The sequence below is a fragment of the Pseudomonas sp. TMW22091 genome, assembly GCF_022496705.1.
In the GTDB taxonomy this organism is placed as follows: Bacteria; Pseudomonadota; Gammaproteobacteria; order Pseudomonadales; family Pseudomonadaceae; genus Aquipseudomonas; species Aquipseudomonas saxonica.
In genome coordinates this window covers 57,672-115,342 of the sequence record NZ_SCFI01000009.1, presented here as the reverse complement: position 1 = coordinate 115,342, position 57,671 = coordinate 57,672, and the positions used below count along the sequence as shown (strand labels likewise).

At 56.2% G+C, this 57,671-nt stretch carries 41 protein-coding genes and 5 pseudogenes (2 of these 46 cut by a window edge); 23 read left to right on the top strand and 23 right to left on the bottom strand.

Annotation, left to right across the window (positions count from 1 at the left end; translation table 11 throughout):
- Both EQV93_RS17110 and EQV93_RS17105 read left to right on the top strand, forming a co-directional pair.
- Nucleotides 1-500, top strand: partial view of an ATP-dependent DNA helicase gene (locus EQV93_RS17110; RefSeq protein WP_240892026.1) — the end only. Its footprint begins 2,326 nt before the window's first position; 500 of the gene's 2,826 nt are visible here — the last part of the coding sequence; the start codon falls outside the window, past its left edge; the stop codon is at nucleotides 498-500.
- Nucleotides 497-2,392 carry a tetratricopeptide repeat protein gene (locus EQV93_RS17105; RefSeq protein WP_240892025.1) on the top strand — a complete coding sequence of 632 codons (1,896 nt, stop codon included), beginning with the start codon at nucleotides 497-499 and terminating at the stop codon, nucleotides 2,390-2,392. The genes EQV93_RS17110 and EQV93_RS17105 overlap by 4 nt, the downstream gene beginning before the upstream one ends.
- 647 nt (nucleotides 2,393-3,039) lie before the next feature.
- Here the strand turns inward: EQV93_RS17105 and EQV93_RS17100 are convergent.
- A pseudogene (locus tag EQV93_RS17100) lies at nucleotides 3,040-3,168 on the bottom strand (transposase domain-containing protein); the annotation flags it as partial.
- Between the two features lie 210 nt (nucleotides 3,169-3,378).
- On the opposite strand from EQV93_RS17100, the pseudogene EQV93_RS17095 reads away from it, so the two are divergent.
- From EQV93_RS17095 to EQV93_RS17075, 5 genes and pseudogenes are all read left to right on the top strand, one after another.
- Nucleotides 3,379-3,696, top strand: a pseudogene (locus EQV93_RS17095) (hypothetical protein); the annotation flags it as partial.
- Nucleotides 3,694-4,137, top strand: a pseudogene (locus tag EQV93_RS17090) (DUF932 domain-containing protein); the annotation flags it as partial. The pseudogenes EQV93_RS17095 and EQV93_RS17090, both read left to right, overlap by 3 nt.
- A 177-nt stretch (nucleotides 4,138-4,314) precedes the next feature.
- Nucleotides 4,315-4,947: pseudogene (locus EQV93_RS17085) on the top strand (recombination directionality factor); the annotation flags it as partial.
- 52 nt (nucleotides 4,948-4,999) lie between these two features.
- Nucleotides 5,000-5,497: a RadC family protein gene (gene radC, locus EQV93_RS17080; RefSeq protein WP_240892023.1), complete on the top strand. Its 498-nt coding sequence runs from the start codon at nucleotides 5,000-5,002 to the stop codon at nucleotides 5,495-5,497.
- Nucleotides 5,498-5,832: 335 nt separating this feature from the next.
- Nucleotides 5,833-6,879 (top strand): DNA cytosine methyltransferase, encoded by a 1,047-nt coding sequence (locus tag EQV93_RS17075; RefSeq protein ID WP_240892022.1) that lies wholly within the window; start codon nucleotides 5,833-5,835, stop codon nucleotides 6,877-6,879.
- On the opposite strand, the pseudogene EQV93_RS17070 reads toward EQV93_RS17075, so the two are convergent.
- The 8 genes and pseudogenes from EQV93_RS17070 to EQV93_RS17035 all read right to left on the bottom strand — a co-directional run bounded on the left by EQV93_RS17070 (nucleotide 6,854) and on the right by EQV93_RS17035 (nucleotide 23,125).
- Nucleotides 6,854-7,246: pseudogene (locus EQV93_RS17070) on the bottom strand (very short patch repair endonuclease). The gene EQV93_RS17075 and the pseudogene EQV93_RS17070 overlap by 26 nt on opposite strands.
- A gap of 19 nt (nucleotides 7,247-7,265) precedes the next feature.
- Nucleotides 7,266-8,027: a DISARM system phospholipase D-like protein DrmC gene (drmC, locus tag EQV93_RS17065; protein ID WP_240892021.1), complete on the bottom strand. Its 762-nt coding sequence runs from the start codon at nucleotides 8,025-8,027 to the stop codon at nucleotides 7,266-7,268.
- Nucleotide 8,028: 1 nt separating this feature from the next.
- Nucleotides 8,029-9,885, bottom strand: coding sequence for a DUF1998 domain-containing protein (drmB, locus tag EQV93_RS17060; RefSeq protein WP_240892020.1), 1,857 nt, complete (start codon nucleotides 9,883-9,885; stop codon nucleotides 8,029-8,031).
- Between the two features lie 2 nt (nucleotides 9,886-9,887).
- On the bottom strand, nucleotides 9,888-13,922 hold the full coding sequence (drmA, locus tag EQV93_RS17055) for a DISARM system helicase DrmA (RefSeq protein ID WP_240892019.1): 4,035 nt from the start codon (nucleotides 13,920-13,922) through the stop codon (nucleotides 9,888-9,890).
- Between the two features lie 190 nt (nucleotides 13,923-14,112).
- Entirely contained in the window at nucleotides 14,113-18,504 is a 4,392-nt protein-coding gene (locus EQV93_RS17050; RefSeq protein ID WP_240892018.1) for an Eco57I restriction-modification methylase domain-containing protein, read from the bottom strand.
- Nucleotides 18,501-21,626 carry a DISARM system SNF2-like helicase DrmD gene (gene drmD, locus EQV93_RS17045; protein ID WP_240892017.1) on the bottom strand — a complete coding sequence of 1,042 codons (3,126 nt, stop codon included), beginning with the start codon at nucleotides 21,624-21,626 and terminating at the stop codon, nucleotides 18,501-18,503. The genes EQV93_RS17050 and drmD overlap by 4 nt, the downstream gene beginning before the upstream one ends.
- Nucleotides 21,627-21,956: 330 nt before the next feature.
- Nucleotides 21,957-22,613, bottom strand: coding sequence for an inovirus Gp2 family protein (locus EQV93_RS17040; protein WP_240892016.1), 657 nt, complete (start codon nucleotides 22,611-22,613; stop codon nucleotides 21,957-21,959).
- Nucleotides 22,614-22,933: 320 nt separating this feature from the next.
- Nucleotides 22,934-23,125 (bottom strand): AlpA family transcriptional regulator, encoded by a 192-nt coding sequence (locus tag EQV93_RS17035; protein WP_240892015.1) that lies wholly within the window; start codon nucleotides 23,123-23,125, stop codon nucleotides 22,934-22,936.
- Nucleotides 23,126-23,530: 405 nt separating this feature from the next.
- Between EQV93_RS17035 and EQV93_RS17030 the strand changes: the two genes are divergently transcribed.
- Nucleotides 23,531-24,382, top strand: coding sequence for a hypothetical protein (locus tag EQV93_RS17030; RefSeq protein WP_240892014.1), 852 nt, complete (start codon nucleotides 23,531-23,533; stop codon nucleotides 24,380-24,382).
- A 715-nt stretch (nucleotides 24,383-25,097) separates the two neighbouring features.
- Here EQV93_RS17030 and EQV93_RS17025 read toward each other — a convergent pair.
- Nucleotides 25,098-26,243, bottom strand: a complete 1,146-nt coding sequence (locus EQV93_RS17025; RefSeq protein WP_240892013.1) for a serine hydrolase domain-containing protein — start codon at nucleotides 26,241-26,243, stop codon at nucleotides 25,098-25,100.
- A gap of 176 nt (nucleotides 26,244-26,419) precedes the next feature.
- Nucleotides 26,420-27,475 carry a fatty acid desaturase gene (locus EQV93_RS17020; RefSeq protein ID WP_240892012.1) on the bottom strand — a complete coding sequence of 352 codons (1,056 nt, stop codon included), beginning with the start codon at nucleotides 27,473-27,475 and terminating at the stop codon, nucleotides 26,420-26,422.
- A 498-nt stretch (nucleotides 27,476-27,973) separates the two neighbouring features.
- Here EQV93_RS17020 and EQV93_RS17015 point away from each other — a divergent pair, with 498 nt between their 5' ends.
- On the top strand, nucleotides 27,974-28,447 hold the full coding sequence (locus tag EQV93_RS17015; RefSeq protein WP_146426399.1) for a hypothetical protein: 474 nt from the start codon (nucleotides 27,974-27,976) through the stop codon (nucleotides 28,445-28,447).
- 123 nt (nucleotides 28,448-28,570) lie between these two features.
- Here EQV93_RS17015 and sfnG read toward each other — a convergent pair whose 3' ends face one another.
- From sfnG to EQV93_RS16980, 7 genes are all read right to left on the bottom strand, one after another.
- A complete protein-coding gene (sfnG, locus tag EQV93_RS17010; protein ID WP_240892011.1) occupies nucleotides 28,571-29,674 on the bottom strand; it encodes a dimethylsulfone monooxygenase SfnG in 1,104 nt (367 codons plus the stop codon).
- A gap of 156 nt (nucleotides 29,675-29,830) precedes the next feature.
- Entirely contained in the window at nucleotides 29,831-30,742 is a 912-nt protein-coding gene (locus tag EQV93_RS17005; RefSeq protein ID WP_240892010.1) for a transporter, read from the bottom strand.
- A 64-nt stretch (nucleotides 30,743-30,806) separates the two neighbouring features.
- Nucleotides 30,807-32,774 (bottom strand): alkyl/aryl-sulfatase, encoded by a 1,968-nt coding sequence (locus tag EQV93_RS17000; protein ID WP_240892009.1) that lies wholly within the window; start codon nucleotides 32,772-32,774, stop codon nucleotides 30,807-30,809.
- 195 nt (nucleotides 32,775-32,969) lie between these two features.
- A complete protein-coding gene (locus tag EQV93_RS16995; protein WP_122783749.1) occupies nucleotides 32,970-34,184 on the bottom strand; it encodes a hypothetical protein in 1,215 nt (404 codons plus the stop codon).
- Nucleotides 34,181-36,145 (bottom strand): hypothetical protein, encoded by a 1,965-nt coding sequence (locus EQV93_RS16990; protein WP_240892008.1) that lies wholly within the window; start codon nucleotides 36,143-36,145, stop codon nucleotides 34,181-34,183. The genes EQV93_RS16995 and EQV93_RS16990 overlap by 4 nt, the downstream gene beginning before the upstream one ends.
- Before the next feature lie 8 nt (nucleotides 36,146-36,153).
- Nucleotides 36,154-37,011 (bottom strand): SH3 domain-containing protein, encoded by an 858-nt coding sequence (locus EQV93_RS16985; RefSeq protein ID WP_146426401.1) that lies wholly within the window; start codon nucleotides 37,009-37,011, stop codon nucleotides 36,154-36,156.
- A gap of 24 nt (nucleotides 37,012-37,035) precedes the next feature.
- Nucleotides 37,036-38,295, bottom strand: a complete 1,260-nt coding sequence (locus EQV93_RS16980; protein ID WP_167654289.1) for a hypothetical protein — start codon at nucleotides 38,293-38,295, stop codon at nucleotides 37,036-37,038.
- Between the two features lie 364 nt (nucleotides 38,296-38,659).
- On the opposite strand from EQV93_RS16980, the gene EQV93_RS16975 reads away from it, so the two are divergent.
- The 6 genes from EQV93_RS16975 (at nucleotide 38,660) to argE (ending at nucleotide 43,185) form a co-directional block, all read left to right on the top strand.
- Nucleotides 38,660-39,466: an energy transducer TonB gene (locus EQV93_RS16975; protein ID WP_240892007.1), complete on the top strand. Its 807-nt coding sequence runs from the start codon at nucleotides 38,660-38,662 to the stop codon at nucleotides 39,464-39,466.
- A gap of 84 nt (nucleotides 39,467-39,550) precedes the next feature.
- The gene (locus EQV93_RS16970) at nucleotides 39,551-40,276 is read left to right on the top strand and encodes a MotA/TolQ/ExbB proton channel family protein (RefSeq protein ID WP_122783753.1); all 726 of its coding nucleotides are present in this window, start codon (nucleotides 39,551-39,553) and stop codon (nucleotides 40,274-40,276) included.
- A gap of 1 nt (nucleotide 40,277) precedes the next feature.
- Entirely contained in the window at nucleotides 40,278-40,679 is a 402-nt protein-coding gene (locus EQV93_RS16965) for an ExbD/TolR family protein (protein ID WP_122783754.1), read from the top strand.
- A 246-nt stretch (nucleotides 40,680-40,925) separates the two neighbouring features.
- Complete coding sequence (locus EQV93_RS16960) at nucleotides 40,926-41,342, top strand: RidA family protein (protein ID WP_146426402.1); 417 nt, start codon at nucleotides 40,926-40,928, stop codon at nucleotides 41,340-41,342.
- Nucleotides 41,343-41,358: 16 nt separating this feature from the next.
- Nucleotides 41,359-42,033 (top strand): DUF1028 domain-containing protein, encoded by a 675-nt coding sequence (locus EQV93_RS16955; protein ID WP_240892006.1) that lies wholly within the window; start codon nucleotides 41,359-41,361, stop codon nucleotides 42,031-42,033.
- Nucleotides 42,034-43,185, top strand: a complete 1,152-nt coding sequence (gene argE / locus EQV93_RS16950; RefSeq protein WP_240892005.1) for an acetylornithine deacetylase — start codon at nucleotides 42,034-42,036, stop codon at nucleotides 43,183-43,185.
- Here argE and EQV93_RS16945 read toward each other — a convergent pair.
- Nucleotides 43,168-44,082: a LysR substrate-binding domain-containing protein gene (locus tag EQV93_RS16945; RefSeq protein ID WP_240892004.1), complete on the bottom strand. Its 915-nt coding sequence runs from the start codon at nucleotides 44,080-44,082 to the stop codon at nucleotides 43,168-43,170. The genes argE and EQV93_RS16945 overlap by 18 nt on opposite strands.
- 407 nt (nucleotides 44,083-44,489) lie before the next feature.
- Between EQV93_RS16945 and EQV93_RS16940 the strand changes: the two genes are divergently transcribed.
- From EQV93_RS16940 to EQV93_RS16910, 7 genes are all read left to right on the top strand, one after another.
- On the top strand, nucleotides 44,490-45,638 hold the full coding sequence (locus tag EQV93_RS16940) for an aromatic ring-hydroxylating oxygenase subunit alpha (protein ID WP_240892003.1): 1,149 nt from the start codon (nucleotides 44,490-44,492) through the stop codon (nucleotides 45,636-45,638).
- On the top strand, nucleotides 45,635-46,765 hold the full coding sequence (locus EQV93_RS16935) for an ABC transporter ATP-binding protein (protein WP_199750975.1): 1,131 nt from the start codon (nucleotides 45,635-45,637) through the stop codon (nucleotides 46,763-46,765). Before EQV93_RS16940 ends, EQV93_RS16935 begins: the two co-directional genes overlap by 4 nt.
- A gap of 34 nt (nucleotides 46,766-46,799) precedes the next feature.
- Complete coding sequence (locus tag EQV93_RS16930) at nucleotides 46,800-47,861, top strand: ABC transporter substrate-binding protein (RefSeq protein ID WP_240892002.1); 1,062 nt, start codon at nucleotides 46,800-46,802, stop codon at nucleotides 47,859-47,861.
- A gap of 80 nt (nucleotides 47,862-47,941) precedes the next feature.
- A complete protein-coding gene (locus tag EQV93_RS16925; RefSeq protein WP_240892001.1) occupies nucleotides 47,942-49,201 on the top strand; it encodes an ABC transporter permease in 1,260 nt (419 codons plus the stop codon).
- 12 nt (nucleotides 49,202-49,213) lie between these two features.
- Nucleotides 49,214-50,032 (top strand): ABC transporter permease, encoded by an 819-nt coding sequence (locus EQV93_RS16920; protein WP_240891999.1) that lies wholly within the window; start codon nucleotides 49,214-49,216, stop codon nucleotides 50,030-50,032.
- 27 nt (nucleotides 50,033-50,059) lie between these two features.
- Nucleotides 50,060-50,854, top strand: coding sequence for a phytanoyl-CoA dioxygenase family protein (locus EQV93_RS16915; RefSeq protein WP_240891996.1), 795 nt, complete (start codon nucleotides 50,060-50,062; stop codon nucleotides 50,852-50,854).
- 193 nt (nucleotides 50,855-51,047) lie between these two features.
- Nucleotides 51,048-52,313 (top strand): flavin-containing monooxygenase, encoded by a 1,266-nt coding sequence (locus EQV93_RS16910; RefSeq protein WP_240891994.1) that lies wholly within the window; start codon nucleotides 51,048-51,050, stop codon nucleotides 52,311-52,313.
- 28 nt (nucleotides 52,314-52,341) lie between these two features.
- On the opposite strand, the gene garD is transcribed toward EQV93_RS16910, so the two are convergent.
- From garD to EQV93_RS16890, 4 genes are all read right to left on the bottom strand, one after another.
- The gene (gene garD, locus EQV93_RS16905) at nucleotides 52,342-53,895 is read right to left on the bottom strand and encodes a galactarate dehydratase (protein WP_122783755.1); all 1,554 of its coding nucleotides are present in this window, start codon (nucleotides 53,893-53,895) and stop codon (nucleotides 52,342-52,344) included.
- Nucleotides 53,896-53,906: 11 nt separating this feature from the next.
- On the bottom strand, nucleotides 53,907-55,262 hold the full coding sequence (locus EQV93_RS16900; protein ID WP_122783756.1) for an MFS transporter: 1,356 nt from the start codon (nucleotides 55,260-55,262) through the stop codon (nucleotides 53,907-53,909).
- Nucleotides 55,263-55,410: 148 nt separating this feature from the next.
- Nucleotides 55,411-56,322 (bottom strand): 5-dehydro-4-deoxyglucarate dehydratase, encoded by a 912-nt coding sequence (gene kdgD / locus EQV93_RS16895; RefSeq protein WP_122783757.1) that lies wholly within the window; start codon nucleotides 56,320-56,322, stop codon nucleotides 55,411-55,413.
- Between the two features lie 304 nt (nucleotides 56,323-56,626).
- Nucleotides 56,627-57,373, bottom strand: a complete 747-nt coding sequence (locus EQV93_RS16890; protein WP_122783758.1) for a FadR/GntR family transcriptional regulator — start codon at nucleotides 57,371-57,373, stop codon at nucleotides 56,627-56,629.
- Nucleotides 57,374-57,647: 274 nt separating this feature from the next.
- Here EQV93_RS16890 and EQV93_RS16885 point away from each other — a divergent pair, with 274 nt between their 5' ends.
- Nucleotides 57,648-57,671, top strand: partial view of a S8 family serine peptidase gene (locus EQV93_RS16885; protein WP_240891992.1) — the beginning only. 3,150 nt of this gene lie beyond the right edge of the window; the window shows 24 of its 3,174 coding nt (coding positions 1-24); the start codon lies at nucleotides 57,648-57,650; its stop codon lies off the right edge, out of view.

The window sequence follows — 57,671 nt, the reverse complement described above, 5'->3', positions numbered from 1 at the left end:
TCGAAGGCCAGGGCATCGCCATTGAGGAGGTGTTTCACAATCAATACCAAGAGGTTTACCACTTCAAGCACGAAGCAGAGTTTGCTCGGATAGACATCGCCTACAACGGCAGGAACAAGGTTACCAGCCTCGTTGCCCCCCGCCTTACGGACCTGGGCGCCAAGTTGGCAGCTCTACTCGCTCCGCTCAAAGGCAAGCCGCTGTTTGCGGGCACAGACTCCCCGATTATCGAGATGCGCTTCGCCAAGCCATTCCTGAACGATTTCCACGAGAAGGTTCTCAGCCTTTGCGGTGAGAGCGGCATTGCCGTTCAGAAGGTTGTAGAGCAGCAATGGTCCCAGCGATACAGCTTTGCCAAAGATGGCGCGGTCGCCGTTTACGATGTCTGGTACAGCGCGAAAGAACAATTCACGAAGTGCCAGCCACTGATCAGCGCCTGCTCGCCGGGCTCGTTGGTCGGTGACGTCGGCTTACTTCTTACAAAAGGAATGCAGGGGTGATTACAAACAAGGAGGTTTTCGCCAAACGCAAGGAAGGTGCGATTGATGAGGCATATCGGATGGCACTGGAACTGATGGGGGCGCCGCAGGTAGATAACTGGGACCGGAAAGCATTCTGCTGGACCCTGATCGACCTCATCAAGCGGGACGCCAAAAGCGGGAACCAAGAGAACCTGCCCCACTACCGCAATCAACTAGAAGGCAGCAAAGTCGACCTCTCAGACGACGTGCTCGCCAAGGGGATTCGTAATGCCCTGGCGCTGTGCAATTCCCACGGGCAGCAGATCAGCCAGGCGAAAGCCCTCAGCAAGGATGGCCAGCATGCGCAAGCAGCTGCCGTTTATCGCACGGTGTGGGCCGACGGCGCCGCCGACAAGGAAACCCAGACTGGCCTTGGATGGGCGTTGTTCAAGCACTCCAAGGAGTTGATGGCTGCCGACAGCGTTAACCTCGGAGCCATCAAGCGCAACCTGCACGACTATCTCAAGCTGGATGTTGAAAAGCCTTCGCTGCTGCACGCGTGCGTACTTCAACTTGCCGCGAAACTCGCAGGGCAGGACAAATTGAGCATGCTTGGTTTTTCGCGCCTGTGGAAACTAGAATATCTGCGCTCGGAGGATTTCGAGCGCTACCGAGCGGAGGACGGCAAGGGATACCCGTCCTTGGCGGAGAAGGTCATCCAGCAGGCAGGTAAGGAGGCCAGCGCCTCAACCAACGCCGAAGACCAGAATTACATGCTTCCCCATATCAACGCGGCAATCGAGCGATTTCCCGACAACATCTGGCTGAAACTCGACAAAGCGAAGGTGCTCTTGTCCTTGGGCGCGCATGACGAGGCCTTAGCCTTCGGGCTCCAAGTCGCTAAGGCCAAGGCAAACGACTACTGGGCTTGGGGGTTACTGGGGGACATCGTTTCTCGCACCGACCAGCAAGCGGCGCTGGGCTGTTACTGCAAGGCACTGTCCTGCCCCGCCGATGACAAATTCACGGGAAAAATCAGGCTCAAAGTCGCTCAACGAATGTTGGAATGCAATGACTTGTCTGCCGCCAAGCGCGAAATCGAGACGGTTATCGCCTCCAAGGAGAATGAGGGCCACAAAATCCCCGAAACCGCGGCTCAACTCGCTTCTCAGCCATGGTTTGCCGAATCGCAGGCCAGCGCTTCAAACCGTGCCTTCTATCAGACTCATGCGGCAGCTGCCGAAACTCTGCTATTTAGCAACTTGCCTTGGCTCGATGCCAACATTGGCGAAAAATTTACGGTTCCTGGCAAAGAGGACAAGCCGAAGCGGAGGTTATTCCTGAAAACCTCCTCTGTCCCGACAGAGGTGAGCATTTCCGAATCCAAGGTTGTACGCAAGAAGCTGGCTCCGGGCAATGCGGTCAGGTTCAAGGGCGAGTTTGACGACAATCAGAGGTTCAGGATTTTCGTGCTGGAAGATAGGCCATCCGAAACGCTTTGGGATGTTTTTCCGGAAAAAACAGGTGTGATCGACCACATCAACAAGGACAAGCACGTCCTCCACTTCATCGTCGACCGCGAGATAGAGGGAGTAATCCCTCTTTCCGAACTGTCCGGTTCTTTCGTTGAAGGGGACTCGATAGGTCTAAGGCTATCCCGATACACGTCAAAAAAAGGCCAGGGGTTCCGTGTGCATCAGGCTTGGTCGACCGACAAACAGCCAGATGCACATGTCAAAAAGGCATTCTGTGAGGAGGTACGCGTATCCAATGGCATGGGCTTCACGGAAACCGACATCTTCGTTGCGCCCCCGCTCGTGACAGAGCACGGAGTCGAGGATGGCCGGAAAATATCTGGCACAGCTGTGCTGAGCTACAACAAGAAGCGGGCTTGCTGGGGGTGGAAAGCCGTTTCGATTGACGCGGAATGACTAGTGCCGTTGCTGGGAAACTGCCAATAGTTTAACTCGAATCTCAGCTCTACTATTTGCCAATTGCCCCTGTAGGTCGATTCCAGCCCCAAGTCAGTCGGTAGGTCCCGGAATTCCTGAGCGGCCCTTTTTCCCATCGAACTTATTTGGCGTCCTGCCGTACACAGTCGGCACGTTGTCCAGCTTACGGAAAAGGCCGTCCAGTGTAGGGTCACCGCCCCCCAGCTGCCTGCAACGCGCCGCGCAGGCCAAGGTGGTTGACGGACGATTCGTACTTCTGTGGTTTGCCTTCAATGCTGCCTATGCCACCGACATCGATGAGACCCAACGATTGGCAAGCGAGTACCGCCATTTACCAACGCTAAGTTATCGCTAAATGACGTTGCGAAAATTCGCGCTCTTCGTAATCGGTAATTCAGAAACGTTTCGGAACACTCCTAGTTCTCCGCTGAGTACAGAGTGGCTGCGATGTTCCCAAAGAGTCCCGAATTACGCTGCATATTGAGCATTCTAGCGGCTGGCGAGTTGTTTTCTATCTTGAATTTTGCCAGTTTCAGCTTGGCTTCCTCGCTTAGGTAGACCGTAAAGGAACGGGCGTTGCAGGTTGCGTAACGGCATTCAGTTATGCGGCAACAGCTCGGCGATCTCGCTCGTTTCGTCGGCAGCCGCGCCAGTACGCCCTTCAAATACGCGTACGGATCATGCACATTGAGCTTGGCCGACTGGATCAGACTCATCAGCGCCGCCGCGCGTTTGCTGCCGCACAACGACACGGCAACGCGCACTCAATTTCCAGCCCCTGGTCCCCAATAACACTTGGAATATCTCGATTTGCCGCGTGATTTCAACTAATTTCTGCTTGAAATCCCAATCAAAAAAAATTCAGACCTATATCACCTCTGTGAACGCCCACCGTATTAACTGCGGTAGGGATTTGGCGTGCCTGCTTTTTGGCTAGTACGCTCATCACTTGAGAGGATTTACGTATGTATGCCCCTTGCCCTAGCTGCAATTCTGGACGTGTCGCAAAGAAAAATATCGGTAAGCAAACGGGTGGGTTGATTGGCGCTGCAGGAGGTGCAGTCAGTGGGGCCGCCGGAGCCTTGTCGGGAGCGGAAGCCGGTGCGGTACTCGGCATAGTCGGCGGGCCTGTTGGGATTGCTGTGGGTAGTATCGCTGGCGCCATACTCGGAGGGTTGTTTGGTGGTGCTGCCGGCGGGATCGCTGGGGCCACACTGGGTGAACAGATTGATGAGAAGGTGCTGGATAACTATCAGTGCCTGGAATGCGGTTACAGCTTCAGCACCCGCGCTATTAAGGTGCCGCATAACACCCGCTTTGATCCGCAAGCGGTAAAGAAGCAGTTAGGCATCGCCGTCTCCCACTGGGACGACTTCATGCACCGCATGCGAATGCTGTCGGAACGCAAGGTTCAATGCCATGAGGCCTTGGGGTTTTTCATGAACGTATTGTGTGATGCCAGCCCCAACAGTCCACTACCCGCAGTACTTCCTAACGAGCGGGCGCTGCGCAAGGTGCAGAGCCTGTATGAAGGTCAGGGGCGTGGCGCCACACTGGTGTCGGCTCAAGGAACCGCCTGGGGCTTGCTCAATGCGGTGACCGAGTACGTTGATCACGAGCGGCGTGCCCGCAGTACTGAATACCGCATGGACTCGGCCTGGTTTGGCCAAGGGGCTGTCATCAAACAACGCGCCCTGCAGGCCGCACTGCAACTCGCCGCCTAGCTCCACTCCCTAACTCAACCATTAAAACGCCTGGTCAGCTTCTGCTGGCCGGGCGTTTTTTATGCCGCACAGGAAAACATCATGGGCACACAAACTCTGCAACAACCCAGCAGTAAACCCCGTCCTGCCTTACGCCTAGTGGGGACTAAACAACTGCCGCGCGAGGACTGGTTGGCCGTGCGTAAACAAGGTATCGGCAGCTCGGATGCCGCCGCGGCCGTGGGCCTGAACCCTTACAAATCCCAGCTGGAGCTGTGGCTGGAGAAAACCGGGCGTGACATTTCACTACCCAAGATCGATCCACAGGATGGAGACGATGATCCACTGGGCAGCTTTGTCTTTCGTACCACCGGCTTTAACAGCATCCGCACCCTGGCAGCGCGTCTGCATTACCTGCAAGCCATTTCCGGCAATCGTCTGGCCTGTCTACCGCTGGAACTGCGTCTGCGTGGCAAATCCACTCGGCAGAGCCATGGCACGCCGATCTTCTACGTGGACATCACAGTGCGCAGCGGGCTGAGCCTAGAAGACGCCTTGCTGGAAGCCAAGCAATTGGACAAAGCCCGGCAAGCCTCCGGCTTTGACCAGAGCGCCTTGGATCACGCCGCCCAGCAGGGCTTTAACAATGGGGCCTTTGAGGACAGCGAGGAGGACACCGGTGCCGTCGTCGAGGAGTTCTTTCCCGTCCTGGAAGATCAGCCCAGCCCTGTAGAGCCCCAAGCCCAACTGGCAGCGCCTGCCAAACCCTCACTCGCCCAAAAGCTGGAGTCGCAAACCAAGCGGCACAACGGCAAGCCCACCGTCCAGTAACCGCGTTTCTCAATCCCACTCCGTTCTCACGCATTCGTACAGGAATACCCGCATGAAATATCACAAACTCATAGCCGGTGAAACGACCGGTACCTATGTCATGGAATCACCGGTCACTGAGGCCGACATCCTGCAGATGGCGCAACAACTGGCGATGAGTCGTCTGTCTAAAGGCCGGGCACTGACTGAGCCGAAGCAGGTCTTCAGCCACCTGCAAACACTGCTGCAGTACCACGAGTACGAAGTCTTTGCTCTGCTACTGCTCGACAGCAAGCACCGGGTGATAGGCTTTAGAGAGCTGTTCAGAGGCACGCTAGATGGGGCCAGCGTCTATCCACGGGAAGTGGTCAAGATCGCCCTAGAGCACAATGCAGCAGCCGTGATCCTGGTGCATAACCATCCCTCCGGCGATCCGGAGCCTAGTCAAGCCGATCGCACTCTGACCTCAACCTTAAAGAATGCCCTCAACTTGATCGGAACCCAGATATTGGATCATGTGGTGGTGGGCTATGAAGGATGCGTATCGCTGGCCGAACGGGGTTACCTTTAACCATGGCTCTCGTCAGGAAGACTTGTCCCTGGCATCCCCAGGGACAAGTCTTCCTGACGAGAGCTTTTTATTTTTTGTCCCGGTAGGATCAAGCAGTCTGCATGCGCGATCACCTCTCGGATCGACAACTGCTCTCAGACCTTTCGACAGGTATCAGCACCTGACCATCAGATCCTGTAGGGGACGGAACCCTTGGGATCTCTTTGATTAGCATGTTGAGCGACAGACTACGCAAACGCTGAAGGATTTTGTCAGGTTACCGAGCAACCGGATGATAGTGCTCGATCTTAATGCTGACAGACGCTAGAATGCTCAGCATTCGGAGATCCTACCCTATGATTGATGCTGTCGACCTTTTTTGTGGCGCTGGTGGTTTGACCGCTGGCCTGCGCCAGTCAGGTGTTCACGTTCATGCAGGTTATGACATTGATCAAAACTGCAGGTACGCCTACGAGCAGAACAACCATGCAGCTTTCGTGGCTAAAAGCGTCGAGGATGTTTCCGTAAAAGAGGTAGCAGACTGGTATCGCCCCGGACGCATCAAGCTGCTGGCAGGCTGCGCACCGTGCCAACCGTTCTCTAGCTATAACCAAGGCCGCGATACTCGTAACGATCGCAAATGGCCTCTGCTCTACGCTTTCAAAAGACTCATAGAAGGCGTTCAGCCTGAGCTGGTCACCATGGAAAACGTTCCAGATGTGACCAAGCACGAGGTCTACCATGACTTCGTCGCCGCGCTGGAGCGCCAAGGTTACTTCGTCTGGGCCGACCGAGTTCCCTGCATTGAATACGGATTGCCTCAGCATCGCCGCCGTCATGTACTGCTAGCTTCGAAGTTAGGGCCAATATCGCTGATTACAAAAACACATGAAGGTAAACCAGTCACAGTTGAGGATGCGATCGGCCACTTTCCTCGTCTAGCCGCTGGAGAGTGCGACCCGAAAGACCCGCTCCACAGATCGGCTTCGCTGACGCCGGTCAATCTCAAGCGAATCATCTACTCGCGCCCGGGTGGCACATGGAAGGACTGGCCAACAGACCTACGTGCCCTATGCCATCAAAAAGATAGTGGCAAGACTTACCCTAGTGTCTACGGACGTATGCGCTGGGAAGAGCCAGGTCCGACGATGACCACACTCTGCTATGGATTTGGCAACGGCCGTTTTGGCCATCCCGAACAGAATCGTGCCATCTCGCTGCGCGAGGCAGCCACTCTGCAGTCGTTTCCTATCGACTACGAGTTCATGCCAGTCGATAAGATCAACTTCAAGTCGGTCGGTCGAATGATCGGCAATGCAGTACCAGTGCGACTGGGTGAAGTGATCGGAATCAGTTTAAAGCGCCATCTTGAGCAGCTTAAGAAAGCCCGAACTCTCGCCTGAGGCGCAGCGTCAATTCCTCCCGCCGCTTGGTTTCACACTCCCAGACCAACAGCACACGCCAGCCCAGCGCCTACAGCTGGGCCTCCTTTCTGGCATCACGCTCGATGTTCGCCGCGAACTTGGGCAACCAGTACTCTTGCCTAGTCTTAGGTGTCGTTGCGTAACGGCAGTCAGAATGTCTATGCCAGAAGCACCCATGCACAAAAATTACAGTTCGGAGCCTGGGCAGAACAATGTCAGGCGAACCAGGAAGCTCCCGACGATACAGACGGAACCGTAGGCCCAAAGCATGCAGCTCTTGGCGAACGATCATCTCTGGCGCCGTATGGGCGCGCTTCACCGCCTGCATGATGTCACTTCGTGACATTCACCCTCCCAACAGAGCATCAGCCGATGGGCACGATAACCCCCGTGATCACCAATGCCTCTAGATGCCGATGAAGCTGCTCAGGCAATGGAACACCAGATATCAGAACTCCGGCCTCCATGTTCTGATCCATGGCGTACCCAGTGAGATTAGCGCTGGTGATGAAGCAGAACAGTCCATCGGCTACCGCGACCTTCGCATGCACACTGCCATTCACGAAGGCCGCATCTTTGTCCTTCCAAATGTAAAACCACGCATCAGGAACGATGTTCCGCAGGTTACCGATTGGATCAATACTGACCTTTCCACCCTGCGCGCTGGAGAGCTCCATCAAGAACTCTATTTTCACACCACGCTCTGCAGCTGACCTCAGAGCCTTGGCAATCGACTCGATGTCGTAAGCGACGTAACTTGTGATGAACAAGCGGTGCTTTGCAGCATTGATTACCTGAATCAACGCCTGTTCGGTTCGACGAGCAGGAACGAGCTCGGTAGTAGGTCCAGTCCATACCAGCTCGACCTTCTGCAGACTCTCAGCATGGCGAAAAGCATGGGCGGCGGCCAAGAGCATGGCAGCCAAGGTCTCACCGCTGGCCGTCGACGCCTTCCAAGCATCAACCAACCCCTTGAGTGCATTGCCCGCCTTGGCCGACAACACGCCTGCTCCAAGATCCCCTGCTTTGGCGGCGTCTCCCCCCCTGACTTTTGTCGCCAACGCGGCGACGCGGTCAGAAGATACGATGGAAACCAATTCGGATACCGCAGCCAATAGATTCCGCATCTCAAATATCCGGGAAGAATGCCGCTTTGGCATTCTCGAAAGTAGACACGACCATCGCCCGATCAAGGTAACGGTTACCACGCTCGCACGAAGTCTCCGCAACGAAAGAACATGCATGGCAAGCCGCTGCATGCAGACTCCGATCTTTTTTCGGGTCATGCTCAGCACACAAGGGATCGGAGGAACAAATACGCGCACGTCGCAAAGCCTGAACTAGTAGGCGTTCCAAGTTCTCTGGCTTACCCAACTCAACCAAACCACCCAAGGTTCCATCAGAGTCTGCGGCTGCCGTGTAGATAATGAAGCCACACTGATTGCCCTCTTCATTCACTTCAGCATAGATCCGCTCTCTAATGCTGGCCGCATTGTATCCGCACTCCAGCGCCAGCTCTCGGATCAGAAGATGCGCCAAGGTATGCAGCATCACGTACCGAGCGCCTGGGTAATTATCTTCAGGCGGACTGAGGTGGCGGGAGTTCCGCCAACCTTTATGCCCCCCGCGCAGACTCACATCTGTAGCCTGAACCTCGGAACTCCGCTCCCATTCGGCGATCGACTGCTCATCGAACTGAATGAAGATGCCTTCGCCGTGTACCTGATTCGCAGGCACCCACTCGGGCTTCGCTCGCGACAGCGGAGCTTGGACCGGTCCAGATCCGCTACCGCCAGAGTCGTCAGGTGCCTCGACTCGCGTGAAGCCGAGTAAAGCGTTGACCTCCCGCAGACGTTTTAGCAGCAACACCCTGGCGATCTTGCTTTGAAAGCCATTTGGAACAGCCACCGCCTCGGACATGAAGTGTGGATAATCATTCACTGGAGACGGATCAATCAGCACCCTCCATTCAGGCCCCTTGATATCAGCCTCGGTGACAGTCTCGTCACCCCGAGAACGGTATGCCTCAATTGCAACCCAGATAGCTTCCGCGGAATATTGATCGATGCCGGGTAGCGAACCGGTCTTCTTAAGCAGCTTGATGGTTAAAGGTACGTCTTCCGGCGTCTCGATTTCACCAAAGAAGCTCCAACCATCTTCCACCAATTGTGCCAAACCATCCTTCGCCTGAGGTATCGCCAATGCGGACAGGGAGACAGGGAACCAACTGTTGGTGGCTCCAAGCAGAACAGCACGAGGCTCAACGTCACAATCCGGCTCGAACTGATCTAGATGAGGATGCCGTCCACGGCAACCTGGCAAATTTTCCTTACCGAGTTGCCCGAATGCATGGGCCATATTGCGTGCTGCTCCACAGGTGTCACATTTGACCCAAAGATTCTCGGTTTGAAGTGACGCACCGCTTTCGAAGAATCGCAGCGTACCTTTGCAATCGCTGGGGCCACTGTGGACGAACCACTGCCAAGGGAAGTCATCCAGATGCCCATTCTTGCAAGCCAAAAGGAAACGTGCCGGAACAGCATCGGCATCCCTCGCGGGCTGATCCCCTTTGGAGCCTCTGCAACCCTGGTGAACAAAACGTGTCGCCTCTGGACGATATCTGTTTTCCTTGAGCTCGAACAAACCACTGTCATAGGGTGAGAGCAATCCGCACTTCACGCAACGCAGCCAGCGAGGAAAAGGGCGAACAGGAACCCCAACGTTGGCTTCTGCTGAGAAAGGATCTACCGAATCACTCTTGCTAAACGGCGGCATACGTAGCGACTCGACCTGAGAACCAAGCCTCTTTTGTACGGCAGCGAGCAGACGATTTTCGATCACTGGCTGACAACGATCCTTCTCCCAGACGTCAATGCCGGAAGTCACGACCGACAAGTTCGGCAAGTCGACGAGGGCACCTGGGCCGTAGGTCCACAACAGCTGACTAGGTCGAACCGAACCAACATGAGTTTTTTCGCTCGCCATTTTCATTCGTCCTTATCGGCCGCCGCGGGGCGAGGCTTCCATTGAATATCGTCTTTGATTTTCGTCGAGTTCATCACCAAACGAACTCCCGGCTCGACCTCACGCATCGACATAGGCACAGTCCAGTTATCCCAGGCCTGTGCCCCAGGTGCCTTTATCAAGGGAACTGTTCTGTCCTTGTCTGGCCCGCGCTTTTCATATGCCAAGATACGATTGCCCTGCATCACCTCGTTCACCCACTGGTCCGCGCGCTGCTTGAGCATATCGCCCGCGAGCTTCTTCGCAGGAGCTTCTGCGATGTTGTCGGCGCGCGTTTCGAGCACCTTCATGGCATCCAGCATTTCCGCCTGATCTGGCTGTTTAAGGCTCTGCGCTCCGTCGTTCGGCGCGAAATCATCGCTCTTGGCGCGGATAAGTGAAAGCATCGCTCCAGTCAAACCGCGATCCATGGCGCGCGGCGAAAACGGTGTGACCGATTGCGCTTCAACATGCTTGTAAAAGGTCGCGTGGTAATGCTCGAAGGTCTCATAGTGCGAGAGGTCGCGAGGCCGGGCCCATGTCAGTACGGTACACACCAGTCCAGGGAATTGACGCCCCACACGACTCGTCGCCTGTATATATTCCGCAGTCCCTTTTGGCTGACCGTTGACTGCCATAATTCCCAGCCGGTTAACGTCGACCCCGACCGACAGCATGTTGGTGGCCAATACGATATCGATGGCTCGAGAATCTCCTTCTTCCCAACGGGTCACGTACTTACCTTTTTCAGGATCCCACTCGGACTTGAACATCACCTCAAGCTGGTCGAGATACTTGGGAATGTCCTGGTTGGAAACACGAGAAGTCAGCTCACGAATGTTCATAACGCTGCGCTGCGCCAGACCAGGCCGCTGCACCATGCTCATTTGTACGCGGTACGCACGAGTCTGCACGTCATCCTCGGCCAGACGCTTCATACCGCCCAACTCGCGTAGCGAGTTGAAGTACCCCACCATGGTCATGTATGGATCAGCAGCCTTGCCGAAGCGATCGAACAGTGCCTGAGCAGCGGTCAGAGCAGCGGTATAGACCCTAATCAGCATCGCTGGCCGCGAGCTGCCCGGAGAACAAATACCTAGATAACGTCGCCCTGGTTTCTGCTCGATCGGACGCTGCACCGAGAAAAAGTTGTCCTCGACATCCAAGCCATGCGGCGGGAAAACCGAGACCTGGCGCATGAATACATTGTTTACCTGTTGCTGCGCCTTGCGCACGGTGGCCGTCGAAGCGATAACCTTCGGGCGGATCGAATCATCACCCAGCTGCCAGGTGCATAGTTCATCGACCGTACTCTCATACAGTCCAACCATGGTCCCCAAAGGTCCACTGATCAGGTGGAACTCGTCCTGGATGATCAGGTCCGGAGGCCTTACTGGAGCGATAGCTTTGACCGACGCCGCTGCTCTACCAGCTACAGCCCTATGGCCGGTATTGCACTCAGAGCCCGGCCAGAGCAAGCCATGACGGGAGCATTCCTTCGAGACACGACCGAACAGGTTCCGTACCTGTCCGCGCCACGCCATCATGGCGAACTTGTCGACGGTGGCGATCATCATGGACGGTGGGCGATGATACATCTCTTCGTCCACGACCATAACCGGCAAACCAGGATGCGCCAGCTTGCTCGAGCGACCGCGAGAGAAATCGCAGACACTGAGCTTGTCGCCGCAGTAAATTGTCGTCCGCCCAACGATCTTGTCTACCTCAATATCTCTGCTCGGATCAATCTCCGTTCCGCACCATGGACACCCTGTAAGCTGGGCTGGCGATGCCATACCAGTCGGGTTTCGGCCAGGGGTACGAATGGCTTCGATAAACTTGTGGCTATCTTCGGTGGAGCCCGGCGTCACCTTATTGCCAACCCAAAGGCCTATGGTGAACGCGCTATCGCCTAAGGACTTGTCACCCGCTGCAAGCGCTTCTCGGCGAATATGCTCCATAGCACAGAGCAGCGCGGTAGCCCGCTGAAACTGTTGAAGAGTCAGCAAGCGCAGGGTGTAGCGCATGATCACAGCCAGACCGCGAGATGCGTCGTAGCCGCCCATATTTCCTTGCAAACGGCGAATCGCCATGGTGAAAGCAGCGACACCAAGATACGCCTCGGTCTTGCCACCACCGGTGGGAAACCAAAGCAGGTCAGCATAGGCCTGTAGAGGCTGAGTACGATCCGTATGTTTCGGATCAGCCAGTCCCGGCAAGGACAGCAGAAGGAAAGCCAACTGGAAGGGACGCCAAGAGCGGTTCTTCGAAATGTCGAACTCCTCCAGCTTGACAGTGCGACCGCGCCGGCGCTGCAAGGCGAACGCACTATGCACACGCTGGATGGCCATTGCACGATTGGCGAACCGAAATGCCGCCAGGGCCTTATCGTCTGTTGCCAGCAGACTCACACCCTCGCGCAGTCGAATCAGGATCGACTCACATTGCCCCAGAGCCTCATCGGCCTGCTGGGCATAGCCGACGGCATCGGTCTCAATACGTGCTCGCTGATTTTTGATCCAGGCAGCATAATCCTCAGTCAGTATTCCGAGCGCAGCAACGAGCTCGTCAGTCTCCAGTTCCGCTAGATGCTTCATATCCAGCAGTTCTTCATCGACCAGCCTGCGCATAGCTGGGCGATCCTGCGAATCCAAACCCGGCGTTTCCGTCACCGGCACTTCATATTGCGGCATCACCACAGTACGTAGTTCGACTGCCCTCGCTACATCAGCACCACACAACGCATGCACTGCAACACCATGACCGACAGCGAACTCGACCCGGTCGCGATAGATCATTTCCAGCGCCAGACGCTCGCGCAAGTCGTCATCGTCCGCAGCGCCAACATTAGCTTCGAGTGCGGGACGACGGCGGAATACTTCCTTTATCGAGCTTTCGTCATTTGCACGCACGCGAATTTCCGGCTGGAACACCCAGGCGGTATCGCGATTCTCATCAGGCTCTGTCTGCCCGTTTACCAGAAACAACGTTACCAAGCGCTCACCCTTTTCATTTGGAGAGCGCACCGTGCCTTGAATAAGCACTTTCTGGCAGGCAGCATCCGGGGCGACGGGAGTGATCACGCCATCCTCCAGCGCCAATGGGAAGATTCCACCAGACGGTTTTCGCCGCCAGACTTTGGCTTTGAGAACTTGCTCAATGGTCTTGATCACCCGGCCTTCGGCATCACGGACTGCCTTCTTGACTACCTTGGCATGGGCGGAGTCATCGGAGTCGACGCGCTCATAGCGCCCCCAGCTCACAACCACCTCAAGACGCTCCACATTGCCATCGACGCAGAAGGTAAATCCTAAGCTCGAAGGTGCGAGCGATTGGTTAGAGGCTGTATCAACCTCTTCTTCGGCTTCGGAATCACCGCCACCAGATTTCTGGGGAGAGTCAACTTTGTTCGACTGGGCCTTCGGTTCCAAATCAGTAGGCTCGTCCTCCTCATTCGTCTCAGGAGGGGCTATATCCTCACCACGCTCGGCGTTTTCCATCGGCGCTAGCTTGCCGACAAGATAACGATCGCGGACGCTCATATCGACGATGAGCTCTTCCGGCCCACCCGCTGGCCCCAAAAGATCGTCCATGATGGCGTACTGCAGTAATTCGCGAACGTAAGCCTCATTCTCGATCAGAGGAATCTCGGCAAGGGTGATGCCGAGGGCACGTGGAATGGCCTCAGCGAACTCGGTCCAAGGCGCTCGAATGACGCAGCCGGTTTTAGGAGGCAGCAAATTGGTGCTTCCTATCCCAACTGCCGGCTCGATTGTCTTGGCCTTGTCGAAGTACAGCGAGGTGCCAGCCGCATCGACTCGGATACGCAGAACACGACCAATGCGCACGATTCCACCAGCTGAGTTCAAAATCAGTACCCAAGCCCCCTCATGCAACGCGGAATGGCGCCCTTTTAGACGGATACCTTTATTTACTAGACAGGAGTCATGCTCTAACCCTTGATCGACTGCAATCCAGGCCTCCTGGCTAGTGCTGTTACTTTTATCGTCCATAGTCATGCCCTGAATTCATTATCCAAAAGAGTAGAGATACGCTCGACTGTGTAGCAACCATTCTCAATAAATGCCTCGGCGAAACCCCAGTCGCATATGAAGATGATCGGGTGACTGTCTGAACTGCTCTCGTATACTGCATCAACAATAGGTCGAAGTTCTTAAGGCCAGCTGATTGAACTACCTTGCTCATCGCTTATCCCTTTGCCTTGTATCGGACAACATCCCCTGTACCTTGCAACTCAACAAAACCGCCTGCAAGCAACTCAGCGATTGCCGCTTCCCACGATTCTGGTGCAACCCCACAGCCATTTAGAATGGCAGTCTTTACAAACCACATATCGTGGGCCTCAAGCCAGGAAAGAATCTGATCAGAGGCTGTTTCCCCCCATTGATTACCCTTTCTTGAAGCCGATTGAGTAGATGGAAGCGGGGTTGGTATTGCTTCGAAGTTGAACCCTGACTGAGTTGGGCTGGAAGTCCGTACAACCTCAACCTCTACCTTCAAGGGTTTAGCTCGTGTAATGGGTGACTTCGTTGAACCTCCATGCAAACCTTGCGCTACTTCGTCATCGTAACGCTGGCGGTTGAGCTCCGCGAGACGACGAAGAATCTCAATGCGGGCAGGCTCCGAAATCGTATAACGAACACGGTCGCCCTCAGAGAGATATGGCACATCACGGAAACCATGGCCGAGATCAAGGTCATCCCAGCCATAGGCTTGGGCGACGGCAAAATCAATCTCACACTGCAGCTCGCGGAGTTTGTCTATTCCGGGCTCAAGGTCGTCGGGGGCGTGGAAACGATTGTAAAGCTTGGTCAGGCCGATGCGCTCCGTGACCATCATCGAACGCCGGGATTCATCAAGACGGGCCCCCAGTGCTTCGAGTATTTCGTTGTGTATGTTAGAGCTTAATGGGAACGGCTCAAGTGCATCAGTTGGAGCAAAGTTGATACCGAACCCTAGTGTAGAGGACTGGTTCCATATCCACTCCTGAGCGATTGACGAGTTGAAAAAACTCAGTGATGAAAGTGTGTTGCTCCGAAAAACAACGACCTTCTCATGAAAAATTGAGCCGTTGTAGACAAGCGAAGGATTGAAGTACTTACCCACGCGAGCCGATACGAGGACACGATTCATGGGCGTCTGCGTCGGACTCCACTTCTTGGGATGCTGCTCGAAATGATGGCCGCGCCCAATGGTGTGATAAAGCGCAGGGCGTTTATCGGCGTATTGCCACCACCGTTCTGGCAAGGGACGACGCAAAACAAACGCTCCTCGCTCGTTACGTCGCTGCCTTTCTGGCTTCACCCTCTCCTCAATCCAGCGCCACGGCAATTTATACTCACACGCTTGTTCCTCGGGCCAGTCCCAGAAACTGATCACATAACGGCTGGGCTTCTGCTCGGGATGAGTGTTGATGTCTTCGCCATTGAGATACGGGAAGATTACGCTGGAGTTCTTAGGATCGGCGTCAAGTAACCTCTGAGCGTCCTCCTGAGAGAGCACAAAACCCATACCGTTGACGAATGAACCAATGAAGGCGATGCCCTCGTTTACCTTAAGCCGCTTGGGGCTCCATTCTTCACGACCAGAGAGGAAGGCCGAAATGAAGGGCACGGGTTGACCCGACATATTGCGCGCCCCTTCCCATTCACCTTTCCTTACGTGCACGCGGCTTGTGATAACCGCCGCCGAGCCAGGCCAAGGTTCGTTTGGGTATGCAGCGTGAATTAATGCGCCTGATTTTAGAATGGCCTCCAGCCCTACTTGCCGCGTGTCGCCTTCGGCGATGGTATTTACGGCTAGAAGACCAAAATGCCCACCTTCGCGCAAAAGAGTAAAGGCGCGCAGGAAGAAGTAGGCTACAAGATCGGCACTGCCTCGGCGACCTTCGGCGATATTGGATACGAGCCAGTCGCGATATTGTGTGCCGGTCACACCAGTGATGCGCTTTCCACCCAAGAAAGGTGGATTACCTACGAAAGCATCGAACCCCCTATTTTCGCGCTGAAACACCTCAGGAAACTCAATTGCCCAATGCAAGGGAAGACGGCTCGCCTTACCAGGGGGAAGGTCGACCGAGAGCGTAGATTTAGCCCGCGTTGCTATGGCGTTGATTGCATCTCGATCACCATCTATAGCCTGTCCGGATTGAATTGCGAAAGTCGCGAGGCTGACATCATAGGCAGGGCTATTGGTACCAAAAGCGAATACCCCCCCAATGAAGGCGTCGGCGATCAGCTCTGGCAGCTCAAGTCGACGTCGTGCATCCTCATCCAGGCGCGCCATGGCTTCGACATCGTGGATGTCACGGATTGGCATCTCGCGCAAACGCTGGCGAAGTTCGATCGCCTCGCGTACTGCCAACTCGATGTTCTTGCCGAACAGATGCTGCTGCCCCTTGCCTCCAGGCGCCATGCTCAGCTCGGTGAGTTGGTCAATCCGATGAATGCCCAGCAGGCTGTCGCCACACTTGAGGTTATGATCGAGAAAACCGAATGGGCGGCCCTTGGCTAGCGTTACTAGCCAAATGGAGAGCTTGGCCAGTTCCACTGCCAAGGGGTTCAGATCCACCCCGTATAGACAACGCTCGGCGACCAAGCGACGAGCGATCAGCAACCTATCTTCGAGATTAACAGGTAGGCCTTCTTGATCGACAAAGTCATCGACGGCTACACCTTCGCTAGTGATATGCCGACCGGCTGTTTCCTCCACAGCCCAGGCATCGACGATCCGCTCAGCGAGCCAGCGGCAAACTTGTACCAGGAACGCTCCCGAGCCCATGGCTGGGTCGCAAATCTTCAGATCCAGCAGTTCGGCTGCAGACTTCAAACGCCACTGTTCCTGAGGAAAGCCTTTGGCAGGGCCAACGTAGATGACGGGCACCAAAGTAGTTTCGACTATGCGCTCGGTGAGGGATTTTGGTGTGTAGTGTGCGCCCGTTTCACGACGATTGCTGCCCGTGGTGACGATGAAGGCTCCCTCTGGGTAGATCAACGGATACCCCCAAGGATCGGTGCGCAGTAGATTAAGGATTGGCAATGCACGATCGCGCAACTCTTCGTCTCCAGCACAGGCTGTGAGCAGGAGGCCAGCCTGAACGGCATCGACCGAGCGTTCGAGATCCTTGTGGATAGCTCCTGCGCCACGCTTGATCGCATCGGCACCGGAAAGCGCATTGGTCAACACCCCTTCGCCCAGTCGGTACAAAGCTTCGAGCTCCTCCAAACCATAAAGGGTCTTCTTCGCTCCCTTGCCACCGGTCAGCTCCACCGTCACCCGTTCGGTTCGAGCGACAGTGCGCTCTAGCAGGCCCTCGTAGACGTAGCCGATCTGTTCCACATCTAGCCCACGATAGGAGAGCGTACGACCTTCGTATTGCTGGATGGCCTCCAGCAGGAGCAACACAGTGCGGTTATCGATCGGTAGCGGTCGCGCGGGATCGACCTTCCAGTCGGAGCCCTTGGCACGCCCTTCGAGGAAAGGGAAACGATTGGGGTCGAATAGTGAACCACCCAGAGCGGGAAGGCGAAGCGTTTCATGCTCAATGCCGCCGTAGACCGCACGGAAGGTTGCCAGTAACCGTGACCAGGCATCGTTGCGCCGCTCCAAGACCTCCTCAGTTTCCCGACGCAGCTGCATACGCAGAGTGGAGATGGCGTAGTTACTTTCGTACACCCGCTCCCCCATCAGCAAGAGCCCACGTTCCTCGGCCGACAATAGGAACACCAGACGCATCATGATGGTCAGGCCCGCTTCGTAGAGCTCGGTCGGTTCAACACCTTGCAGCAGCGTCCGCGAGCGTTCGCGGTCTTCTTTGTCTAGCGCCTGGATCAACACCTCAACCGCACGACGAACTTGCTCGCCCAAAGCATCGGTGACTTCTTCCTGGTGCTGGATAGACTCATCCAGCATTGAGGGTAGTGTCTCATCGTCAGGCCCGAAGAAGCGTCTGATACCCAGCAGGGTGAGGAAGGCTTGCAGCGTCAGCCGCTCCTGCCCCCAGAGACGTGCATACCAACTGGCGAATGTCGATACCGCCCCAATAGGTGCATCGACCAGCATCCAACGCTCGCCATCGGTGACCAGGCCGAGGCGGCAGCCGCTGGCCCGACAGAGCCGCTCCATGCGCTCAGCTGGGCAGGCGATCCAGCCATCGATTTTCAGGGCAGCCTGGAGATCCATTCCTGCTGGATAAATTTGGACGAGCAACTGAATTTTTCCACCCGAGACCAGCACATAGTCAGGCACCAAGGTGACACCATGTTCAGGCAGAGTTACGCGTTGTTCCGCAGGCATGCGTTCACCATGCAGTAGAAACTCACCGCTATCGAACTCATCGTATTCCAAGCCGCGGACGAGCACCTCGTGAATCCAGGCTAGGTGCAATTCGGAGAACCTCGGATCGTCGTTGTCACGAGCCTCGCACCATTCGTCATAGGCCTGACGCAGGTATTGGCGAATACGCGGCTCGACTGCCGGCAGACCGGTGGAGAAGACGCGCTTCAGTACGGGCGTGGCAAGAAAAGGACCGGAGACCTCAATGAGCGACAACCATTCATCGTGGACATCAAGGGGTTTCATGGGCGGCCTCCCGGGGCTAACGATGCGGGTACGATGAAAATGACGGCGACCGGGAAGGTGCGATCCTGTGGTTCTGAGTAGCGTGATTCGATGGCACTGGTTTCCTGCTCTCGCTCGGCAGGAATGCGCGCAAGACGTGTCTGCAATGCCGAGTTGTCACGGCGGACTTGGGTGCGTTCATCTTCACTGAACAAAGAAAACTGCTCAGGCAACTCGTCCTTTCCCAGCTCTTTGCGAATGGCGCTTTCCAATTCGTCGAGCACTGCAAGAATGTCTTCCGTTTCTTTCTTCTTGCGGGTCTCCAAGGTGTTGCCCAAATACTCGAGGCGGTTACGCGATCGTGTCGTGAGTGTTTGCTGGATGGCCTCTACGGCAGCGGCGAAGCGATAGCGCAGTTTGTCGAATGCTGAGGTGTCAAGCGGACACGGCTCCGCTTCGTCCAGCCAGGATTGCACCCGAGTGACGCCATCCTCGCGCTTGAAGCCTTGTTCCCGCAGATAGCCGCCAGACACAGTCAACTCTTCATGCAGGCGATGATGGTTACCGCCAGTGATCACCAAGCGTGACACGACCACGACAGCCGGAGCCTCAAGACGATCGTCAGGTAACACTCGCACCGTCACACGGTGCAACCGCTTGTTCTCCTCCTGAGCCCAGACCTCGGCACGCAGCAAACGTAAGCACATCTGTACCAAGCGATGGTTGAGATGGATGAGCACCAGATCATCTCGTCCCTTGGCGACTTCATGATCGAAAGTCACTGAGCGGATCTTACCGGTAAAGGGATGTTCCAGCCCCTCGCGGCAACGCTCCCAAGCACCTCCCAACGGTGGCAGTTCGAAGATGCTCCCCGGCGCGGTACCTTCCATAGTCAATGGCTTGAGTGCTGGCTTCTCTGCCAGCGCCAAGCCAGTCTCGACTGCTTTTAGTATGTGCTCGGGAGACAGATGAAAATCCTCCCGCGTCTCGACTAGGCGCTCATGCAGCTTGGCCACCCGATTGGTAAGGTCTTTTTCGGTACGGACGAAGCGACGGGCCTGGGCGATCTTTGCGTCCGCCAGTCGGGTATCCAGAACGCGCAGAGATCCTTCGATAAGCCCGGACATCTGCGGTGCAATCACTGGGTTCACACTTCCCATGTCGGCGCGCATCGAGTCAAGCTTGCGTAGCGCACGCAGTATGTCTTCCTTGTGGCCGCCGACAGCCCCCTCGTCCTCACGAGCATCGACTGGGTGCCAGATCAACACCTCTTTTTCGCGCTGGCCGTGACGGTCGATACGACCATTACGTTGCTCCATGACGTTGGGGTTGTACGGAATTTCCAGGTGGATGAGGTAGTTGCAGTGATTCTGCAGGTCGATACCTTCGGAAGCAGCATCGGTGGCCAGCAGAATACGCACGGGGGAAATATCGGGAGCAGCCTGAAATGCCGCCTTCACTTGCTCTCGATCATCATGATCCATGCCGCCGTGCAGGATCATCAGGCGATCCCCACCCAAATCATGAGTCGCCAGAATCTGGTGCAACCAATCGAGCGTGGTGCGGTACTCAGTGAAGAGAATCACGCGTTTGCCGTTCCAGACTCCATCGGTCTTCAGATGCCGATCGATCCAGGCGAGCAGAGCTTTGGCCTTGGAGTCTGTCTGATTCATCGCCTGCTGAGCCCAATGCCTGAGTTCGTCGAGCAAGATGCGCTCTTCTGCGCTCAAGGGGCGCGAGTGGCGAGTGGCTTCCTCGACGGCCTCTTGCTGCGCAACCTCGACATCCGCGTCGTTGGCGTAATCCTCTTCCGCACGCTGAATGGCCTTGAGCAAGATGCGCTCGGATAAGTCCGTCTGTGCCTTACTGCTCCCGCCGCTCTCCAAAGTCGCAACATGTTTTTCAAGGGTAGACGCGAAGGCAGCCGGCGATGAGAACAAGCGCTTGCGCAGCAGTTGATTGACGAAAGAGGCTCCTGTCACGCTGCCCAATTCGTCATCCACAGCTTCCCTGCTGGCACAGAATGCTTGCAGCTTGCGATGGATCTCTCTTTCTTTGGCGGTGTAGTTGACAGGCAATGCTTCCAGCTTGCGCTGGGCGTAGATTAACTGCCCATCCTTGTCGGTAATTTCACTCTTGAGGCGGCGAATCATCACCAGGGACAGTTGCTTCTCTTCCGGCATGATGTTACGTGCGAAGCGCTGGTCATCGAGCAGTTCCAGCAACGAAGTGAAGGACTCGGTGTAGCCGTTGTGTGGCGTAGCGGTCAGGAACAGGTGGTGCTGAAAATGCGGGGCAATGGTGCGGATTAAACGGGTGCGCTGACTCTCGATGGCGTATTGCGCACTCGCTGCCGGCGCGACGTTGTGCGCCTCGTCGACGACCAGCATGTCGAACTTGCGTGGATAGCTGACATGTGCCGGCAAGATATCGCGGAAGGCACGCAGACCATCCCCAGTTTTGGCCCAATCCATTGACGTGATCAGGCGCGGGAACGAGGTCCATGGATTGGCATGAATGCCTCGTTCACGTCGCATTTCCTTAATGTAAGTACCGTCGACGATGCGGAATTCTAAGCCGAACTTTTCCACCATCTCTACACGCCACTTCTCTTGCAGTGACGCGGGACAAACGATCAACACAGTGCGGATACGATGGCGCAACAGCATTTCCTGGATGACCAAACCTGCTTCGATCGTCTTGCCTAGACCTACGTCATCGGCAATCAGTAAGTTGACACGAGCCATGTCGATCGCGCGCACCAGCGGGTCCAACTGGAAGTCCTGAAGGCTCACGCCGCTGCGAAACGGTGCCTGGAGAAAACCGCGATCGGCATTAGTAGCTGCTCCCCAGCGCACGGCATCGAGAAAGGCCTCAAGCGTGTCGGAGTCGTCCTGCCCGGTGATAGCCGGCAAACCTGCCCTCTCGATGACATGCGCCCCCGGCTCAATCTCCCAGATCACCTGGAGCTCTTCGCCCAAGGCATCTTCATCGATCGAAGCCAGCGTGATGGCATGCTGCTGCACGCTGCCCAGTTTGGAAGCATCCACTTCGGCCACCACCCACTGCCGGCGTCTAACTTCTACGAGCTGGCCTGGTTCCGGAATATTGCGGTAGCTGATGTCTTCCGCTGTTGCAGTCATTCTTTACTCCTTAGCTCCGCAACCATCTACCTGATGGTTACGGATGAGCGAAAAGCCGATACCCAGCGCATCGTAGCTGCGCAAAGCACAAATTCATCTAGGCACAGGTGATGGAGTTCGAGGGATGTAGCGGCAGCGTTCGTGCACACAACAAACGCTGTAATTTAGCCATCCCTGGGGCACCACAGCCTGCCTTGATGCGATGCTCGTCACCTTATCCACTGATAGGGCATGGGTAAAGCCATGCCCTGTGCTTTTTGCCAGTATGGCAAGTGAGCGAGCGCATTCGTCGGACACCTATGCCTGGACTACGTCACTAAGCGAGTACGTTCAGGCCCGACTGGCCCCAAATCCATGACTGCCATCCCCAAAGACTTTCGTCGCAGCCTTACAGAGATAGCTCGTTCTGTGGAAGAACTCAGCCTGCCCTCCCGGCTCACCAAGGTTTAGGTGGTAGCATGGGTTAGGTGGAACCTCGACCAAGCCCCTGACAGCCTCCACAGATAAACCCAAGGCACTAGCCCAAGCTTCTACGAGACGATTGAACATGTTGTCCCTGCCGACCTCGAACTTACCCAAGGCAGTGAAGGCATCCCGGTTGAGCAGGATTGCTAGGTGATAGTGAGGCTTTCCATGCTCCCCCAGCTCTCGCGCCCAGACGTAGCGGACCTTGCTATCGTGGGCGTACTTGTTCAGTTGTCGAGCTTGACTACGGTTATGTGCAATCTTGGCCTTAAAAGATTCGATAAAGCGCTCAACCACCTGGTTCGTATAGACAGAGTCAGGTAGCTGAATCCCGGTAGGGAAGCGTAGATCAAACCTGAAGGCAAATACGCGAGGGTATTGAGCAAGAGCACATTGCATCGCCTGCTGAAGGCGACTCAGGTATTGTTGAATGAACGGGCCTTTACCCACCTGTATAGGCCAGCCTTGGAATGTGCTGTCCTTGTGAAGGATAAGATTGGTATTGCTAGGGTGACGACTCATGTTACGGCTCCATGGTTTAGTTACATATACTCCACACACCAAGTACTTTTTAACTAAATACCTGAACAACCATACTCATGTAGTCATTCATGCCAACACTTGCCCCAACAAAACAGCTACAACCAGAGAACATAAGCAGCCAGTAGAAACAACTACAAAAGCATACTACCAATACCGAAAGCAAACATTGCGCTCTCTGACTACAGACAGCAACAAACCTGAGCTAATCGCATCCAAACTAATAAATTCATAACTCCGGCAAAAAACCATCATGACCCGACACTAGCCAGGTCATGATGAAAACACTATCAGACTATTATTTACCCTAACAATTTATCACGTTGTTCTACCCGCCCCAGAATCCATTCATGTATCTCACTTTCCAGCCAACCAACACTCCTATCTCCTAAGGAAATTGGCCTAGGGAACCCTCCCTCAGATATATACTTGTAAATTGTCGACCGACCCAAGCCTGTCGAACCCATTACATCTTTCAAGCGAATTATCCTCATGAACGGAGCTCCTGTATTCGTCCAGAGGATTGGCAAGCCCAGTAGAAATTAACTGAGAGACAGGCTACCTCGACTCAAAGCATTGAAAGCAGCCGCGTGATGACTATTGCCCCCCATGACCGATCACCCCAAGCGAGCCATGACCGAGCCTCCTTTCTGCCTACCCTCCCCTCCCATTACCGCACCCGACTCCCAGAGAGGACGACAACTCGATATCAACAATTGCTTAACGAAGGCTTAGCACTGTAGGATCATCTAGGTAAAAACCATAAGAATACGCGTGTAAACCAAGAATTTCAGATAAAAATTATCTACTAGAGAATCTCTACAAAACATCTAAATAACACCTAAATCCCTACACGATCCATTCACTAATGAATCTTGATTTTAGCTAGAGAGAACACCATGGCAGTCCATTACACAGACCTGTTGTCAAGCATTCTGGAAGACAAGACAGCTAGCCACAGACGAGATATTTGGCTTTGGTTCTGGCTGATAGGCCATGGCGCCAACCTAGGCTCATACGCAGAATCGAAAATGGGGATGAGGGATAAAATGGCCCATTATCTCAACCAAAACGCACGGCTAGCCCAGCAGATTAGAGATGATAAAAGCCACCAGCTATTACCTGAACAACAACTAGGCTGGTTCAATGAAGGGAACCGCCAAATAGAATGGGTATTTCCAAAGCTCATGCAATTTGCAGGATACGCCTGGAATAATATTCCGCAGGATGTATTTGGCAAAGACCGGCTCATTTTGATAATCGACCTATGGCAAGTTGGCACAACCCAAAAGAAGCTGGCACTGGATAGTTTGAAGATCCAATGGAACGCTCATAAAAGCGGAGACAAGGCTTACAAATGGTTCAAAGACAATGATAAAAAAAGCGCTCTCGCCTGGGACTGGCTGAATAAAAACACCAGTTCCACCGCCCCCTACTCAAAGCCATTCGAAACATACGAAGACCTTTTAATTTTTTTTGATAGTGCAAACTTAACGACAGAGCAAAAAACCTTATACATCGACAGAGTAAAAAAGAGATGGAGCCAGCAAAAATATAGAGAAGGCCTCACAGGAAAGGCACAATATAACTTCGTCCTTTCAGACAAGGCCATTATGAACCTAGACAAACTAGCCAAACTTCATGAAATTAGCCGAGCAAAAATCTTAGAGATTCTTTTAGAAATGGAAACAGAGAAAAATGGTTACATCCCCGAAAGAATCAGAATATTAAAGTTACTAAACAACAGTTAACGAAGATACTCAACGATTCTTTACCCATAGACGACAACGCAGAAGCGGAGGCACCGCTGAACCTTGGGCGAGCTTGAGTAGGGCGATCAATCTCGTACCAACGAAGCTATCCGCATTCTTGCACTGGGCGGTCTGCTGAATCAGCTTCGTCGCGCTGAGCTCTATGGCTATATCCAGGCCATGGCAGTTTTTTGCCGCATACGCCGAGGCGCTTCCCGATGGCGAGGATTGGGTTGAGGAGTTGGAGCAGAAAGTGAGAGAGACCGCGCATTTTTACCGTACGCGACGGCAATAAGGCAGGTGCTGACTCACCAGAGCGAGTGAAGGTATGAATAAGCGCCAGCAATTGCTATCAGAAGCCGTTAGTCGCGCTCAAAAGAAAGATCCGAAGTACAGCTATGGAATCGAGCTTTGGTCGACGTAAAGATGGGAATCCAAGAAGATTCGCGGATGGTATTCCAAAAGGTATTCCAATAAAAATCTTAACCGCAAATAATCTATTAAAATCAGAATCTTAAATAATCAATTCAGATTACCCCGGCCCAATTTGTCTTCCCAGGAAGACCCAGAAAAGCCGTAAAGCCCAGAGAAATCGAAGCTTTACGGCTTTTTTCTTGCCCGCGTTTTATCACCTATTCTCAGGGCACCCAAGGGTTGGTGGGACACCTATGAGGACATGGAACAAGCACTCTTTAACCCAGTGGACTGGGAAAGTTTAGACAGCCGCGTAGGCCAGTGCTGCGAGGTTCTGTGCGCGGGGATCAATCATGGCGTGAGCACCTGAGGTGGTTGTCACAAAGCTAAAACTAATACCGCGATCAGCATCTGCGAAAGCGATTGGGCCGCCCAGCCCTATATGCCCAAACGTATTGGGCCCCATACGGTGTGATGCATGTGGATCGACCTGTTGTTCCAGCATGCAACCCAAACCGTAGCGCATGGGCCGTTTCCAGATACGATCCATGCCGTTGCTTTGCTCTTGGATGAATTCATTGAGCGTCTCTGCGCTGATCAAACGCCCTGCCAGCAATGCACTGTAAAAGCCGGCCAAACCATTTGCCGTGCTATGTGAGCACGCACCGGGCTGTTTAAAGGCCCACCATCTTGGGTCAGAGGAGCGCTTGGGAGACATTCCCGGATTGGTAAATGCCAGTGTCGAAATGTCGTGCGAATCCGTCGCGACGCTTGCTCTTAAATTCTGCGAGTAAGGATCGCCTGTACGTCCCTTGGCCGCGTAAAAACGGGCTATCCGGTAATAGTCTGGTTGTTCTACGCCTAGATGAACCTCCAGGCCATTGGGTTGAGTTATTTCTTCATGAATAAACGTGCAGGGGTCACGGCCATCAGTGCGCCGAATCAGCTCTCCGATTATCCAGCCATAGGTCAAGGTCCCATAGCCCAGTTCGGTTCCGGGTTGCCACCACACAGGCTCTGCAGCCAGAGTATTGATCATCTGCTCCCAGTCATACATCGCAGGGTTTCGGTCAGGAAGTCTCAATGCTGGAATCCCGGAGGTATGGCTCATCACGTGACGCAAGGTAATGGTGTCTTTACCGCCTTGCGCGAACTCAGGCCAGTAATGAGCCACCGGTATGTCCAGCTCTAACACGCCTTTCTCGACCAGCATTAATGCAGCAACGGCTGCGAAGGGTTTGACCACGCAAAATGTATTTACCAGCGTATCTTCATGCCAAGGCTTACTTCCCTCAAGGTCCGATGAGCCTGCCCAGAGATTCACAACGGTTTCATCGCCCACCTTTATACACAGGCCTCCCCCACGCTCCTGCGGATCATTAAAAATATCTTCGAAAGCAGACTTTATATTTTCGAATTCACTTACACATATCCCGCTTGCTTCCATGCCTTACACTCCATGTGTTTAAAATCTAACCCGCGCCTGGGAGGCGCGCAATGACAACCTAAGTACATACCAAAGTAGCGCACCCATACAGTTAACCAGCAGGCGAATGGGCGCGCTTTAGTGCCTATACACTTCTTTTAATAGGTATCAGCGAAAAAAATAAGTGCCGCAGTACTTCAGACTTTTTGCGCGCTCAGAGAGTAACGATTTGAGCGCTTATACGTCCCAAAATCATTAAAGCGCACGCCGACCTCTGCCAGTACTTTATGAGCGAACGGCGCTGTCATCTGACGCAAGTAGAAGGGATCTTTAACAACAAAATGATGAATGCAATGAGTGCTTCCGAAGTTGAAGCAAAACAACTGGAATGGCCATAACCACCATGGATTCATCACTTGAGTTTGCTGCAAAGGATTGCGCGGCATGACATCGCCGAAATAATGAATGTTTGAGCTGACAAAGAACAGGCAAAACTGACGGATTATATTGGGCGCTATGATAATAACCACTGCGCTGTTTACTACGCTCATTAACATAGACATTGCTGGGGATGGCTCATGGCTTATACCGGCGAGTGAGCTTGCCCATTCGTAGAAGTGATACCCCAGGAACACATACCAGCAGCCCCAGTACAGAAGGCCTAGCGGGGCGTTCAAGCGCAGCACCTTGAGGGTCAGTCGGATTTTTTCTCGCCAGGTGGGTGCAAACAAAGCATTCACAATGCCAAATATAAACCCATCAACAAGCTTTAATAACCTCTTTGCCCCCCATGGGCTACCGCTGGTGGTAATCCAGGCTTCAACATCGGTCTCTGTTCCTGACTCTTTATGGTGATGAAAGTGCAACTCTCTCCTTAACCAAGGGCTTGGCATACCCGGCCGTGTTATCCAGCACAACAACATCATCAGGTTGTGCGCGAGGGGTTGTTTTCTGAAATATAAGCGATGTATTAAATCGTGCTCAAGTTCATGTATAAGTGACGTCAACAACGCATTGACCACAATGCAAAGCCAACCTGGGATCAGCCCTTTAACATAGAGGGCACCCATGACAATCATGCCCGTTACAGACACTGTCATCACGCTAGCGCCTATTAAATTTTGATAATTTAACAGGCGATAACGCTGGCGCAGTTCATTACTGTGCTGGGTGATTTTCTGAGTAACGGCATTTATTGAATCTTGCTCTGTTTTTGACAGCGCAGATGTACTGGTTTTATTCACGGTATTCATCACTTCATCCTTTGAATGCGATGGCTCGGTGTGCCGAACTATGAAAGCACATATATATTCGAGGGCAAGTTTTTTTGCTGATCACTTTGCATGTCCGGACGAGCGGAAAGACAAAGTGTTTAATTGTCTGACAATAAAGGTAGTGAGTGGCGTAATAAGGTCTTCTTTTGGCCGATTACCCCTTCCACGGGTTGATTATGTATTGTCAGATATCAACCCGGAGTTACAAGGTTATCTCGCACTTACCGCCCCCATGTGCCCCGTGTGAATAGAGGTTACTGCCTTCGACACTCACCCCTACTGTACCTTGTACAGGTGAGCCTAAACATCAATACCCACGCCATTGAAGCTAACAGTCGAGCGCCTGGCACACCGCCGTTGCGGCCACACACCAACCTCTCACCTGACGACCGGTATTTAATTTGGCACCTCCATTGCATTGATGGCTCATGGCCATATACTGCCGCTCAAATTTTCCGTTTGAGCAGGGAGCAGGTCATGGGCGTTAAGGTGTATGAAGGCGTTGTAGAGCGTACGAGTAACGCGACCATCACGAACGGAAGACTGACTCGTTACGAGTTCATTGAGATCGGCGGCCAGCGGGTCATGAATGTGCAGGCAGGCAACCTGATCGACACGTTTATTAACGTGGGTGATGACATTGCCATTGGGTGCGATAAAAGCTGGTTTGGCCCGCACAAGGTGTGCGCCATTCGCGAACCTAACGGGCGAATCACTAAAGAAAATCTGGCCGCCTTCATCATCGTGGCACTGATTATGTTCGGGTGCGGCATGGTGTTGGCGTTGATCCCCATGGTCCTCGCCTTCGGCTTTATGTCCCCTGCGGCTGTTTTGACCGTTTGGGTAGGTTTCGCAGCGGGTTTGGCCTGGCTGGTGACGAAAAACCTTTTCAAGGCACGTAACGCGTTAGACGCGCTGCCCAGCAAGAAACCCGTCGTTCAGACCGCCTGATCACGCTGAGCCGCCGAGGGCATCAGTCTAACGGCGGGCCATTGATGCTCTAACGCCCCCTCATTGTAATAAACAGGAGGGGACGTTATGGGCTGCCAGAACCTACGGCCTTGCGCGTCCCCCTTATGCCTGTGCGGCCTCTTCCTTCGTAGCCACAGCCTGCAGCTCCAGTTCACGCACCAGCGGCAACACTCTGCGGCCAAAGTATTCGACTTCTTCCTGGCAATGCAGGAAGCCACTGAGGACCAGATCAACCCCTACCGCTTTGAGCGCCACGATGCGTTCTGCAATTTGTTGGGGGGTTCCAATCAGGTTGGTCTTGAAGCCGTCGTTGTACTGAACCAGATCTTCAAACGTCGACTTGGCCCAGTTACCTTCACCTTCAGGGCTGGCAGCGCCGGCGCTTTTCACTTCGCGACTAAAGCCATTCACGGCGTCAAAGTCGGCCTTGGCAATGATCTCTTCCAGCACTGCCTGCGCCTCTGCCTCGGTTTCACGGGCAATGACGAACGCGTTGACGCCCACTTTGACAGAGTGACCATTGAGGGCCGCTTTGGCGCGAATGTCGTCGATCTGGGCCTTGATGCCTTCTAGGCTGTTGCCATTGGTGAAGTACCAGTCGGAAACGCGGGATGCCATGTCCCGCGCCGCTCGCGAGCTGCCGCCCTGGAATATTTCCGGGTGTGGCTGTTGCAGGGGTTTGGGCTTGAGGGTGTAGTCGTGAAACCGGTAGAAGTCGCCGTAGAAACTGAAGTTATCCTGAGTCCAGATACCTTTGAGGGCCCGGATGAATTCTTCGGAGCGACGATAACGCTCGTCATGGTCGAGCCAGGGTTCACCGATGGCGCGAAACTCGCTTTTGAACCACCCCGATACGATGTTGACCGCGATGCGCCCGTTGGTGAACTGGTCGATGGATGCCAACTGTTTGGCCGCCAGCACCGGGCTCCAGGGGCCGGGCAAGATCGCGGCAATGACTTTGAGCTTTTCTGTGGCAGCCAGTAAGGCATGACTGATGGTCACTGACTCATGCTGGTTGTCTGCGCCGTAGCCGGCTGTAAAACGGATCTGCGACAAGGCGTATTCAAAGCCGGCGTGTTCGGCGATTTGCGCCAGCTTGCGGTTGTAGTCAATGTCCCAATGGGTGCGCTGCTCAATCTTGCTGACCACAAGACCGCCGCTGACGTTGGGCACCCAGTAAGCAAACTTGATGGGGGTCTGGCTCATATGCGTACTCACTTCAGTCATGTTTGAACAGACTGGAGCAGTAACCGTGCCAGATGTTTTATCCCTTTAAAATCAATAAGTTATCAATCCATTAAACGCGTCAGGTGTTGGTTGGTGAACAGTCTGCCGAGCAACTGTTGCCCAACCAACAGCCCTTCACCACACGTATTGCATTCGAAGCGTCCAGGTATTCACATCGGGCGAACCGCTGCGCTCAGCCACCGTATCGGAGTAAGCAATCAACCCGCCGAACTGGGGCGACAACATAAAGCCCAGGGTAGCGCCCACGAGCGTGTTCTCCTGTTTGTTGTTTTGGTTGACGCCGTTGATTTTGGTTTCACCCCCCGTGCTGTAGGTGGTGTCCAGCGAGGCCCACAGCGCCCGATTGAAGGTGTAGCTGTAGTGGCCTTCAATGGCATACAGCGCCTTCTGCTCCAGTTTGTTATCACCCAAATAGTCGTCGTTGTCGCCATACAGCGACACGTAGGTGTTTAGCTCTAGCCACGTGGGACCAATGGGTGTGCCGAACGCCAGTTCAGGCTTAAACACCCACCTATTCGCACCAATATTGATGACCCGATTTTTGTCGTAATCGCCGGTGGGGGTCGTCACCCACAATGCGCCCGTCAGAAACGTCTCCGGCTGCCAGTTGGCAAATTGTTCTTGGCTCAGCGCAGGCCCACCGAACACGTTATGCACCAGCACGACCTGAGTGTCGCCGGTTCCACCGTTATGCTTGGTGCCGTCGAAGAACCGGGCATTGTCAAAGGAAGCACTGACATCCGCGTAAGGCTGAATGATTTGAATCGCTGAGTTACGGCCATCAACCGCAAACGAGCGGGCATAACGCAGAAGGTAAAGGTCGCCCTTGAGCGATAACCCATCGATGGGCAGCGAGGTGTCTATCGGTGTGTTGGAGTCGATCCGGTTGTAATAACCAAAAATCATGTTCAGGTCAGTCGGCAGGTTTTGCCAGTCGCGGGCGTTGTCCGCATGGACTGCGACGGATGACAAACCTACGGTAAAGCCAAGCAGCGTAGCGCTGCACGTGTGCGAGCGAAGGCCCATTGTGCGTCTCCCCAGTGCGTGTATGAGCAAACCCCGGCAACGGTTGCCGGGGTTTCAGTCAGTCTCAGGGAGTGACGATGTTAAACATGGTCGGGAAGGTATCCAGCAACCCCAGCAGTTCTTTGACTTTTTCCGGGTCGCCTTCCACTTTCGCCTTGCCCGCTTCGATTTCCTTGTCCAGTGTCGCCCCGCCCATCATCAGCCCCGCAAATCCTTCTTTGCCTACGGTGAGGGTGGCATCCGGCTTATCGAAGACTTTGTCTTTGGTGTAAATCACCACGCCGTTACGCAGCTCTATCGCGTAGTTTTCGCCTTCAGGCTGCTTCCAGTTCAGCAACAGGTGTTTGCCGATCGCTTTGGGGCCGTTAAGGCGCACACCCAGGTAATCGAGCATCAGGTCAGGACTCATGGCCGCCACCATGTCGGCGCTTGAGGTGGAGATGCCCTTCACATCTGGCACGCCGTTACGCAGCTCGTAAGCACCCATCAGATACTCGTTACGCCAGGTCGGGTTTTCGGTCTGGTAGCCCAGTTGCTCGAACGCATCGGCTTGCAGGTTGCGTGCTGTCTGGTTGGTCGGGTCAGCAAATACCACATGCTTGAGTACCTCGGCCGCCCAGCGGTAGTCACCTTGAGCAATCGACTCCTTGGCCTTGGCGATAATCGCATCAGCACCGCCCATATACTCGACGTACTTCTTGCCAGCTTCTACCGGAGGCAAAGGATGCAGGTTGGCAGGGTTGCTGTCGTACCAGCCCAGGTAACGCTGGTAGACGGCCTTGGCGTTATGGTTCACCGAACCGTAATAGCCCCGGTCGTGCCACTGCTTGCCCGTGCTGTCCGGCAATTGCAGTTGCTCGGCAATCTCGTTCATGGTCAGCCCTTTGTTCGCCATGTTCAGCGACTGATCATGGATGTACTTGAACGTGTCGCGCTGATCACCCAGGAAACTGACGATGCGTTCCTGCCCCCACATTGGCCAGTGGTGCTGGGCAATGACCACTTCCACCTGGTCGCCGTGGGTGTTGATCGCCTCATTGAGGGTTTTCCACCAGTTAGCCGCGTTGCGCACTTGAGCGCCGCGCAAGGTGTAGAGGTTATGCAGGGTGTGGGTGGCATCTTCAGCAGTGTTGAGCATCTTGAACTGCGGGAACCAGATGAGCATTTCTGACGGGGCTTCGGTGCCCGGCGCCATCTGGAATTCCATCTCGACACCATCGACGGTGAGCTTCTCACCGGTCTTGGAAACGGTGTCGGTCGGAGGAATGAGCGTGAACGAGCCCATTGAGGTGGTCTTGCCCAGCCCCGCATCCAATTGGCCGCGCGCACTGCGCGGCAACAAGGCGCCGTACTGGTAAAGCGTGCGTCGGCTCATGGCGTTGCCAGCCAGCACGTTCTCGCTCACGGCCTCTTCCAGGAACCCTTCTGGGGCAATGATCTTGACCTTGCCGGACTTCACGTCGTCTTCGCTGACGATGCCTTTGACACCGCCATAGTGGTCGGCATGACTGTGGGTGTAGATCACCGCCTTCACGGGTTTCTTGGGACGGTTTTTGTAGTAAAGGTCGAGGCCGGCTTTGGCCACTTCGGCCGTGACCAGCGGGTCGATAACGATCAGGCCATTGTCTGATTCGATAATGGTCATGTTGGAGAGGTCGAAACCACGAATCTGGTAGACCTTGTCGGTCACTTTGAACAGACCGTTATTCAAGTTCAGTTCAGCAATGCGCCACAGGCTGGGGTTCACCGTGTCAGGCGCTTCGCCCTTGATGAAGTCATAGCTGGTCAAGTCCCACGCGGTCTGGCCTTTGGCATCTTTTATGGTCATCGGCACTAGCGTTTCGATAAAGCCTTTTTTGGCGTCCTCGAAGTCTTGTTTATCCGCAAACGGTAACTCTTTATACACCGCGGCGTTGGCTTGTCGGGTTTGTTCGCTCGCGTCTTTCGGAGCCTCTTTGGGTGCCTCTTCAGCGAAGGCCAGCACACTGTTGAAACTTAACGCCAAGACCAATACGTGAGAACTGAACTTCATCGAGAACACTCCTGTGAGATGAATTCATACGACTCTTATTGCAGAAAACGCGTTATTACCGACGGCCGGAATCCACCGTGCGGTGGAGCATAGACACAAGATTTACATTTAGCAGGCGAGGCGGCGAACAAGACGCCGGGGGCAGGTAGAAAGCGGGGGCTGAAGCCCGGCAGGCCGGGCTTCAGATGTTGACGATCAGTTGGTTTCCAGGGTGTAGCTTTTGCTCACAAACAGCCCGGCGAACAAGGACTTGTCCTCCTTGAAGGTGTAGTCCTCAGTGAACTTGCCTTCGCTGACCAGTTTCTGGGCGATTCCGCACTCGGAGTCGTTGTGCTTTTTCGCCTTGGCACCGAAGTCGTTCTGGTAGTCAGAAAGCCCTGTTTGTTCACAGTAACCTTCGAAGTCCTGACGCTTGGTTGCGCTCTGGTATTCCTTGAAGCCATCTTCCAGCTGATCAAAACCTTTGTAGGTCAACGAGTAGTTGGCCACTTTGGCTTTGCGGGCAAAGTTTGCGGCTGCATCAGCCAGCACCGACTGCCCCATGGACGTGCTGTAGGCGCCCATGATGAAGCCGCTGTAGGCACCTTTGAGCAATTCCTGCACGTCATCGAGAGGCGGCAGGGTGGCAAATTCAGCGGTGCGAGTGATGCGACCGGTTTCGCTGCCATCATTGCGGTGCACCACGACAAACTTCATCGAGCCTTCACCGTCGTCCGAGCGTTTGAGGGTGAAGTCCAGGTCAACCTTGACCCCGACATCGCCCGTCGCGGTGCTCAGGAACGCACCTGCAAAAGGCAGGCGCGACACAATGTTGCTGCCCCACGAGTAGTTGGAGTTGACCACTCGGCCATTGGCGTCCAGTTCGGCACGCGGCTGAATTTCATCCGCCACTTCCGAAACCAGCACCACTTCGGAACCCGCGTGAGAGATGTACGGGTTGGCCATGTCCAGACCTTTGAGCTGGACGCGAATTTCGCCATCCTTGCTGTCACCGGAGCGGCTGATTTTCAGAGAGTCAGCCTTCAGGTAAACGCCACCCGCATTGCCACCGCCGGTGCTGGCGTTGAGCAGGTAACGCGACCACGCTGACAGCCCGGTTTCATTGGACGCACCGTTGGCACCGCCCAGCAACGACAGCATGCCTTTGAGAAAGCCTTGCGCGCCGTTGGTTTGCGCCGCGACCAGGCGGATTTCAGGCTCGTCCACGGTGAGGTTGCCGGAGAAGATGGAGTAGGAAACATCCCCCTCGTTGAGCACATCCGTGAGGAAGAACTGCTCTTTCAGGTCTTCGTAGTAACCCAGTGTTTTCTTTTTACCGGCGCTCGACATCATCGACGCCGTCACCCCGAAGACCACCACGACGGCGGCCGCCACGGCGATGATCGTTTGTTTCTTGTTCAGCGCTTTCATAGGGACGAGGCCTCAACTTGGGCAGATGCTTGCTGCCAGGCATTCACAAACTGCTGGGACACGTCAGGGGTCCAGCTAAAGTCGATTCCGGCATTTGGAAACTCCTTGGCCAGCACCACGCCGAAGGACACACGGTCGGCGCAGTGATCCTGTGCGCACGCCTCGGGGATGCCCGCCGAGTACACGCGGTAGGTTGGAATGGCACGGCCATCCACCAGCGGCACGTAAGGCGTCATGTTGGCGGCATAGAGCACGTACCACTGTTCTTCCAGATCGGTCTCAGCCTGCACACGGCCTTTGCGCGGGAAGTCGATGTCATAGAAATCGCCACGTTTACCGGTGACGTGGATCATCATCGGCTCAGCGGATTTTGAGCTCGACGGGTTGAGCAGCACCATCGGTGCCGGGAACGCCACTTTGATACCGGCCATTTGCGCCAGCGCTTCCGTCTCGCGACCTTCAAACGCCTTCATGCCGCTTTTCAGCTGCTCGTAGCGCTCCAGAATGCGGGCGTGCAAGCGGGCTTGTTGTTCCAGCTGACGACGGGCTTCGCGCACGCGCAACTCTTCACGGCGCTGGCTGAAATTGGTGCCTTCGCGTACATCAAAATAGAACTCACCACGGTTTTCACCCATGCGCGTGCGCACGATTTTCAGGTCGTCGCTGGAGCTGTAACCCTCTGGGTAGAGCGTGTCCAAGTTCTTGGCGATAAACAGGTTGTTAACCCGCGCGGTGGTCGGCGAGAGGGTTTTGATCAGCTGGAAAATCTCGGTCACGGCCTGTTTGTACTGAACCGGGTCCAGGGCAAACGCTTCGTTCGTGGTGACCGCCACGTAATACGGGTCGCTGTTGAACGGTGTCAGCACGCGGTAGCGCGAGCGATCAAACGCCAGGTAGACCTTCATGCTGCGGGCCGGGATTTCACCTAACTCGAACAAGGCCTGATCGGCATTGGGGCTCAGGTACGACAGCGCCTTGCCCTTGACCACAGGGGCCGTCGACTGACTGAACATCAGGCCGCTCGGGTGGACGTAGGCACGGTTCCAGGAGTCGCCGCGATAGGTGTTGGGGATCGACCAACGCACCTTGTCGAACTCACCTTCAGCGTACCCGGAGGCTGCGCAGGGCATGGCCGGTGACGAGGCGAACGCGATACTCGGGTCGCTGGAATCCATGGCGGTTTTACTGAGCAGCCACTTGCACCCTGCGCCGTCAGTGATCGTCATCAGGTTTTTGTTGCCCACAACCAGCGAGCGGCCGAAGTCAGCCGTGGGGGCAGCGGCAATTGCCGCTTTGGGCGCTTGTGGCGCGACAACGGCAGGCTCGATGCTGACCGGCGTGACCACAGGTGCCGGGATCGGCGCTGGGGAGGCAACAGGAGCTGGGGCTTGAGCGACAACCGGGGGCGCTACTGCTGCTGGCGCTTGTGCAACAGGGGCGGCAACAACCGGTGCTGGCGCATCGACAACAACCGGTGCAGCGACCTGAGCTGGTGCTGGTGCTGCAACCGGCGCAGCAACAGGGGCCGGTGCTTGCGCAACAACTGGCGCAACCACGGGTGCGGGTGCTGGCGTTTCAGCCGCAACTGGCGCGGCAACCGGCGCTTCAACCACCGCTGGGGCTGCAGTCAAGGTCGCGAGGCCCATCTGGGTCGCCGTGCCGACGCCTGTGGCGTATACCGCCCCCTTGGCATCGACGGCTTTCCAGCTGACCTTGGCGCTCGGGCATTCTTGCCCAAGGATAAAGGGCAGCTTGCTGAGCAGGCCGTTCAAGGGTTTCTGATCATCCCAAACGGGACGTTGCATGGTGATGGCGATTTCAGGCTTGCACCAGTTGGTCGCGTCCCCTTCTACCAACACGTGGATCTGTTCAGACTTGGAGTACGCTAATTCATGTGAGTACGCTTGAGGCACAAGGCCGCAAGCACTCACCACTGCGAGAGCGAGTGCATGGTTCTTCATGGGGGTCCTTAAATGAGTTCCCAGGTGCCGTTGGCTTGTTTGCAGAACGTGTTGTTCTCTTGCTCGTTGTCACCGTTGGCCGCTTTGAGGCTGACGGTCACCGGGCGGCACGAGGTCTCTGCGACCACTTGCTGGGTTTGCAGCGACGGGATAGCGTCCAGGTCGAACGCTTTGGTTTCTTTGTCGGCTGAGACGTTCATGTCGTCGAGGTTGACCGCCGGTTTGATGTTTTTGGCCAGAGCCACCGAGGACGGTTGCACCAGATCCTTGTGCACGTAACCCACGGTCACGCCCTTGCGCCCTACCAGAATCCAGTCGCCCGTCGACCCCACGGCCGTGAACTCGGTGCCGGGCTTGAGGCCACCGACCTTGCTGGCATTCTTGTTGGGAGCCGAGCGCACGTTGGAGCTGCTTTTGGTCATGTAGGGCTCGTTGATCAATTGCAGCGAAGGTACCGCTGCGATCTTCGGCGCGCGCTTCACTTCAACCGTTTTGCTCTGGGTGAACTCTTTACCCTGCACGATTTCGGCCGTCGCACCGGAGTGCGCAGAGGTCCACTTCACTGGCTGTGCAGACGCCGTAGTGGACTGGTTCAACGCTTGTTGAGTGCGCAGTGCCAGGGCTTGCTTGTCTTGTTCATCGAGCATGGCGCCGATCTTGTTGCCGATCAAACTACCGATGGTTGTGGTCAGCAGCACCGCAATGATTTTGCCGTTGCCACTGCCGATAAACGATCCGGCGACAGCGCCCGCAACAGCGCCGATGGCGGTGCCGTATTGCTGCTTGTTGATATTGCCCATTTGGGCGCAGCCAGAGCTGGTCGCAATCGCTACAGCGAGCATGGATACGATGAACTTTTTACGCACGGTGACTCTCCCTTGTGTGTCGCATCACTCCGCTCTCAGCAGAGGTTTTGTAAGGTTGTAAAGCATGGCTTGCGAGGTCATGGCCCAGTCGAATACCGAAGCCACCAACACCGGTTGCCGCCCCTGACTTCTGAAGGCATCGCGGTAACCCGCGGAGTCGACGATGCCGTTGCTGAGCGCCAGCGGCACAACGACAATCACGGCTATAGCCAGGGGTCGCACAAAGCGGATACGGCGACGCAGCGGTCTCAAGGCTTCAATACTGGAGATGATCAAGACCACCAGACTGATGGCGCCGAAGAACAAGCCGCTCAATAAAGAAAAGGGGATGAACCACATGTTTTTGACCACGTTGAGGCCTTCCAGCCCCTTGATGTCGGTGTGGGCGACATCAACGGCCATGTTGTCGGCAATGGCGGGCAGGTAACCCTGAAATTGCTCGCGGGTGGCGAACAGGTTCATCCCCTTCACATACAGTGGGCCCAATGTGGTTTGGGCCATATGGCGAATTTCGGGGGTGGCCATCAACGCGTCGCGACTGCGGATACCCGGCTGGATAGAGCGGGCGTATTCGTCAAGGGACGGCGTGTAGCCCAGATCGCGCCCTGCACGCGGCCAGGGGATCGGCTTGTGGTCGTTGCCGCCTATCCCAGCGGCGCGCAGGCCTTCAAGTTTTGCGTAGGCCCGTATGATGTCCTCGGCCGAAGGAACAGCGTTTTCTGTCAGGCGCTCGTACAACGCCTCACCATTTCGCACGGTATAGCCCCGAAAAACAGCGGCGGCAAAACCCTGAAAATTCCTGTCGATACGTTCTACATAAGAACCTTGCACGCTCATCAGCACGCCAAGGTTGGCGATAAAGGCTTTGCCCTCGCCCCGATCCTTGTACGCTTTATAGGGCAACCCCTGAATAGTCAGCGAGTCGTAAAGCAGCCCTTTTTTAGTCACGTAGGCGTACAAGCTGCTGACCCGTAACGCGCCTGGGAATTGCTCTGCAATCCAGTCCGGCGCAGCGCCCTGGAACCACCAGGTGGCAGGCGTGACGATCAGCGTCGAGGCGGCCAGCCAGACCCACAACACCCGGCCTTTGTCTTTGAAACGGTGGTAGCACAGGCGCCAAACGAGCAAGCACATACTGGTCGAGGCCAACAGTTGGCTGAAGAGTTCCAGTGCTTCGAGTTGTTTGAGAGGGATGTCGGCCCCGGCCATATTCAACAGTTCTGCGTTGAACAACAGGCTGCAAATCAGATAGATCGCGTTCAAGACGACGAGTGCAACGAGCATCCAACGAGTCCTTGTCAGAATGGCGGCAGTGAGCGTTGGAAAAGAGGGGGTGCTCAAAACGGGGTAGCATATTGCCATCTCATTCCCTGAGACACCACTGCTAATCGAGGCGGCGCAAGTGTTGGCCCAGCAACAGCGCAGCAACATTGTTGTTGCGTGAGTGTCGTGTAGCCGCTGACGAGGAACGAGGCTGCGTTCGGCTGCGCAGCAGTCGCGACCTGACACCGTGGCGTGTCATGGCCATTCCAGGCGCCGTTTTTACGGGGGCTGCGCATACGATCGCAGCCTGCGGCAGCGGCTACAGCAGGTGCGGGCACACTTATTGCTCTGACCCATTAAACGACCTTCACTGTGGAGTCATTCAATGGGTAATGTCCAAACCGCAGGCGCTGTGCCGCAGGCGTTGTGGCGCCAGGCACCGATCGGCGAGTTGGTCGATCTGGGGCAGATCTATCGCGGACCGCTGGCGCTGTTACGCCTGCAAAGCGCACCCAAGCGGATTTTGAGCCGTCGCGAGGCCGTGTTGCTGGGGCTGTTTGCCATAGCACTGCACGGCGCGGTGATTTATTGGGTAAGCCAGTCACCGGCCACCGTGTTGCCCATCGTGCCGCCGGAAGTGCCACCGATGACCATCGAGTTTTCCGCGCCAGCGCCGGTGATTGAAACACCGCCCCCGCCGCCTGAACCTGTGGTACAGCCAGTCGTGGAGCCACCGCCGCCTGTCGTCGATGAACTGGCCGCCAAACCGGCTCCCAAGCCCAAACCCAAACCCAAGCAGGTCATCAAGCCGGTGGCCAAACCCGTGGCCAAACCGGTCGAGCAACCTCCAGCGCCGCCCGCGCCGCCCGTTGCTGCACCCGCGCCCCCCGCTCCCGCTGCGCCCAAACCGGTGACCCCGGCATCCGCCAACGCCGGCTACTTACACAACCCGGCGCCGGAATATCCGTCGCTGGCCATGCGTCGCGGCTGGGAGGGCACGGTACTGCTGCGTATACACGTGCTGGCGAGTGGCAAACCCGGCGAAATCCAGATCCAGAAAAGCAGCGGTCGCACCCCGCTGGATGACGCCGCACTGGCCGCTGTCAAACGCTGGAGTTTTGTCCCGGCCAAACAGGGTGATGTGGCCCAGGACGGCTGGGTGAGCGTGCCCATCGACTTCAAGATCAACTGATTACACCCCTATCGAATCCTGCGGGCTACCTGACAAAAGGCGCATCGCTACACACGACTCAATGCCTTGTTGGAGAGCCACACCATGAACCTGATCGCGTCCCCTTTTGAATCCATCGAACATGCGGTCATCTGGCTGCTGATTATTTTCTCCGTCGCCACGTGGGGCTTGGCCCTGCTCAAGGGCGTGCAGTTCAACCGCCTGAAACGTCAGGACAAACGCTTTCTTAAACAATTCTGGGGGGCCACCAGCCTGGACTCGGCCGCCGAGCTCGCCAACCAGTCGCCCGGCGCAGCAGCCCGCGTCGCCCAAGCGGGCTATGCAGCCATACAAGTAGGTGAAAGCACTCACGCCACCGACTTGAGCCACTCGATCAACCATCAAGACCGCCTCGAACGCTCACTGCGTCAGCAAATCGTGCGCGAACGCCGCTCGCTGGAAACTGGCCTCGCAATCCTGGCCAGTATCGGCAGCACCTCGCCTTTTATCGGCCTGTTCGGCACAGTGTGGGGCATCATGTCGGCGCTTAAAGGCATCAGTGCCGCAGGTTCCGCCAGCCTCGAAACCGTGGCCGGGCCGATTGGTGCGGCACTGGTGGCCACGGGGGTCGGTATTGCCGTCGCCGTGCCTGCCGTACTGGTTTACAACTACTTTCTGCGCCGTCTGAAACTGACCGCCGCTGACCTGGATGACTTCGCCCACGACTTCTACAGCCTTGCGCAAAAGAATGCATTCCGCGTGCTGTTACACCCGGTGTTGAACAAGCCTGCGACCACCGGCGCCGGTCAAAACGTCAAAGAGGCTTCCTGATATGGCTTTCTCGACGCAAGACAGCGATGAAGTGATGAGCGAAATCAACGTCACGCCACTCGTTGACGTGATGTTGGTGCTGCTGGTGGTGTTTATCGTCACTGCGCCCCTGCTGACCAACTCGATCCCGATCAACCTGCCCAAGACCGAATCGGTAGCCCCGGTGGAGCAAAAAGACCCGTTGGTGGTGAGCATCAACGACACGGGCAAAGTGTTCATCAACAAGGACGAAGTGCAGCCGGACGTGCTGGAGTTCAACCTTAAATCGGCCAAAGCCAAAGACCCTGAAGTGCGTGTGCAACTACAGGCAGACAACGGCGTGAACTACGGCGAAGTAGCCCGCGCCATGGCCTCGATTGAACGGGCGGGCATCACCAAACTGTCGGTGATTACGGCGAAGTAAGTCACCTACCCTCTGCACACTGCCTCAATACCAAATCTTCGACAGGATGATCCCGGCGCCATGCCGGGATCACGGCCTGCGGCAGGTCAGAATCCACGTCGCGAAGGACAACTGCACACGACAACCGTGATTCGACGCCCACCTGCTGACGAGCTTTTACCTCGCCAGACACCACATAAAACCTCGTTTCCCCCGCGTGCAGGCATCGACAGAATGCAGCCATGCCCCGCCTACGAGGAAAGGACGATGAACACACCCACGCATCAACGCATTCGCATGTTTAACACCCGGCAAACGTATCCCAATCAGAATCTGGATAACGACCTCTGCCAAGCGGTTAGAGCCGGAAATACTGTGTATGTGCGCGGTCAGATTGGCACTGACTTTGAGGGTAACCTGATCGGGCTGGGCGACCCCCGTGCGCAGGCCGAACAGGCGATGCGTAACGTCAAGCAACTGCTGGAAGAGGCCGGCAGCGACTTGAGTCATATCGTAAAGACCACTACCTACCTGACGGATCCGCGCTATCGCGAGCCGGTGTATCAAGAGGTCGGCAAATGGCTCAAAGGGGTGTTTCCGATTTCCACCGGACTGGTTATTTCCGGGCTCGGGCAACCTGAGTGGTTGATGGAAATTGATGTCATTGCGGTTATTCCGGACTGAACAGGACGCTTCTCTCATGACGTTTTCAATCGTCGGCCGTTGCGCCGAAACCGGACAACTGGGCATTGCCATCAGCTCTTCCAGCATTGCCGTAGGCGCTCGTTGCCCTTGGCTTCGCCCGGGAGTGGGCGCTGTGTCCACGCAAAACATTACCCTGCCCGCACTCGGCCCGCAGGTACTCGATCAACTGGAAGGCGGTGACTCGCCCGCTCTGGCGCTGGACGCCGTGTTGACCCGCAACGGTTACAGCCAGTTTCGCCAGGTAACGGCCATCGATCATCTGGGCCAGACCTCACACTTCAGCGGCAGTGAGACCCTCGGGGTGCATCACGCCCTGTGCGGCGAGCAGTGCGTCGCTGCGGGCAATATGCTAGTCGATCAGGCCGTTATCGACACGTTGGTACACACCTTCGAAAGCGCCGGCGGCCAACTCGCTGATCGCCTGATCGCGGCCATGCAGGCAGCCATTGCTGCCGGAGGCGAAGCAGGCCCGGTGCATTCAGCCGCGCTAAAGGTGGTGGGTGATTTGACCTGGCCAATTGTCGATCTGCGGGTCGACTGGGCTGATGACGCCCCCATCGACCAATTGGCCAAATTGTGGCTCGATTATCGGCCGCAAATGCAGGATTACATTACCCGTGCGCTGGACCCGACCAAGGCCCCTCGCTATGGCGTGCCCGGGGACGAATAAATGAGCCGCAGCCGAGAATTGCTGTCCCACTTAATAGCGTTCGACACCACCAGCCGTGAATCGAACCTTGACCTGATCAGGTTCGTACACGATTACCTTGCCGAGGTGGGCGTGTCATGCGAGCTGATCTATAACGAAACGCGCAGCAAAGCCAATCTGTTCGCCACCCTTGGCCCCGATGATCGACCCGGGATTGTGCTGTCCGGGCACACCGATGTGGTACCGGTAGATGGCCAGCCGTGGACCGTCGAACCGTTCGCGCTGACCGAGCGTGACGGCCGTTTGTACGGACGCGGCAGCGCTGACATGAAGGGCTTTATCGCCTGTGTGCTGGCGCTGGTACCGCAATTAATTGAGGCCCCCTTGCGCATGCCCGTGCACATCGCCTTGTCCTATGACGAGGAAGTGGGCTGCCTCGGTGTGCACTCGCTGCTCGCTGAACTGCAGAAACGAACACACACGCCTTTGCTGTGCATCATTGGTGAACCCACTGAGCTCAAACCGGTGCTCGGCCACAAAGGTAAATTGGCCATGCGCTGTGACGTGCACGGCGCAGCGTGCCATTCAGCCTACGCACCGCAAGGGGTCAATGCCATTGAATATGCGACGCAACTGATTAGCGAGTTGTGCCGCATCGGCGCAGATCTGCGTACTCCTGAACAACAGGACGCGCGTTTTACCCCACCGTTTTCAACCGTGCAAACCGGGGTGATTCACGGCGGCCAGGCCCTGAATATTGTGCCGGCAGACTGTCGTTTCGACTTTGAAGTGCGCGCCCTGCCGACTCATGACCCGCGCGAGGTGGCAGCCCAACTCGCTCGCTTCGCCGAGCACGCGGTATTGCCGCGTATGCAGGCTGTAAATGCGTCCAGCAGCATCCGCTTCACCGAATTGTCGTCTTACCCGGCGTTGGCCACGGATGCTCGCAGCGAGGCTGCGCAATTGATCTCGCAACTGTGCGGGTCGAGCGACTTCAGCACAGTGGCGTTTGGTACTGAAGGCGGGTTGTTTGACGCCATCGGCATTGCCACCGTGGTCTGCGGGCCGGGGAGTATGGAACAGGGCCACAAGCCCGATGAGTTCGTCAGCATTGAGCAGTTGGCCGCCTGCGATGCAATGCTTGAACGCCTTGTGCTACACCTGCGCCTCTGAAGCGAAGACTTCCTGACAGTAATCGACAAACAGCTGTGCCGGCTTAGTCATCTGCGCCCGACGCAGCCAGGCAGCCGAAAGACCCGAGCCGGTGACCTGCTCAGCCAAGGGCACGCACACCACTTTTTGCCCATCGTAGGTGTATTCGGAGTGAGGCCGGGTCACCAGCAGTGAAAAGCCAAAACCACGACCGACCATGCCGCGCACCATTTCAATCGACGGCGAACTGAACTGGATATTCGGATTCAGCCCACGCTCTTCAAAGATGCTCACAAAGTAGGTGCGACTGGGCTGCACATCGAGCAGCACCATCGGTTCCAGCACCAGATCGTTCAACGAAACCTTGGCTTGCATGGCAAACCGATGCCCTTCGGGCAGCAACGCGTAAGGTTGCTGCGGCGCCATTAGCCGAGCCGTATCAATCGTGCTGTCCAGGTCGTGTTCATAGAGCATCGCAAGATCGATGCTGCCCGAAGTGAGCGCTTGCACCAGCTCTTGCTGCTCGCCATCTCGAATACGGATTTCCACCCCCGGCCAGCGATCGCGAAAGCCGGTAATCAATCGCGGCAAGTACAGGGGGGCGACCGTCTCAAAGCAACCAATATCAATCTGACCGGAGACGACATCGTTATCGGCCAATGCGTTCTGTTCAAACTCGCGGGCGACCCGCAACAACTCCTGAGCCTTGCGATAAAAGCGTGCCCCGCCGGGTGTCAACGACACGCCTTGTGCATGGTGGCGAATAAACAATTGCACGGCAAAGCTTTCTTCCAGTTGCTTGATTGCGGTCGAGACGGAAGGTTGCGCGATATACAACTTGCGTGAGGCCTCGGCCACGCTGCCGCATTCGACGGTGGTAATAAAATATTTGAGTTGTCGCAGGTTATAAGCGGCCATCAGATCCTCTGCGCGGTCATGTTTGTGACCCAAAGTGGAGCAGTGAAAGTGTCGTGCGGATCTTTCGCACGCCCCACGCCAGCCGAGCAATTTCCACGCCACAAGCCCTGCCTTTGCTGTGCTCACCCACGCTTGAGCCCCAGCCGTATACCTGCGCCCCAGATCTTGCTCCGCAGTGGCGCAGAGCATCGCCCCATGACGCACGCAAAGATGGCACCGCGCACCATAAGCGCTCGTCCCTGAGCATCTTTTTCATGGCTTAAAGGCACATTTTTAGTCGTTTATTTCTACTGGATGCTCGGCCAACATCCGCTGCACATCCACCCCGTTGTGCTGACTGGCACGCAGCGCCGCCCTTGCTATCCAGCTCGCGCTGGCCCGGTCGCAAAAGTTATCGAGGGATTTTTATGGTTCAGTTAATCACGCCCACGCCTGTCTCCACGATCATTGCCCAGCTGCAGGAAAACAGCGAACGCAACTTCGCCGATGCCCGCGCAATGCCACCTCAGGTGTATACCTCCCCGGCATTTCTGGAAGTCGAACACACTCAGCTTTTTCGCAAACAGTGGCTGTGTGTCGGGCGTGTCAGCCGCTTGCAGAAGGTAGGGGATTACCTGACCTGTGATGTAGCTGGCCAGCCGGTGGTGGTGCTGCGTGATAACCAGAACCAGATTCGTGCTTTCTCCAATGTGTGCCTGCATCGCATGTCAGTGTTGCTGCAAGGGAGCGGCAATGTGCGATCCATCGTCTGCCCCTATCACGCCTGGGGCTACACCCTCGAAGGGCAATTGCGCGGCGCGGCGCAAATGGATCGTCAGAGCGGTTTTTGCAAAAGCGATTACCAGTTGCCTGGCGTGCGCTGCGAAGTCTGGCAAGGCTGGGTCTATGTCACCCTTGATGCAGATATCGAGCCGTTGAATCAACACCTGAGCGAACTCGATGCATTGATCGCCCACTACCGCATGGAAGATTACGTCGAGACATTCCAGGAAGAACACGTGTGGGACACCAACTGGAAAATTCTCGCCGAGAATTTTATGGAGAGCTATCACCTGCCCATGCTGCACCGTGCCACGGTCGGCCCGCACTCACGCCTTGATGAAATGGAATGTCCGCCCGGCCACGCGGCGTTCAATTACCACTGGATCACCAAAGAAGCATCACTGGCTATCGGCAACGCTCACCCGGACAACACCCACCTGAAGGACCACTGGCGCAAGACCACAGCGCTGCTGACGCTATACCCCAGCCACTTGATCACCCTGACGCCGGGGTACTTCTGGTACCTGATTTTACAGCCACGGGGCGTGGACAAAGTGCATATCCGTTTTGGCGGCGGACTCTCTCCGGAGTTCATCAATGACCCGAAAGCTGACCAATACCTCAGCAGCCTCAAAAGTCTGCTCGATGAAGTCAACGCCGAAGACCGCCAGGGCGTCGAGGCAGTAATGCGCGGTGTCAGTTCACCCTTGGCCAAGCCCGGCCACTTAAGCCATCTTGAGCGCCCCAACTATGACTTTGCACGCTACCTGGCCCAACGGGTGGGTGCCTTATGAACGCTTTTAGCACACAGGCCCCTCAAGCGACGCTGGCAACGCCCTTTATCACCTTCAGCAATGTCAGCAAGTCATATGACGGCAAAGACTATGTGGTGTACGGCCTCGACCTGGCCATTGCCAAAGGCGAGTTTGTCTCGTTGCTGGGCCCTTCCGGCTCGGGCAAGACCACTACCTTGATGATGCTGGCGGGCTTCGAAACCCCGAGCAAGGGCGAGATCCGTATGGGCGGTGAACGCCTCGACAATCGCCCACCTTATGATCGCGACATCGGCATGGTGTTTCAAAACTATGCCTTGTTCCCACACATGAGCATCGCCGACAACGTGGGTTTCCCACTATCAGTACGCAAGGTTAAAAGCGCCGACATCGCGCGTCGGGTCAAACGCGCCCTGGACATGGTCGAGCTGTCGCATATCGGTAATCGCCGTCCTGCGCAACTCTCCGGTGGCCAGCAGCAGCGCGTTGCACTAGCACGCGCGCTGGTATTCGAACCCAGTCTGATCCTGATGGATGAACCGCTGGGTGCGCTGGATAAACGCCTGCGCGAACACATGCAGTACGAAATCATGCGCCTGCATCGGGAGCTGGGGCTGACGACCGTGTATGTCACTCACGACCAGTCCGAAGCGCTGACCATGTCGGACCGCGTAGCAGTATTTTTCGATGGCCGCATCCAACAGATAGCTCCGGCTCATGAGTTATACGAACACCCCCACAACGCCTTTGTCGCCAACTTTGTCGGTGAAAACAACGGCCTCTCGGGTCATGTCACCGCCATTGATAAACAGTTCGCCACACTGACGCTGGCCAACGGCACACAGATCGTAGGACGCACTCAACAACACTTGAACCTGAGCACTCCGGCCATGTTGTCTCTGCGCCCTGAGCAGGTGAGCCTGGCCGAAGGCGACAACAATCTGGGCAATCGGGTACGCGGCCGGGTCAGTAGCATCATTTATTGCGGCGATCACCACCGGGTGCACATCAGCCTGGATGACAGTCAGCAACTCGTGTGCAAACTCCCCAACAACTGGGGCCATCGCCTGCCCGCTAAAGACGCCTTGGTCGATGCCACATGGCGCATCGACGATTGTCAGGTACTGAGTCCCTCCCCACGCTTCTAACCCACACGGGTCGCCCTCTTACGCAAGGAATGACATGAACATCAAGCCCATTGTCTCGCTCATTACCGCTGCCTCTGCCTTGGCCAGTTTGCTCGTGGCCAGTTCACTGCAAGCGGCCCCTACAAAACTCAATGTCGTGACCTTCGGCGGTGCATTCGAGAAAGCTGCCCAAGCCGCATACTTCGCCCCCTTTACCCAGGCCACCGGGGTAGGTTTCAACCTTGAAGCCTATGACGGTGGACTGGCCAAACTGGCCGCCATGGTGCAAGCCAACAACACCACATGGGACGTGATCGACCTGGAGTCTAACGACGCCATCGCCGCCTGCGATGAAGGCTTGCTGGTGAAACTGCGCGATGACCTGCTGGGCGACACGGGCGACTTTATCCCGGGCTCCATCAGCGACTGCGCAGTGGCCAGCATGGTCTGGTCGACCGTCTTTGCTTACGACACGACAAAGCTGAAAACAGCACCGACGCAGATCAACGATTTCTTCGACACCGAGAAATTCCCGGGAAAACGCGGACTGCGCAAGAACCCCAAAGGCACGCTGGAGTGGGCCTTGCTGGCAGATGGCGTACCTAAGGCAGACGTGTACAAAGTGCTGCAAACACCGGCTGGGCAAGACCGCGCGTTCAAAAAACTCGACACCATCAAGCACGACATTTTGTGGTGGGAATCCGGCGCCCAAGCCCCGCAACTGCTCGCAGACGGCGCAGTGGTCATGACTCAAGGCTATAACGGACGCATTCAAGATGCCGTAGAAAAAGACAACAAACCGTTCGCTATTGTCTGGGACGGTCAGGTGTACGACTTCGAGTGGTGGGGAGTGCCAAAAGGCTCGAAAAACGCCGAGGCCGCGACTCAATTCATTGCATTCGCATCCAGGCCAGAGGTGATCTCGCAGCTGTCGCGCTACATCGCCTACGCCCCGCCACGCACCCAGGCGCTGCCATTAATTGAGGCCAAGACCCTGGCTCACCTGCCGACCGCACCCGCCAACTTTGGCAACGCGGTCCACATGGATGCGAACTTCTGGACAGACAACTTCGACACGATCAACAAACGCTTTCAGGTATGGCTTAGCCAGCCATGACGTCAGCCATTTACCCCTGAAGGTTTAGGGGGCGGTGTCGAGCGATAAGCAGCAATCGATGTGTTGAAGGAGTTGATCCCATGAATGTGACCCTATCCGCAGCGCCCAGCGACACAGATGCCAAGGAGCGCGCTGAACAGGCGTACTCCTGGCGTCAGGCTCAACGCCGTGAATCGCGCAAAGCCTTGTTGCTGGCCGGCCCCTTGCTACTGTTTTTGTTGATTACGTTTATTGCGCCAATTGCCATCCTGTTGCTGCGCAGCGTGCAGAACCCAGAAGTGCCTGGTGCCATGCCTCAACTGACTCAGGCCCTGCATCATTGGGATGGCGAGCAGTTACCGGGCAACGCCGCTTTCGACGCACTGGCCCTGGGGTTGGTGCAGGCATCCAACAATGAAGAACTGGGCAGCGTGGCCCGCCGCCTGAATTTCTACAGCCCTGAAATGCGCAGCCTGTTGACCAAAACAGCGCGTGCGCTCAAACGCCAGCCATCCACTGACTGGCACAGTACTCTACTGACTATTGACCCGCGCTGGGGCGACCACGACGTCTGGTTTGTGCTCAAGCGTGCCTCCCAGTCGCCCACCCCGGACTATTTGCTCAACGCTCTGGACCGCCGTGTCGACAGCCACACTGGCGTATCTCGCTTGCCCCCTGAAGAGTCGATCTACCTGGCCGCGTTCTCCCGCACCATTGGTATCAGCGCCAGTATTACCCTGATTTGCCTGCTGCTGGCCTACCCGGTGGCCTGGCTGCTGGCCAACCTGCCGTCACGACAAAGCAACCGTCTGATGTTGCTGGTCATCGTACCGTTCTGGACCTCGTTGTTAGTACGCACCACCGCTTGGTACGTGTTACTGCAACCGAATGGGGTGATCAACAACCTGCTCAGCGGTCTTGGACTTGTCAGCCATCCACTGCAACTGATGTTCAACCGTACCGGGGTGTTGATCGGCATGACTCACATCATGCTGCCGTTCATGATCCTGGCGATTTATTCGGTGATGAAAGGTATATCGCCCGTGTACCTGCGGGCTGCGCAATCACTGGGGGCCAAACCCTTCACCGCGTTTATGCGCACCTATGTGCCGCAAACCTTGGCAGGCGTGGGCGCCGGCTGCTTTTTAGTGTTCGTGCTGTCCCTGGGTTACTACATCACGCCGGCTCTGTTGGGCGGCGCTGGCGATGAAATGATCAGCCAGCTGATTTCTGTACAGACCAACCAACAATTGAACTGGGGCCTGGCCGGCGCGCTATCGGCATACCTGGTGATATTTACCGCCCTTTTCTACTTCATCTTCAACCGCCTGGTAGGCATTGATCGCCTGCGTTTCGGCTAATCGGAGAAGGTTATGAAAACGCATTACTGGTCGAAGACTGAACGCTTGAGCGCACTCTGGGTTCGCTGGCACACAGCGCTGGTGCTGTTTTTTCTGGTGGCGCCAATTCTGGTCATCATGCCGCTGTCGTTCAATGCCAGCTCGTATTTTTCCTACCCCATGACGGGCGTGTCGTTGCGCTGGTACGAAGCGGCGCTGGGCGATCCATTATGGCAACGCGCGTTACTTAACAGTCTTGGCATCGGCTTCGCTTCAACGCTGTTGGCCACCGCGCTGGGCACATTGGCAGCACTGGGCCTGAGCCGCCCGAGCTTCCCGTGGCGGGGGCTGATCATGCCGCTGCTGATCTCGCCCATGATCATCCCGATCGTCGTGGTCGCGGCCGGCTTTTACTACATATTTGCGCCACTGGGACTGGTCGATTCCTACCTTGGCGTGATTCTGGCTCACACCGTGCTGGGCACACCGTTTGTGGTCATCACCGTGTGCGCTGCACTGCAATCGTTTGACCAAAGCCTGAACCGGGCCGCCAGCGGACTGGGTGCTCGACCCTGGATGAACTTCCGGCGCGTGACACTGCCGCTGATTGCTCCGGCCGTGGGCACAGGCGCTGTTTTTGCCTTCGCCACCTCATTCGATGAAGTCATCGTGGTGTTATTTATCGGTGGCACCGAGCAACGCACTGTGCCCCGACAAATGTGGAACGGCATCCGCGATCAAATTGACCCGTCGATCCTTGCTGTGGCGACCTTATTGATAGTTTTTGTGTTGGCTCTGTTTGGCTGTGTCAGTTGGTTGCGCAAACGCCATCACGCGCAGCCAGACATTTGATCGTGCTCACTCGACAAAGGAAGCAGCATGTACCAGCAACTGCGTGAAGATTTTGCCCGCGACGGCGTCGTGGTGGTTCGTGGCCTGTTCAAAGACTGGATTGAGCCATTGCGCGAGGCAGTCGCCTACAACCTGAACAACCCCGGGCCGCTGTTCAAAAATTACACACCCCAGCAGACCACCGGACGCTTTTTGGGGGACTACTGCAACTGGTCGAACAATCCGGGGTACAGCGCTTTTATCCGCCAGAGCCCCGGTGCACAGTTGGCCCGCGAGCTGATGGGCTCGCAACGCGTGCGCATCTTTCACGAGCACATGCTGGTCAAGGAAGCCGGCAACAATAAACCCACTCCGTGGCATCACGACGCGCCCTACTACTGCGTAAAGGCGCAGCAGAGCCTAAGCCTTTGGCTGCCACTGGACCCAGTAGCTAGAGACTCCAGTGTCGAATTCGTGGGCGGCTCACATCGTTGGGGCAAACTATTTCGTCCGCGAAAATTCACCGGGGTGGATTACGACCATGATGCGGCGCAACTGGAAACCATGCCCGATATCGAGGGCCATCGAGAGGACTATCGCATTCTTGGCTGGGATCTTGAGCCCGGCGACGCTATCGCCTTCGATTATCTGACCGTTCATGGCGCACCCGGCAACCGATCAAGCGAGCATTCGCGGCGCGTGATCTCAACGCGCTGGCTGGGGGATCAGGCGCAATACGTCGACAGAGGCGGGGAAACCTCTCCGCCCTACCCTCACTTGAGCGGCGTACTGAAAACCGGCGATCCACTGCCGCAAAGCGAGTTCCCGTTTATCAACGTCTGACGCTGTCGTCGCTGCCCATGCCTGCGCCAAGGTCGAAAAGCCGGGCGCGAGGCAGTCCATCACCGCCTTAGGCAACCGCAACTTACCTGCACGTTTACACCAGCATTTTCCTGCCTCACAACCACAAAAAACATCATTTCGCGTTTCCCCGTCGCTGCACAAAATGCAGGTAAACCCGTATGAGGACACCTACATGTCAATCAACACACTTGAAGTAGATACGCTGGTGGTCGGCGCCGGCCAAGCAGGGATCGCCATGAGCGAACACCTTGCCAAACATGGCGTGTCACACGTGGTGCTGGAGCGAAATCGCATCGCTGAAGCCTGGCGCTCAGGCCGATGGGACTCGCTCAAGGCCAATGGGCCGGCCTGGCACGATCGCTTCCCGGGGCTGGAGTTCGACGACCTGAGCCCCGACGCGTTTGCAGGCAAAGAACGCGTTGCGAATTACTTCGAAACCTATGCACGCCAACTCAATGCGCCGATTCGCACGGGGGTCGAGGTCAAACGAGTCGATCGGAACATGGCTCGCCCCGGTTTTACCGTGACCACCAGCGAAGGCATCATCGAAGCCCGTCGGGTGGTAGCCGCCACAGGCCCGTTTCAGCGTCCGGTCATCCCGTCGATAGCACCGCCCGCTTCACAACTTAACCAACTGCATTCGGCTCATTATCGCAATCCGGAGCAACTACCCCGAGGGGCGGTATTAGTGGTGGGCGCCGGCTCGTCAGGTACGCAAATTGCCGAAGAGTTGTTGCGCTCAGGACGTGAGGTCTACCTTTCGATTGGCCAGCACGACCGACCGCCGCGCGCGTATCGCAACCGCGACTTCTGCTGGTGGCTGGGCGTGCTGGGTGAGTGGGATGCGGCCGTGATGAAACCGGGACGTGAACACGTCACCATCGCTGTCAGCGGGGCCAATGGCGGGCGCACGATAGATTTTCGCGAACTGGCCCAACGCGGCATGAAACTGGTGGGCCTGACGAAATCGTTCAACCAAGGCATCGTCAGTTTTCAGGATGATCTTGTGCACAACCTGGCACAAGGTGACGCCAACTACTTGGCTCTGCTCGATGCAGCCGATGCCTACATCGAACGCAACGGCCTGGATTTGGCTCCCGATCCGCAAGCCCGGCACGTGTTCGACGACCCTTCGTGTGTCACACAACCCATTCTCGAACTCGACTTGGCAGACGCCGGCATCACCACCATCATCTGGGCCACAGGGTTTGCCACCGACTACAGTTGGCTGCCCGCGGGAGCCACCGACAATAACGGTAAACCCTTGCACCAGCGTGGCGTAAGCCATGAGCCGGGCATCTACTTTCTTGGGTTGCCGTGGCAGTCACGGCGTGGCTCGGCATTTATCTGGGGGGTGTGGCACGACGCAAAATACATCGGCGATCAGATCGTCATTCAGCGTCAGTACCACGACTATCGGGATGCTTCACAGCGGTGATACGCCCATCTCGTCGCCGGTTCGCCTTTCAGGTAATCGGCGCCGGGTTGAACAGGGTTATGTCATTGTGCAGTTTGTGCTGTTCGGCCCAGGTGTGTTTTTTGCCGCTGGCCACGTCCAGGTAGTAATGGAACAGTTCCCAGCCGAGGTCTTCGATTGAGGCCCGTCCCGTGGCGATACGTCCGGCGTCGATGTCGATCAAGTCGGGCCAGCGTCGTGCCAGTTCGGTACGGGTCGAGACCTTCACCACTGGCGCCATCGCCAGCCCATAGGGCGTACCGCGGCCTGTGGTAAACACATGCAGGTTCATCCCGGCCGCCAGTTGCAAGGTGCCACAGACGAAATCGCTGGCCGGCGTTGCGCAAAAAATCAGGCCCTTGCGGGTGACCCGCTCACCAGGGCCAAGCACGCCGTTGATTGCGCTGCTGCCGGATTTGACGATGGAGCCCAACGACTTCTCAACGATGTTCGACAAGCCGCCTTTCTTGTTGCCCGGTGTGGTATTGGCGCTGCGGTCTGCTTCGCCCTTGGCCAGGTAGCGGTCGTACCAGTCCATTTCACGCACCAGTTCCTGGGCGACGGTCTGGGTTTCGGCCCGCGAGGTCAGCAAGTAGATGGCATCGCGCACTTCGGTGACTTCGGAGAACATCACCGTGGCCCCCGCCCGCAGCAGCAAGTCCGAGGCATAACCGAGCGCCGGGTTGGCGGTGATACCTGAAAAGGCATCGCTGCCACCACATTGCATGCCCAGAATCAGCTCGGATGCGGGCACAGTCTCGCGGCGGCGCTGGTCGAGTTTTTTCAAGCGCACTTCAGCCAGCGCCATGATCTGCTCGATCATCTCGGTAAAGCCGTGACTGGAGTCTTGCAAGCGGTACATCCAAGGGTCGCTCAAATCCACCGAGGGGTCGTTTTCGTGCATGACCTGCCCGGCCTGCAGTTTTTCGCAGCCCAGACCGATCACCAGCGCTTCCCCCCCCAAATTGGGGTTGCGCGCCAGATTGCGCACTGTACGAATCGGGATGTAAGCATCGGCCGCCGTGATGGCGACACCACAGCCATAACTGTGAGTCAGCGCCACCACGTCATCGACGTGGGGGTAGCGCGGCAGCAGTTCATCCTTGATGCGCTTGACCGCGTGATCGAGCACCCCGGTCACGCACTGAACGGTGGTGGTGATGCCCAGAATGTTGCGCGTACCGACGGTGCCATCCGCATTGCGAAACCCCTCGAAGGTATAACCCTCCAGCGGCGACGCGGCCTCAGGCACCTCGGTGGCCATGGGCAGGCTGTCCAGGGGCGGAGCAGTGGGCATTCGCAGTTGGTCTTCATTGACCCAACGGCCTCGCTCAATGGCTTGCAAGGCGTAGCCGATGGTTTGCCCGTAACGAATAACCTCGCCGCCTTGCGGGATGTCCACAAGGGTGACTTTGTGGCTTTGGGGCACGAAATCCAGTGTCACCAGACCATCGGCGAACACCGTGCCGGCAGGCACCCCCTGGTCATTGACTACCACGGCCACGTTGTCGCGCGGGTGCAAGCGGATCGAGCGCGGTGAGTCGGAATGTTCAATCAACGTCATGGCGCCGTTCCTTAACTATGGGCAGGTGAAAGCTCAACGATTGTTGGACCGCTGGCCGGTGGTTCTTTGAGGACTACGCGTTTGATCGGACCGACGATGACCAGGTAACTGAACACGGCGACCAATGCATTGCAACCCACGAAGACCAGCGCCCACTTGAACGATCCGGTTGCGCTGATGATGTAACCAATGACAATCGGGGTGGTGATCGAAGCGATATTGCCAAACATGTTGAACAAGCCACCACTCAGGCCGGCAATCTGCTTGGGCGAGGTGTCCGACACCACCGCCCAACCCAGCGCGCCAACCCCTTTGCCGAAGAACGCCAAGGCCATGAAACCTACGACCATCCACTCAATGTCCACGTAGTTGCACGCCACAATGCTGCTCGACACCAACAGGCCAGCGATGATTGGCGCCTTGCGGGCGAAGGTCAGCGAATGGCCTTTGCGCAGCAGATAATCGGAAATCACCCCGCCCAGTACGCCGCCGACAAACCCGCAGATGGCCGGCAATGAGGCAATGAAGCCGGCTTTGAGAATGGTCATGCCACGCTCTTGCACCAGATACACCGGGAACCAGGTCAGGAAGAAATAGGTAATGCCGTTGATGCAGTACTGGCCCAGATAAACGCCCAGCATCATGCGATTGGTCAGCAGTTGGCGTATGTAATCCCACTTTGGACCGTCAGCTTTTTTGCCTTTCTGGTCCATGTCGACCATGCCGCCGTTTTCCGCAATATGCTTGAACTCGGCCTCGTTGATACGTGGGTGTTCACGCGGGCTGTAGATCACTTTCAACCAGATACCCGAGAAGACGATGCCGAACATCCCCATCACGATAAACACATGTTCCCAACCGAAGGAGTAGACGATCCAGCCCATCAGGGGCGCGAACAGTACAGTGGCAAAGTACTGCGCCGAGTTGAAAATGGCGGACGCGGTGCCGCGCTCTGCGGTCGGGAACCACGCGGCGACAATGCGGGCATTACCAGGAAAGGATGGCGCTTCGGCCAGCCCCACCAGAAAGCGCAACATAAACAGCGCGACCACGGCAGTGGACATGCCGAACTCGCCGACAAAGCCTTGCAACACGGTGAACAGTGACCAGGTGAAAATGCTCAACGCGTAGACTTTTTTCGAGCCAAACCGGTCGAGCAACCAGCCGCCGGGGATTTGCCCGGCCACATAGGCCCAGCCAAAGGCGGAGAAGATATAACCCAGGGTGACGGCGTCAATGCCCAAGTCTTTTTGCAGGCTGGAGCCCGCGATGGCGATGGTGGCACGGTCGGCGTAATTGATCGTGGTCACCAGAAACAACATGAGCAAGATCAAATAACGGACATGCGTAGGCTTGGTCGCTTGCATGTAAAAACTACTCCCACTGATTATTTTTATACGCGGGTGAATCTCTTTGGGTGTGGCGGACTTGCGGGTGTGGCTTAAGGTGGTGCAGCTGGCAAACGTATTCCTTTACGCAAAAAGCCGCTGATTTCTCAGCGGCTTTGATGATTGCTTACTGCGGACCCTGCTTGTCGATCAGGGCGGCCAGTGCTTCGTATTCTTCTGGTAACAAGTCGGTCAGTGGCGTACGCACAGGCCCGGCACTGTAACCGGCAATAGTCGCGCCAGCCTTGACGATGCTCACCGCGTAACCGGCTTTGCGGTTGCGGATATCCAGATACGGCAGGAAGAAGTCGTCGATGATTTTGCCCACGGTGGCGTGATCTTCGCGGGCCACGGCGTGGTAGAAGTCCATCGCGGTTTTCGGGATGAAGTTGAACACAGCCGAGGAGTACACCGGCACGCCCAGCGCCTTGTAGGCAGCTGCGTAAACTTCTGCAGTCGGCAAGCCGCCCAGGTAGCTGAAACGATCGCCAAGACGGCGGCGAATCGAAACCATCAATTCAATATCGCCCAGGCCATCTTTGTAACCGATCAGGTTAGGGCAGCGCTCAGCCAGGCGTTCCAACAACGGCGCGGTGAGGCGGCACACGTTACGGTTGTAAACGATCACACCGATTTTGACTGACTTGCATACCGCCTCAACGTGGGCGGCAACGCCGTCCTGGCTGGCTTCGGTCAAGTAGTGCGGCAGCAGCAGCAGACCTTTGGCCCCCAGGCGCTCGGCTTCTTGAGCGTACTCGATGGCTTGACGGGTCGAGCCACCGACACCGGCAAGAATCGGCACGCTGGTGGCGCAGGTGTCGACGGCAGTTTTGATCACTTGCGAATATTCGCTGGCGGCCAGGGAGAAAAACTCACCGGTGCCGCCCGCTGCGAACAAGGCCGAAGCACCATATGGAGCCAGCCATTCCAGACGCTTGATGTAGCCCTCACGGTGAAAGTCACCCTGAGCATTGAAATCGGTCACCGGAAAAGACAGCAGGCCGGAAGAGAGGATGGACTTCAGTTCTTGTGGATTCATTATTCGAACACCCTGGGAGCTTGTTGTTATTAAAAAGCCAGCAGCGCTTGGCTGTGTCGTACGTCATCGTACAACTATAAAAACAATCGTCAATCCCATTTCTATCAATAACCGCGAAATTGGCGCGCCCAAAACCATAGATAGCCTGATCTAGAGCGCTTCAATCGCGAAACAAGGCAGAAAATTTAATTCGAAGACAGATCGTACGTCAGCCTTTACGACGGCTTTACCTCCGATCGTAGCCTCGCAACGCTCGACAGCGCCTACACGTATTTGACCGGCCGACCGCTCAAACGCGCCAGAATCACCCCCGCGCTTCAGCCTCTTCGTGGGCGTGACGCAAACGCTCGCGGCTGTTGGTCAAGTGCAGTCGCATGGCTGCACGTGCCGCATCGGAATCCTGACGGGCAATCGCGGTGTAGATTTCTTCGTGCTCACGGCTCAAGCGATTCATGTAACGCTGTTGGTCATCATGGGCCAGGCTCGCCGAATTAAGCCGCGTGCGTGGAATGATGCTGGTGCCCAGGTGGGTCATGATGTCTGTGAAGTAACGGTTGCCCGTCGACAGCGCAATCTGCAAATGGAACTGAAAATCCGAAGCCACTGCATCACCGTCGCGGGCGGTACTTTCGTTCAAGGCATCGAGTGCGGCACGCATCGCCGCCAGTTGCTCAGGGCTGCGACGTTGTGCGGCCAAGCCCGCTGACTCCACTTCGAGGCTGATGCGCAACTCAAGAATCGCCAGCACATCGCGCAAAGTGACAATGGTGGCAGGGTCAATGCGAAAGCCACTCGGGCTCGGCGTGTCCAGCACAAACGTGCCGATGCCGTGCCGGGTTTCGACCTGCCCGGCGGCCTGCAGCCGGGATATTGCTTCGCGCACCACCGTTCGGCTAACGCCATGCGCTTCCATGATCGCGGACTCGGTGGGCAGCTTATCGCCACGCTTGAGCAAACCGTCGCGAATCTGATCGGACAGTACCGTCACCAATTCCTGCGCGAGGCTGCGGCGTTTGCGAGGAAGGCGCGGTACGTCGTTTGGGTTTTCCATGGTGAATCTTTCTCGAATTCAGAGGCATCGGGGGTGAAACGTGCACACATGATAGCTCAAGGCGGTTGTACGATCACGTACGACGATCAGACCCGCTCAGCAGCCCTCCCCGCTACGTCCCTGGCCGCGTTCACGGCAGTAAACGTAGGAAAAAATGTATTCCCTTACACAGGAACCAGAGGCGTCTGCCGCGCTATCCAACTGCGTCCGATACGCATTCTGTTGCAACTTCCCCACGCTCTTCAGAGGACATTATCCCAACGGAGCGTTACAGATGCCGAATTTGAAAATCCCTCCC

What these genes read in the sequence shown, in the direction of transcription:
- drmD (WP_240892017.1), bottom strand. Translation starts at nt 21,626, where the DNA reads ATGACTGCAACAGCGGAAGACATCAGCTACCGCAATATTCCGGAACCA.
- EQV93_RS16955 (WP_240892006.1), top strand. Translation starts at nt 41,359, where the DNA reads ATGACGTTTTCAATCGTCGGCCGTTGCGCCGAAACCGGACAACTGGGC.
- EQV93_RS16990 (WP_240892008.1), bottom strand. Translation starts at nt 36,145, where the DNA reads ATGAAGAACCATGCACTCGCTCTCGCAGTGGTGAGTGCTTGCGGCCTT.
- EQV93_RS16900 (WP_122783756.1), bottom strand. Translation starts at nt 55,262, where the DNA reads ATGCAAGCGACCAAGCCTACGCATGTCCGTTATTTGATCTTGCTCATG.
- EQV93_RS16995 (WP_122783749.1), bottom strand. Translation starts at nt 34,184, where the DNA reads ATGAAAGCGCTGAACAAGAAACAAACGATCATCGCCGTGGCGGCCGCC.
- EQV93_RS16960 (WP_146426402.1), top strand. Translation starts at nt 40,926, where the DNA reads ATGAACACACCCACGCATCAACGCATTCGCATGTTTAACACCCGGCAA.
- garD (WP_122783755.1), bottom strand. Translation starts at nt 53,895, where the DNA reads ATGACGTTGATTGAACATTCCGACTCACCGCGCTCGATCCGCTTGCAC.
- EQV93_RS16940 (WP_240892003.1), top strand. Translation starts at nt 44,490, where the DNA reads ATGGTTCAGTTAATCACGCCCACGCCTGTCTCCACGATCATTGCCCAG.
- EQV93_RS16920 (WP_240891999.1), top strand. Translation starts at nt 49,214, where the DNA reads ATGAAAACGCATTACTGGTCGAAGACTGAACGCTTGAGCGCACTCTGG.
- kdgD (WP_122783757.1), bottom strand. Translation starts at nt 56,322, where the DNA reads ATGAATCCACAAGAACTGAAGTCCATCCTCTCTTCCGGCCTGCTGTCT.
- drmC (WP_240892021.1), bottom strand. Translation starts at nt 8,027, where the DNA reads ATGCGGAATCTATTGGCTGCGGTATCCGAATTGGTTTCCATCGTATCT.
- EQV93_RS17075 (WP_240892022.1), top strand. Translation starts at nt 5,833, where the DNA reads ATGATTGATGCTGTCGACCTTTTTTGTGGCGCTGGTGGTTTGACCGCT.
- drmB (WP_240892020.1), bottom strand. Translation starts at nt 9,885, where the DNA reads ATGGCGAGCGAAAAAACTCATGTTGGTTCGGTTCGACCTAGTCAGCTG.
- argE (WP_240892005.1), top strand. Translation starts at nt 42,034, where the DNA reads ATGAGCCGCAGCCGAGAATTGCTGTCCCACTTAATAGCGTTCGACACC.
- EQV93_RS16975 (WP_240892007.1), top strand. Translation starts at nt 38,660, where the DNA reads ATGGGTAATGTCCAAACCGCAGGCGCTGTGCCGCAGGCGTTGTGGCGC.
- EQV93_RS17030 (WP_240892014.1), top strand. Translation starts at nt 23,531, where the DNA reads ATGGCAGTCCATTACACAGACCTGTTGTCAAGCATTCTGGAAGACAAG.
- EQV93_RS17000 (WP_240892009.1), bottom strand. Translation starts at nt 32,774, where the DNA reads ATGAAGTTCAGTTCTCACGTATTGGTCTTGGCGTTAAGTTTCAACAGT.
- EQV93_RS17020 (WP_240892012.1), bottom strand. Translation starts at nt 27,475, where the DNA reads ATGAATACCGTGAATAAAACCAGTACATCTGCGCTGTCAAAAACAGAG.
- EQV93_RS17050 (WP_240892018.1), bottom strand. Translation starts at nt 18,504, where the DNA reads ATGAAACCCCTTGATGTCCACGATGAATGGTTGTCGCTCATTGAGGTC.
- EQV93_RS17035 (WP_240892015.1), bottom strand. Translation starts at nt 23,125, where the DNA reads ATGAGGATAATTCGCTTGAAAGATGTAATGGGTTCGACAGGCTTGGGT.
- EQV93_RS16945 (WP_240892004.1), bottom strand. Translation starts at nt 44,082, where the DNA reads ATGGCCGCTTATAACCTGCGACAACTCAAATATTTTATTACCACCGTC.
- EQV93_RS17005 (WP_240892010.1), bottom strand. Translation starts at nt 30,742, where the DNA reads ATGGGCCTTCGCTCGCACACGTGCAGCGCTACGCTGCTTGGCTTTACC.
- EQV93_RS17040 (WP_240892016.1), bottom strand. Translation starts at nt 22,613, where the DNA reads ATGAGTCGTCACCCTAGCAATACCAATCTTATCCTTCACAAGGACAGC.
- EQV93_RS16925 (WP_240892001.1), top strand. Translation starts at nt 47,942, where the DNA reads ATGAATGTGACCCTATCCGCAGCGCCCAGCGACACAGATGCCAAGGAG.
- EQV93_RS16970 (WP_122783753.1), top strand. Translation starts at nt 39,551, where the DNA reads ATGAACCTGATCGCGTCCCCTTTTGAATCCATCGAACATGCGGTCATC.
- EQV93_RS17015 (WP_146426399.1), top strand. Translation starts at nt 27,974, where the DNA reads ATGGGCGTTAAGGTGTATGAAGGCGTTGTAGAGCGTACGAGTAACGCG.
- EQV93_RS16915 (WP_240891996.1), top strand. Translation starts at nt 50,060, where the DNA reads ATGTACCAGCAACTGCGTGAAGATTTTGCCCGCGACGGCGTCGTGGTG.
- EQV93_RS16910 (WP_240891994.1), top strand. Translation starts at nt 51,048, where the DNA reads ATGTCAATCAACACACTTGAAGTAGATACGCTGGTGGTCGGCGCCGGC.
- EQV93_RS16930 (WP_240892002.1), top strand. Translation starts at nt 46,800, where the DNA reads ATGAACATCAAGCCCATTGTCTCGCTCATTACCGCTGCCTCTGCCTTG.
- EQV93_RS16965 (WP_122783754.1), top strand. Translation starts at nt 40,278, where the DNA reads ATGGCTTTCTCGACGCAAGACAGCGATGAAGTGATGAGCGAAATCAAC.
- EQV93_RS16980 (WP_167654289.1), bottom strand. Translation starts at nt 38,295, where the DNA reads ATGCTCGTTGCACTCGTCGTCTTGAACGCGATCTATCTGATTTGCAGC.
- EQV93_RS16890 (WP_122783758.1), bottom strand. Translation starts at nt 57,373, where the DNA reads ATGGAAAACCCAAACGACGTACCGCGCCTTCCTCGCAAACGCCGCAGC.
- EQV93_RS17025 (WP_240892013.1), bottom strand. Translation starts at nt 26,243, where the DNA reads ATGGAAGCAAGCGGGATATGTGTAAGTGAATTCGAAAATATAAAGTCT.
- drmA (WP_240892019.1), bottom strand. Translation starts at nt 13,922, where the DNA reads ATGACTATGGACGATAAAAGTAACAGCACTAGCCAGGAGGCCTGGATT.
- sfnG (WP_240892011.1), bottom strand. Translation starts at nt 29,674, where the DNA reads ATGAGCCAGACCCCCATCAAGTTTGCTTACTGGGTGCCCAACGTCAGC.
- radC (WP_240892023.1), top strand. Translation starts at nt 5,000, where the DNA reads ATGAAATATCACAAACTCATAGCCGGTGAAACGACCGGTACCTATGTC.
- EQV93_RS16935 (WP_199750975.1), top strand. Translation starts at nt 45,635, where the DNA reads ATGAACGCTTTTAGCACACAGGCCCCTCAAGCGACGCTGGCAACGCCC.